Genomic DNA, 57,671 nt, shown 5'->3' with positions numbered 1-57,671 from the left:
AAAAGAAACAATTTTCATGTGCATCATAAAATCTTTGTAGATGTCACCGCTTTATCACTGCCTGTCTAAATCGTCAAAAAAAATGGAGGGATTTTCCCATAGTATTGTTGCTTTTGACTATTTTCAGCGTTATAATTTTAATGTCAAAGTTCATCCATCAAACAATGGAGAGGGAGGAACTGTTTTTACAACTATGGAGGTGACAGATTTGAAAAAAAAGATTATTTTAGCGGGTATTCTTCTCAGTATTTTTCTTCTCGCCTGCCCGGCCTTTGCCCAGGCTGCAGAAAGTACACAAGAAGCAGCGGTACCCATCTGGCTTTGCATTCCCTTTGCGGGACTTTTGCTCTGTATCGCTATCATGCCCCTGGTCAAAGGCCAATGGTGGGAATCCCATCAACCCCTGGCGGTTGCGTTCTGGATTCTGGCTATGATTATTCCTTTCGCCATTTACTATGGGGCAGGACAAACTGTGGAAACTGTGCTGGAATGTACAGTCAATGATTATTTAACATTTATTATTTTGCTGTTCGGCCTATTTTGCGTATCCGGCAATATCACTATGGAGGGAGATTTTGCAGGATCGCCCAGAGTCAACGTGGGACTTCTTGCCCTTGGCACAATCCTGGCAAGCTGTATCGGAACCACCGGAGCCAGTATGCTTATGGTGCGTCCTGTGCTGAAAATGAACTCCTGGAGAAAAAGAAAAGCTCACATTATGGTTTTCTTCATTTTCCTTGTCTCCAATATGGGCGGAATCCTGACTCCCATCGGAGATCCGCCACTGCTCATGGGATTCATGAGGGGCGTTCCCTTCTTCTGGAGCCTGCGTCTATTTCCGGTCCTGCTCTTTAATATGGTCATTCTTCTTTTCATTTTTTATCATGTGGACAAAAGAATGTACCGTAAGGATATCGCAGAAGGCCGGAAACCGGATATCAGCAAGCCGGGAACCCGTTTCAGCATCGACGGGCTGCACAATCTCATTTTCCTTGTCATGATCGTCGGCGCCGTTATTTTAAGCGGCGTGCTTCCGGGAATGAAGGCTTTCCAGGACAGCGCCGGAAATGTTCTCGGTGTACATATTTTCGGGGAAGTATCTTTAAGTTTCCCATCACTGATCGAAATCATTATTATCCTTGTGGCGGCTTTTCTTTCCTTTAAAACAACGTCCAAAGACATACGGACAAGAAACCACTTTACATGGGGAGCTATTCAGGAAGTTGCCGTCCTTTTTATCGGTATTTTCATTACCATGCAGCCAGCTTTGATGCTTCTGCAACAGGTTGGTCCGAATCTTGGTCTAAACCAGCCTTATCAGTTGTTCTGGGCTACCGGCGCTTTATCCAGTTTTCTGGATAATACACCCACATACCTTGTGTTCCTCACAACTGCGGGAACCCTTGGCTTTACCAGCGGGATTGCCACCAGTCTCGGAACGGTTCCGGTTCACCTTCTTTCAGCAATTTCCTGCGGAGCTGTGTTTATGGGTGCCAATACCTACATAGGAAACGCCCCCAACTTCATGGTAAAATCCATCTCTGATGAAAACGGTGTCAATATGCCGTCGTTCTTTGGATATATGTTGTGGTCCGTGGGAATTTTAATTCCGGTATTTTTGCTGGATACCTTAATTTTCTTTTTGTAAGGGGGGACACATATGCAGGAAAATAGAGAAAAATGTTTGGAACTGGCGAACCGTATTTATAATCTGGATGAGGAAGTCTATCACTGCGTTGGTTCCTCTCTCGGCAGAACCTTTACCGGCAATAAAGAAAACACGATACAAAATCTGTGTATGCTCATGCTTACAAAGCCCGACGGTCATCTGTTAAGAAGTGAACTTGCTCTGATCAGCAATATGGCTCGAACCATCAAGGATAAAAAGAAAAAGACTCAGATGATGACAGAATACGACAATATTCTGAAAGAAATCGAAGCGCTCCCTGATAGTTTCGGAAAAATAGATATTGTTGATCTTGCCCGGGCAGAGTTAAATCCAACTGCCCGCAAGAAGCTTTCCGAAAATGACCATCTGGTGATCTGTATCAGCCGGACTCAGGGCAGCGCCGGAAATGATATAGGATTTGAATTGGCCGATGATCTTCACATTAATTATTATGATGTAGAAATTTTTAATCAGGTTTTAACCCGCCTGGAAGCCGAAAAAGGATCGGTCAACGACACGGAGACAGAGCCTTTTGCTGACTTTGACAAATACCGCAAAAGAAACTTCCGCTTAAAAACCTGGTTCCGTGAATTTAACCGCTACCATGGTCTTCCCAGACAGGACGCTGTGTTTTTCAATATGAGTGACTTGATCTGTAATCTTGCCCGAACTGAGGATTGTGTGATTATGGGGCGGTGCGCGGATGCTATTCTCACTAACAATCATATCCCACATCTCAGTCTCTTTATCAGCGCGCCCTTCTCTCTGAGAGTTCAGCGGATTATGGCGTCCAAAAATATGGACTTTCATCATGCCAGCCGCTTTTTAAGGCAGATGGACCGGCAGCATAAAAAATACTATGATTTTTACACAGACAAACGGTGGGGCCGCCCGGAAAACTATGATCTTTGTATCAACAGCGCCAATTATGGTATCCGGGAAACCATCGACCTGATCGAACGAATGATCAATCGTGAAAAAGAGCCGGCATCCGGCAGTCTGTAGAGACTAAAAACCCCGCGGCATATCAATGTTTCATATAACATGTTTCATATAACAGACCGCGGGGATTTTTGTTGTCTATTAAAAGGTTGTCACCATTTTCAATGGCAAATCAGCAGTCAATGACTTCGTACATATCCTCGTCGCACCCGATAAAATGCGCCCCCATTAACGGAATATATTTCTTGAAATTCTCTCCCTGGCTGTGAGCCTTAGCGCAGTCCATATCTCTCCACTGAACAAAATAAACCGCCTTGTTTTCATCAGAATTTGAACGGCACAACTGGCTGGAAATACAGCCTTCTTCCCCTCTCATAGCCGCTACAAACTGCTTTGCCACCTCAAGATAGGCGTCCATTTCTCCCGGTTTGATATGACAGTTAATTTCATGAATAATCATTGATTTATCCTCCTTAAAATTTGTTGTAATTTTTCATCTATTCATCTCGGATTTTCTAAGCTAACGCCTCTTTACCGCCGCACACACTGCCGCTTTGGCTATGCCGGAAACTATCAGCAGCAGAAGCAGTATCTCCGGCAGACGCCAGAAGGAAATCGGAAGATCCGGCGACAGATAAACGCCCTCTTCCCACAACAACTGATCTGCGCCATAGAGATGTCCTAAAGCATATCTGTCATCGAAGAGCCATCGGATTTCATCCATCCATGAATAATCTGCCGATTGCCTCTGAAAATTTCGAATAAGATAGATCATATCCTCTGTCCGGATATAGCCGTATTGTTCAGAAATATAAGGGCCTTCGCCCCGGACCCAGACAGGTAAGCCGGATAAATAGTCCAGCTTCCGATACTGTTCTTCCGTGATCAGGGGAAGGGCGTAACGCCATCCCTGATCATAAGTGGGCAAACTGAGCGTTCTTGGCTGTAAAGTGAGAAAATCACCATAAATAAAATAGCGCTCGCCGGCATTTAACTTGCACAGGATTTGTGAATCCCCATCCGGTTCTGAGTAATAATAAATATCTCTGTCCAAAACAACAGATTGATCTAAAGGAGCGTTCAACGGAGAAACAGAGAAATAACTGTCAACAATTTTTTCAATATCCATTTCATCCATGGAACTGTGATCCTGATACTCTGTAATCCAGTCATCAGGCACAAAATCTTTTGTTAATGATCTGTTGTAAAGTATTGTATATGACAGACGGAGCATAAGCAGGATGGCGCATATGATGGCGCAGACCATACCTATCCGCCCAAAGAAGTATTTTCTCATATTCCCCCTCCCCTCTACGGACTCATATAGGCGATCTCACCAGTACAGGCATCCACACAAAACAGAGGGATATCCCCATTGACGTCATCTATAGCTGTATCAAAACACCATACCGGATCAAAGACGATCTTTTCATCTTCAACATCAAACATATAGGCCAATTTAATCCCGGTGATCCTGCTGTAGCCGTAAATGTCTTTTTTTTCTGCCTTCATCTCAACGATTTTAAGAACATCATCTAAAGAAATCACTGATAACTGCTCTCGGGAATCCATCTCAAAAATTCCTGCAAGGAGCATTCTGCTAACCCCCTGATGGCCGATTTTACAAAAGCTGCGCATATAATCTCCCTGGCCCGTTGAAATCAATGGAAACCCATCAAGGAGGGCCATTGTCTCGATCACGCAGTTTTCCTCAGTCCCCTGTCCATCCTCTCCGGCATAATATCTGGTATTGACATAGGACATTTCAAGATCAAGCCCATCATAAATATCCATGACTTTTTCTCTCATTTCATCTGCAAATAACCGCTGGGAGGCATCCCACTGGGCGTCCATGATCATCCGCCGGATTCTCCGTCATTTTCCACGATGCTTCCCCTGTCTTATCTTCAGAAAATTCCTGTCCGGGTACAGCGCACCCGCTGATCCCAGCCAAAATCATCACGAAAATCATAACCCCACATAACTTCAAAAAATCTCCCCCCCTTTACAGTCCCAAAAACCTCCGGTCGTTCCCCAACATCACAGCCCAAAAAGCTTCCGGGCATTTCCCCACATCACATCTTCCACATGGCCCTGAAGATGCGGACAGGTCATGGCGCTATGAAGATGCCCTTTCAGCACAGGTTCCGGAATAGCCGGATAATCTGTGCCGTATAAAATATGAGCCGGATCAGTCAGGGTAAGGAGTATAGGGACTCCTCTTGGGAAGGCGTCACAGGCCAGATCAAAATAGAGCTGATCCAGAGGAACCGTCACATTTTCCCCTTTCACACGCATAATGCCGTAAAAGCGGTCCAGGGCCACCGGAAGGCAGGAACCGCTGTGAGGCACGACAACCTTGACCTCTGGATGACGGTTCAGTGTCCGGGCGGCAAAGAGATCCAGCAGTGTCCGCGTGGTATCTGTAATAAATTCATACATGGGAAGAATCTTCCCTGTCACCGGATTTTTGGGATAAACTAAAGGAGCCGCGGGATGAAGGAGTACCGGAACCCCCAGCCGCTCAATAGCCGCAAAAACCGGCTCAAAAGACGGGTCTCCCAGATAAATGCCCCGGTAATTGCTGCAAAGTCCCACAGCCCTGGCTCCAAGCCGTGTTACGGCATACTCCAGCTCCTCCACTGCCTTCTTTGTCCATGGAAGGGGCAGGGATGCAGCAAATAAAAACCGCTCCGGATAATCCCGGACAAGCTTCGCTCCCTGTTCATTGACCTGGCGGCAATAGGCCGCACAGGCGTCCTCATCATCCATATTTTTCTGCGTCGGACATGTGAGGAGCGCCCGTTCAATTCCTGACCGCTCCATAAATTTCACATGTTCCCCGGCGCTTTTATTTTCCACCGCATAGCCGATCTTTTCAGCGTCCTCTGAAATACGTCCGGTTTCCACAGTAAAGTGGGTATGCACATCAAAAATCTTCAAAACAGCACCTCCGATCATTATCTATTTTCTGGCGGCTGAACCAGAAGATATAACAGTTCATCCCGCACCTTGTCTAATGGCTGAACTATTGCTAAAATTGCCGGGATATCCACATACATTGGAAATCCCGGCAATTTTATCCACAAATTTCAGACTTTATCCTTCAAAGTTATCCTCAGAACCGTCCCCGGAAATTTCCTGTTCCTCAGAATCTTTCTCAGATTCTTCTTTCTCAACATCCTGACGGACTTTGGCAATGCTTGCCACCTTAATGTCTTTTTCCACATCAATGTCAATAAGCTTCACACCGGATGTGATACGTTCAAGAAGGGAAATTCCGCTGACTGGCATACGGATGATAATACCTCCGGTAGTGATGAGCATAATCTCATGATCTTCATTCACTGCCTTGACGCCCACAACGTTTCCGGTCTTTTCCGTGATCTTATAGCACTTCACACCTTTTCCGCCCCGGTGCTGTACCGCGAATTTCTCCATGAGTGTCCGCTTTCCAAGGCCGTTTTCGGAGGCAACAAGCAATGCCTCGCCCTGGGTATCCAACTGCATACCCACAACTTCATCGTCGGGGTCAAGGCTCATTCCGATCACACCCATGGATGCCCGTCCGGTGGGACGCACATCATTTTCATTAAATCGGATGCACATGCCATGTTTGGTCACAAGGAAAATATCATTGTGGTGATCTGTAGTCTTAACCTCAATCAGCTCATCCTCATCTTTCAGGTTAATGGCTGTCAGACCGGACTTGCGGATGTTCTGGTACTCCATAATAGCCGTCTTTTTCACCATACCCTGTTTGGTAGCCATAAACAAATACTTGTCATCGCTGTAGCTGCGGATGGGAATCATAGCTGTGATCCTCTCGCCGGCTTCAAGCTGGAGAAGATTCACCAGGGCCGTACCGCGGGCTGTCCTTGAGGATTCCGGAATCTCGTAAGCCTTCATCCGGTAGACTTTTCCTTTGCTTGTAAAGAACATGACATAGTGATGGGTTGAGGTCATCATCATATCCTCAATAAAATCATCATCAATGGTAGCCATGCCTTTGATGCCCTTGCCTCCCCTGTTCTGGCTGCGGAAATTATCCTCCGTCATGCGCTTGATGTAGCCCAGATGGGTCAGGGTGATGACTGTATTTTCATCCTTGATCAGATCTTCGTCAGTGATTTCATCATCGTCCATGCCTATGGATGTGCGGCGCTCATCTCCGTATTTGTCGCGGATCACAGTGATTTCATCACGGATCACACCAAGGAGAAGTTTTTCGTCGCCAAGAATGGCTTTCAACTCTTCAATTCTTGCCATAAGTTCTTTATATTCGCTCTCCAGCTTCTCTCTTTCCAGACCGGTCAATGCTCTCAGACGCATATCCACAATAGCCTGAGCCTGAACATCGGTCAGCGAATAGCTGTCGATCAAACGTTCTTTTGCCTCCGCCACATTTTTGGAAGAGCGAATGATCTGGATCACCTCATCAATATGATCCAAGGCAATGAGCAAACCTTCCAAAATATGTGCCCGCTCCTGAGCTTTTCCAAGCTCATAGCGGCAGCGCCGTGTCACAACGTCTTCCTGGTGGCGAAGATACAGTTCAAGCATCTGCTTTAAATTCAGCACCATAGGAACATTGTTGACAAGGGCCAGCATGATCACTCCGAAAGAATCCTGAAGCTGTGTATGTTTATATAAATGATTTAAGATCACATTGGCATTTGCGTCCTTTTTAAGCTCAATGACTACCCGCATTCCCTGGCGGTCCGACTCGTCACGTAAGTCAGAAATTCCATCAATGCGCTTGTCCCGCACAAGCTCTGCGATCTTCTCAATCAGTTTGGCCTTGTTGACCATATAGGGCAGCTCAGTGACAACAATGCGCTGGCGGTTGGTCCCCATAGGCTCAATATCTGTCACTGCCCGCACTTTAATCTTCCCCCGTCCGGTGCGGTATGCCTCCTCAATGCCTCTGCGGCCAAGGATCATGGCGCCGGTTGGAAAGTCCGGACCTTTGATAATGTCAAGGATTTCCTCAATCTCTGTATCCCTATCATTTTCAATTCGGTTTTCAATGATCTTTAAAACGCCGTTAATGGTTTCCGTCAGATTGTGAGGGGGGATATTTGTGGCCATACCTACGGCAATACCCGTGGTTCCGTTCACCAGAAGATTTGGGAAACGTGAAGGCAGTACGTTGGGCTCTTTTTCCGTCTCATCAAAGTTTGGACTAAAGTCTACCGTATCTTTATTAATATCCGCTGTCATTTCCATGGAAATTTTACTGAGTCGCGCTTCTGTATAACGCATGGCTGCCGCGCCGTCGCCGTCCACAGAACCGAAGTTTCCGTGGCCGTCAACCAGCGGATAGCGGGTATTCCACTCCTGAGCCAGATTAACCAAAGCCCCATAGATAGAGCTGTCGCCGTGAGGGTGATATTTACCCATAGTATCACCAACGATACGGGCACATTTTCTGTGGGGCTTGTCCGGACCGTTGTTCAGCTCGATCATTGCATATAAAATTCGTCTCTGTACCGGCTTCAGGCCATCCCTCACATCGGGTAGGGCTCTTGAAGCGATAACGCTCATGGCATAGTCGATATAAGACTCTTCCATTGTCTTCTGGAGATCGACTTCCTGAACTTTATCAAAAATATTGCTTTTATCGTCCATTATGACATTTCCTCCATTTTAGGGTACTCCTTATTACAGCAGTTGCGCCAGTTCAGCCCGCGCCATTCGCAAAGCCGCGCTTGCGCGCTGACCCGCGGCTTCGCCGCTCCTTTGCTCATTTTCTGGCGCTTAGCTCATCAGACAAGGTGCGGTCTGATGGCTGAACTGTTGCTAAATATCTAGATTCCGCACGTACTGGGCGTGAGTTTCAATAAACTCCCGCCGGGGTTCCACCTTGTCTCCCATGAGCGTATTAAAGGTCTGGTCAATAGTGGCCCTTTCCGCGTCGTCAATGGTAACCCGCAGAAGAATACGCTTTTCGGGATCCATCGTAGTCTCCCAGAGCTGCTCGGCGTCCATTTCCCCAAGTCCTTTGTACCGCTGGATCTTATTATTCTGATCCCGACCGATCTCCGTGAGGATTTCGTTCAACTGTTTATCATCGTAAGCATACCAGACTTTTTTATTCTTCTCAATCTTATACAGAGGCGGCTGAGCCAGGTAAACATAGCCGTCTTCAATAAGCTGAGGCATAAAACGGTACAAAAAGGTCAGCAGCAAGGTTGCGATGTGGGCGCCATCCACATCGGCATCTGTCATAATGATGATCTTATGATAACGTAGCTTCGTAATATCAAAATCATCGTGGATTCCTGTGCCAAAAGCTGTGATCATAGCTTTAATCTCAGCGTTGGTCAGAATCTTATCCAGACGTGCTTTCTCCACGTTAAGGATTTTTCCACGAAGTGGAAGAATTGCCTGGGTCGCTCTTGACCTGGCAGTTTTTGCTGAGCCGCCGGCGGAATCTCCCTCAACAATATAAATTTCACAGTTTTCCGGATTCTTGTCCGAGCAGTCGGCCAGCTTTCCGGGAAGGCTGGCGCTCTCAAGAGCAGACTTGCGCCGGGTCAGATCTCTGGCCTTTCTGGCTGCGTCTCTGGCCCTCTGAGCCATAACAGCTTTCTCCACAATGATTTTGCCCACTGCGGGATTCTGCTCAAGGAAAATCATAAGCCGCTCGCTGACAAGGTTCTCAACAGCCCCTCTCGCCTCGCTATTGCCAAGCTTCTGCTTGGTCTGTCCCTCAAACTGAGGTTCTTCCAGCTTAACGCTGATAATGGCTGTCAGCCCCTCACGGATGTCATCGCCGGTAAGGTTAGGCTCATTGTCTTTAAGGAGCTTGCTCCTTCTGGCGTAGTCGTTAAATGTCTTTGTCAGGGCATTCTTAAAACCGACAAGATGAGTTCCGCCCTCCGGCGTTGTAATGTTATTGACAAAGCTGTAGCAATTTTCTGTGTAGGAACTGTTATGCTGCATAGCCACTTCCACATAAACATTATCTTTAACCCCTTCACAGTAAATAATACTTTCATACAGGGGGTCTTTATTTTTATTCAAATACTCCACATACTCTTTAATACCGCCCTCATAGTGAAAAATCCTTTCTTTTTCAGGAGTTTCACGGGCATCTGTAAGAACAATCTTCAGGCCTTTCGTAAGAAAAGCCATTTCTCTAAGACGCTGTTTTAATATTTCAAAATCAAAAACAGTCTCCTCAAAAATCTCTTTATCCGGCAAAAAAGTCACCGTCGTTCCCCTGCGGCTGGTCTCGCCATGCTCTTCTACAGGACGCACTACTTTTCCCCGCTCATAGCGCTGGAAATACTTTTTCCCATTGTGGTGAACCGTCACTTCCAGCCATTCCGACAGGGCATTAACAACAGAAGCTCCCACACCGTGAAGGCCGCCGGACACTTTGTATCCCCCTCCGCCAAACTTTCCGCCGGCATGAAGGATCGTAAACACGACTTCCAGGGCAGATTTACCTGCTTTTTTCTGAATATCTACAGGAATCCCCCGTCCATTATCCACAACGGTTATGGAATTATCCGGATTAATAGTGACACGGATCGTATCGCAATATCCGGCCAGCGCTTCATCCACAGCATTATCTACAATTTCATAAACTAAATGGTGCAGCCCTTTGGATGACGTGCTTCCGATATACATGCCAGGTCGTTTCCTTACTGCTTCAAGCCCTTCCAGAATCTGGATCTGACTCGCATTGTATTCTTCACTCATAATGTTCCTCCTCAATCACTGACAGTCTCCAGGGTGCCTTCCACAACCTTGAACACTTTATTGATGCTGAAACGGTTATTGACAAACTCGTCCAATCCGGTGCATGTAATAACCGTCTGGATATCTTTGATGCTTTCAAGAAGATAATTTTGCCGGAAGCTGTCCAGCTCCGACAATACGTCATCTAAAAGAAGGACTGGCGTATCATTAATCTTACCTTTTACAAGCTCAATTTCCGCCAGCTTCAGAGACAGAGCCGCCGTACGCTGCTGTCCCTGAGAGCCGAATTTCCGTATATCAATGCCATTGACAATAAAATTAATATCATCCCGGTGTGGCCCCACAGTGGTAGTTTTTTGCCGGATATCATTATCCTGTCTTGACGACAGCACCCGGTCAAAGGACTGGGCCTCCACATTAGGCTCATAGACAAGCCGCAGCTTCTCCTTACCTCCGGAAAGCTTTTCATGAATGGGACCAATGAGACGGTTTAATTCTTCCACAAAAAGCTGCCGCTCCTTGATCACCTGAGATCCATAGCGGACAAGCTGGCTGTCCCAGACTTCCAGAGTATCTTTCAGGGACGGGACCATGGAAAGCTGGCGCAGCAGATTATTCCGCTGATTGACCGCCTTCTGGTAACTGTTAAGATCATGGAGATAGATCTTATTTAACTGGCACAGTTCCAGGTCGATAAACCGTCGCCTGTCTGCCGGGCCATTTTTGATGATCCGAAGATCCTCCGGCGAAAAGAAAACCACATTGACGATGCCAAACAGCTCGCTGGATTTTTTTACAATCAGCCCGTCAATGGCCGCTCCCTTTGTCTTAGCGCGTTTCAGATGCATGTCGATCTTATGTACAACGGCCCCGCGCTGAATATGCATACATATATGGGCATCCTCTGTGTTGAAATTAATGATCTCTTTATCCTTGCTCCCACGGTGGGACTTTGTCGTAGCACATACATAGATGGCCTCCAGAATATTGGTCTTGCCCTGGGCATTGTTTCCATAAAGTATATTAGTGCCTTCACTAAATTCAATATACAGTTCTTTATAATTGCGATAGTTTTTTAATTCAAGAGATTTTATAACCACAATCAAACATCCTGTCTTGATACAACTTTTATTGTATTTCCGTTATATTCTACCAGATCGCCGCCGTGGATCTTCTTGCCCCGCTGGATTTCCACAGTGCCGTTGACCTTAACCTGACCGTCCACGATCACAGCCTTGGCTTCCACGCCGGAATCTACCAGACCGGCAGCTTTCAAAAGCTGGCCCAGCTTTATAAAATCATCCCGTAATATAAATTCTTCCACCATCATCAGCCTCCCACATTAAAATTTACCGGAAGGATCAGATAAATATAGGATTGATCCTCATTACGGATAAAACATGGCGCCTTTGGATTGACCAGATAAATGTCAATAGCCTCGTCATCAATAACCCGTAGAGCGTCCAGGATAAACTTGGGATTAAAACCGATCATAATATCTTTTCCCTCTTTTGAAATATCAATGTCCTCATTCATAGAGCCGATCACGGAGTTAATCTTTAATTCCAGAGCGCCATCTGTAATATTAATAATAATGGGTTTTTTCTCCCCTTCCCTGATCAGAAGGGAGGCTCGCTCAATACAATTTTGCAGTTCCTTCTTATTAATGGTGATCTTCGTCTCGTAGTCGCTGGAAAGCATCTGGTTAATTCGGAAATATTCCCCTTCAATGAGGCGGCTGACCACCAGTGTTTTATCAAACTCAAAAAGAATATGCCGGTCCGTAAAGAATAGGTTTACATAATCTTCCGTGCCTCCGGTCAGGATTTTGCTCACCTCATTTAAAGTCTTGCCAGGAACAACGACTTTAATCGGGTCATACTCTTCTTTTAATTCAATTTTTCTTATGGAAATGCGGTGTCCGTCCAGGGAAACTACTTTCAATTCGCTTCCGTTGATCTCAAACAGCTCACCAGTCATCAGTTTGTTGCTGTCATTGTCAGCGATGGAAAAAATAGTCTGACGGATAATCTCCTTTAATGAAAACTGAGATAAAGAAACATTCCGGCTTTTCTCAATCTGTGGGAGATAGGCAAAATCTTCCCCTGAACGTCCTGAAATATTAAATTTGGCCTTTTCACACTGAATAAATGCCTTATCATTTTCATCAGTCTCAATGCTCACTTCATTGTCCGGAAGTTTGCGGACAATTTCAGAGAATAACTTAGCTTCCAGGGCAATCTTACCTTTTTCCAGAACCTGTCCGTCAATCACTGTCTCAATGCCAAGTTCCATATCATTAGCCGTCAGCTTGATCTCGCCTTCGGTAGTATCAATAAGTATACACTCAAGGATCGGCATTGTTGTTTTTCCAGGCACCGCCTTTAATACGGTATTTACGCCCTGAGCCAGATCCGTTTTATTGCATAGGATTTTCATAATATAACTCCTTTTTGTCTGTAAAGATAATAAAGTTGTGCATAACTTTTATGCGGCTCGCATATATATAAATAAATAATGGATTTCAGCAGTGGTAGTAGTAGGGGGCGTGGATATGTGGATATATAGTCCAAGCCCTGATAAATGCTGAAAAAAGTCAGATGGAAAACTCTGTGTATAACTGTAAATCTGTGTGTTGATTTTTTTCATTTTATCCACAATGCCAGGGTGAGGCAAAACTAGCCGGATTTTTATCCAAAGGTTATCCAGAGGTTTTGAACAGATTTTTCCACAATTTATCCGCCTTGTATTTTTTTGTGTACAATTTGTGGATAACTATTGTTTAAAATTTGTGAATAAAAAATTTTTCCACAAAAAATGCCGGAATTATAAGGCTTTGTGGGCTTTCAAGTTGTTCACAACCCAAAATTAAAAATTGTGGATAACTTTATTTTCCGGGGCTGATCTTCTTCTTTAATATATCCATGGTATTGTTCAGGTTTTCATCACTGACCAGATCTTTTTCAATCTTGTCAATGCCGTGAAGAACCGTGGAGTGATCTTTGTTTCCCATAAGTTCACCGATACTTTGCAGGGAATTGTCGGTCATATGGCGGCAAAGGTACATAGCGATCTGTCTCGGATAGGCAATGTTGCGGCTGCGCTTTGTCCCCCGAATATCCTGAGGCGTAATGTTAAAATGGTCAGCCACCACGTCGATGATACCTTCCACAGTAACCGGGCGGGATACATCCGGATTGATAATATTTTCCAGGGCTTCCTTTACAAGATCCAGGGTGATGGGAAGATTGCGCAGTCTGGACAGATTATGGATCTGCTTTAAGGCGCCTTCCAGTTCACGGATATTGGATTTAATATTGTCGGCCACATAGTGGAGACATTCCTGGCTGGCGGTAATATTGTCCAACTCAGCCCGCTTATTAAGGATGGCCATACGGGTTTCATAGTTGGGCGGCTGAACGTCCACGGTCACGCCAACTTTGAAACGGGAGATCAGACGGTCTTCCAGACCTTCAATATCTTTTGGAGGTTTATCGGAGGAGATGATGATCTGCTTTTTCCCTTCGTAAAGCGCGTTAAAAGTATGGAAAAATTCTTCCTGGGTACTTTCTTTGCCTACAATAAACTGGATATCGTCAATAAGCAGCATATCTACAGCGCGGTATTTTCGTTTAAATTCTTCATTGCGCTGATTTTTAATAGAAGAAATCAGCTCATTAGTAAACTCTTCGCTGGTCACGTACAATATGTGCTTATTGGGATCTTTTGAAAGTACATAATGGGCAATGGAATGCATCAGGTGGGTTTTCCCAAGTCCCACGCCGCCGTAAATAAACAGCGGATTGGCGTAAACGCCCGGTTCCTCGGCCACGGCCAGAGCTGTGGCATGGGCCAGTTCGTTATTTTTCCCCACAACAAAGGTGTCAAAAGTATATTTCGGGTTGAGCGTTGTATTAATAGAATAAGTAAGAGCCGGTGCGGGTGCGGGTTTGGCCGGCTCATGTTCAACAACGGAATCTGGAGTTACGATCTTGACTTCAAGCTGACAATTCATCACTTCAGAAATGGCAACCTGAAAAAATGGCTGGTACCGGTTGGCCGTATAGTTGATCAGATGCTCCACTGCGGACGGATCTTCATCCCCGTTTACTTTTTTAGTAATATACACCACGTTATCAACGATGGAATGGGGGTAAAAAGGCTTTATCCAGGCGTTGAAAGCTGCCGGGGAAATGTCGTATTCGATTTTCATCTTATTGAGAATCTCGTTCCATTTTTCTTGAATTATGTGTATCATCACAATCCCCCTAATTATAATTTTACTCAGATATCATTTTATACCAATTTTGTCAATTTTACAATTGGAATAATGTCACAAAAGTGATGGTGATTAAAGTTATCCACAATATTGGGGATAATGTGAATAAATATTTTTTTATTGAAATAATAAATTTACATAATGTATTTATATGTGCCTGTGGATAAATCTATTGGGGATAATATGTCCTCTTTATTCACAATTGGATAAACTGGCTTAAAATCAACGTTTTTTGTCTGTTTTTGTCTCTGACGAAAAAAATATAAACAGGTTTTCCTAAAGTTATAAACAAGTTATCCACATTTTGTGGATAAACTTATGTTAAGTTAAAATCTTTTATGTTAAACCAAAGTTTTTCACAAATCATTGTGGATAACTTTTATTTAAAGGTACTATTCACAGTCGATTTAAAGCAGATACACAGATTCTCATTTAAAAGTTTAAAAGAAACGGAAAAAAAATTCAGGTTTTGCTTGACGGAGCGGGTCTGAACTAATATAATATAGTAGATATTTTAGCTACTATGTAAAATAACATAAGCATGCATTGCTTTGTTATATAGAAAAAGGAGGTGCTTGGATCATGAAGATGACATTTCAGCCGAAGAAAAGACAGCGCTCTAAAGTTCACGGTTTCAGAAAGAGAATGAGAACATCCAACGGCAGAAAAGTATTGGCTGCCAGAAGAGCTAAAGGAAGACATAAATTATCAGCATAGGTCGCATATTTGTGACCTTTTTCTTTATCATCATTCTGTTTGAGGTTGAACCTATGAAGTTCTCGGAATCTTTAAAAAAGAATAAAGATTTTCACCGCGTGTATGATGAGGGAAAGTCCTATGCCAACCGCATTCTGGTTATGTATGCGTTGAACAATGGCAGGGAAATGAACCGGCTTGGAATATCTGTCAGTAAGAAAGTCGGAAACAGCGTGGTCAGACACAGACTGACCCGTCTGATTCGGGAAAGCTACCGCTTAAATGAGGAAAGCTTTTGCTGTGGTCTTGATATTGTAGTTATTGCAAGGGTAAATGGAAAGAGCGCCGGCTACCATGAAGTGGAGAGTGCCCTAATGCACCTGGCCGGCCTGCATAAAATTGTGAAGTGATGGGATAAATGAAATTTTACAGGATTCTTATTAAAATGCCAAAGACGCTCATGTTGTGGATGATCCGCTTTTACCGCAAGTATTTGTCTGGGTTAAAGCGTTATCCAACCTGTAAATATTATCCCACATGTTCACAGTATGCCATTGAAGCGATTGAAAAATACGGAGCCATAAAAGGCGGCTTCTTAGCGATAAAGAGGATATTACGGTGCAATCCATTCTCAAAGGGAGGATACGATCCTGTGCCATAACTAAGGAGGTAACACTTTGGAATTACTGTTTTTGACAAAGACAGGAGGAATTTTAGGGCCGTTTGCCACAGTACTCGGTTGGATTATTAACTATATTTATAAATTCCTCGAAATGATCGGGATTCCAAATATCGGCCTGGCGATCATTCTTTTTACATTGATTGTCAATATTATTTTGCTGCCGCTGACACTGAAGCAGCAGAAGTTTACAAAATTGTCGGCGGTCATGAATCCGGAAATCCAGAAGATCCAGGAGAAATATAAAGGAAAGAAAGACGAAGTTTCCATGCGCCGGATGCAGGCGGAAACTCAGGCTGTTTATCAGAAATATGGAGCCAGCACTATGGGTGGATGTCTGTACATGATTATACAGCTCCCCATTTTGTTTGCGCTGTACCGGGTTATTTACAACATACCGGCATATGTAGATTCCGTATATGCTCTCTATGAACCCATGGCTAACGGAATTTTAAATTTTTCGGACGGTATGAATCAGGCCAACGCTCTCATTACCGAGTTGGAGATGCGTGTGACCCAGTTTACAAGCGATACATTTACGACGAACCGCATTATTGACATGCTGTACAATCTAAAGACCAGTGACTGGACGGCTGTTCAGAATGTATTTGGCACAGGTATCATACAGCAGTCAGCGGTGGATGAGATCATACAGATCAACTCTTTTATCGGCGGTTTGAATATTTCCGACCCGCCTACAGCCAACGGCTGGTGGCCGGGCATTCTGATCCCGATCCTTTCCGGTGTGACACAGTGGCTGAGTTTGAAGATCACATCAGCGCAGACCAATACTGTGGCAGCTACTGGAAATAATAAGGACAACCCAAATCCAATGGGCAATTCCATGAAGATGATGAATACCATCATGCCTTTGTTCTCTGTATTTTTATGTTTTTCTGTACAGATCGGTCTTGGTATTTACTGGATCGCCAGTGCGGTATTCCGTACACTGATCTCTGTATTTATTAATAAGTACCTGGATAAAGAAGGTGTGGATGTTATTATCGAAAAGAATCGTGAAAAGGCTAAGAAGAAAGCTGAGAAGAGAGGGGATAAGCCGTCACGGTTTGAGGAATACGCGAAACAAAGTACCAGAAACATTGAGATGGCACAAGCCGCGAAAAAGCGTAAGTCTATCAGTGAGCTGGCAAGCACATCAGTGGAAGGAAAGAGCCAGGAGAGCGGCAAAAAGAAAGATTCTTCCGGCAAAAACACTGAAAACGAGAATAAGACGACGAACTTGGTAACAAAAGCCCCGGTAAAGAAGGACGATTCTTCAGAGGATAAAAATTCAAAAGCCGGCAAAAAAGGAAGCAGTGGAAATGGCAGCATTGCCGCTTACGCTAACATGCTAAAGAAGAAATAGGGGTTGGGAGGTTTAATTCATGGATGACTATATTGAAGTAAGTGCTAAAACCGTTGATGACGCGATCACAGAAGCATTATTGAAACTTGAGACTACCAGTGATAAGATCGAATATGAAGTCATTGAAAAGGGAAGCAGCGGCTTCCTTGGGTTACTTGGCGCAAAGCCGGCAGTTATCCGCGTGAGAAAGAAGTTTAATCTGGTAGACAACGTTGAACAGTTTTTGCAGGATCTGTTCCGTGCCATGGACATGGTCGTTAAATCCGACATTGATTATAATGAAAGCGACCGCACCATGAACATTACTTTCAGCGGTGATGAAATGGGCATCCTTATCGGAAAGAGAGGACAGACCCTTGATTCCCTTCAATATATTATAAGCCTTGTGGTCAATAAAGAGAGCGACTCTTATATTCGTGTGAAAGTGGACACGGAAAATTATCGTGAACGCCGGAAAGAGACGTTAGAGTCTCTGGCGAAAAATATCGCATACAAAGTAAAGCGGACACGGCGCAGCGTTGCTCTGGAACCCATGAACCCTTACGAGAGAAGGATTATTCACTCAGCATTGCAGAATGACCGCTATGTGGAGACTCACAGTGAGGGGGAGGAGCCATACCGCAAGGTTGTGGTTACATTAAAACGTTATAATAAAGAAAAAAAATCGTGAAGTAAAAGTTTAAAAAGGGGTGTCCCGGCGGACACTCCTTTTCGTTACAATGAAAGGAGTTTGATCATGGTTAAAGATACGATCGCGGCCATATCTACAGGAATGACCCGTTCAGGTATTGGAAAAGTCCGCGTCAGCGGCAGTCAGGCCATTGAGATCGTGGACCGGATCTATAAAAGTCCCGGAGGAAAGAAACATCTGAGAGACGCGGAAAGCCATACCATTCATTACGGATATATTTATGATGGGGATGTCCTTATTGACGAAGTTCTTGTGCTGATCATGAGGGCGCCTAAATCCTATACGACAGAGGACATGGTTGAGATTGACTGCCACGGCGGCGTTGTTGTCATGAAGAAAATTCTTGAGACAGTGATCAAATACGGGGCCCGGCCGGCTCAGCCCGGCGAGTTTACAAAGCGGGCCTTTTTAAATGGCCGCATTGATCTGACTCAGGCAGAGGCGGTCATTGATGTGATCAACGCGAAAAATGACTATGCCCTGGCCAGCTCTGTAAAGCAGCTTCGGGGCAGCGTTCTTGAAAAGATTCGCCATATACGGAAAAATATTATCGGCAGCGTGGCTTTTATTGAGGCAGCCCTGGATGATCCGGAACATATTAATGCTGACAGTTTCGGAGAGGAGCTGAAAATTTCTGTTGACGAGAATATCCGGGAGCTTCAAAAACTCCTGGATTTGGCGGACAATGGGCGAATGCTGAAAGAAGGGATCAAGACAGTGATCCTTGGGAAACCAAACGCGGGAAAATCTTCTCTGCTCAACGCCCTTGTTGGGGACGAGCGGGCTATTGTCACAGATATTGCCGGAACAACCAGGGATACTCTGGAGGAGTCTATTAATGTCCACGGGATTTTGCTGAATGTCGTGGATACAGCGGGCATCCGCCACACCCAGGATGTTGTGGAAAAGATCGGTGTCAGTAAGGCAAAAAGTTCGGCCAAAGACGCGGATCTGATCATCTACGTGGTGGACGGTTCCACAGCCTTGGATGAAAATGACATGGAGATTCTTGAGATGATCAGGGACAGGAAAGCCATTGTCCTTCTCAATAAAATAGACTTGAATTTAGTGACAACCAAAGCTATATTAGAAGAGAAAACCCATCATCCTATTGTGGAGATTTCCGCAAGGGAAGAACAGGGCATAGATGCTTTGGAAGAGCTTCTTAAAAATATGTTTTTTGACGGGAATCTGTCCTTTAATGACCAGATTTATATTACTAATGTACGCCAGAAAACAGCTATTGCCGACGCCCTGGAAAGTCTGAAACTGGTTCTTCAGAGTATTGAAGATCAGATGCCGGAAGATTTTTTCTCCATTGATCTGATGAATGCCTATGAAACTTTAGGCACTATGATCGGCGAATCTGCGGGGGAAGATCTTATCGACACGATTTTCAGCGATTTTTGCATGGGAAAATAAATAGAAATGGAGCGTTTTGATCATGGCATATACCTATGAGTCTTATGACGTGGCGGTGGTGGGAGCCGGACATGCGGGCTGTGAGGCTGCCCTTGCCTGCGCCCGGCTTGGAATGTCCACCATATGTTTTACTGTAAGTATTGAAAGCATTGCCCTCATGCCCTGTAATCCAAACATCGGAGGAAGTTCCAAGGGACATCTTGTCCGGGAGATCGACGCCCTGGGCGGCCAGATGGGAAAGGTCATTGATAAAACTTTTATACAGTCTAAAATGCTGAATCAGTCCAAAGGGCCGGCGGTTCACTCCCTCCGCGCCCAGGCGGATAAATCGGAATACACGAAACAGATGCGTCTGGTCATGGAGAATGAAGAAAATCTCACCTTAAAACAGGCGGAGATCGTGGACATTCTCACGGAGGACGGCCATGTGACCGGTGTTGTCACCCATACGGGAGGCATCTATCCGTGCCGTGCTGTTGTCCTGGCCACAGGAACTTATCTCCGCGCCCGGTGCCTGTGCGGCGAGACGATCACTTATACCGGACCTAATGGCCTCCAGGCGGCCAATCACCTGACCCAGGCTCTTGAACGCCTTGGCATTGAGCTTGTCCGCTTTAAGACTGGAACACCTGCCCGAATTGACGGGAGAACTATCGACTACTCTCAGATGACCGAGCAAAAAGGGGATGAGCAGCTTGTACCTTTTTCGTTTACAAATCGTCCCGGAGACATTGAGAGAGATCAGGTGTCCTGCTGGCTGACCTATACCAATGAAAAAACCCACGAGATCATCCGCAGCAATCTGGACAGATCTCCCTTGTATGCCGGGGTTATTGAGGGTACTGGTCCACGATATTGTCCGTCCATTGAGGACAAGATTGTTAAATTTGCTGACAAAGACCGACATCAGGTTTTTATTGAGCCGGAAGGGCTGTATACAAATGAAATGTATATCGGGGGAATGTCAAGTTCCTTGCCGGAGGATGTTCAGTATCAAATGTACCGATCGGTAAAGGGGCTGGAAAATGCCAGGATTGTCCGCAATGCCTACGCCATAGAGTATGACTGCATTCCGGCTACCCAGTTAAAGCCATCTCTGGAATTTAAAGCTATAGAGGGACTTTTCTCCGGAGGGCAGTTTAATGGAAGCTCTGGTTATGAGGAGGCGGCGGCTCAGGGATTAATTGCCGGGATCAACGCGGCTATGAAGCTTCAGGGAAGGGAACCTCTGATCCTTAAACGATCTGAAGCATATATCGGCGTTCTCATTGATGATCTTGTGACTAAAGAAACTCACGAGCCTTACCGGATGATGACCTCCAGGGCAGAATACCGCCTGCTGTTGAGACAGGACAACGCAGATCTCAGGCTTACGCCTATTGGTCATGACATCGGGCTCATTGACGATGAGAGATATAACCGTCTCATTGAAAAGTCGGATCAGATCCAGAGAGAAATCCAAAGGGTGAAAAATGTCAACATTGGCGCCGGGCATCAGGTTCAAGAACTTCTTGAAGCCAACGGGAGTACACCTTTAAAAACCGCGGCTACACTGGCGGAATTGATCCGCCGGCCGGAATTAAATTATGATGTTCTTGCCCCCATTGATCCGGAGCGGCCAAGTCTTTCAAAAGAAGTAACAGACCAGGTTGAAATTAATATCAAATATGAGGGTTACATTACACGTCAGCTTCATCAGGTGGAACAGTTTAAAAAGCTGGAGTCGAGAAAACTGCCCCAGGATATGGATTACAGCCAGATCCGCGGACTCCGCATTGAGGCGCAGCAGAAGCTGAACGGGATCCGTCCCGCCTCTGTAGGGCAGGCTTCCCGTATCGCCGGAGTAACCCCTGCGGATATATCGGTACTTCTGATTTTTATGGAGCAGTACCGCCGGGGACACCAGAAAGATATATGATGAGTGGCCCGGCAAATGGGCATGAGAAAATATTGTACCAGTTCAGCCGCCTGGGATGGTGGGAATGCTGGTACAATATACTTCTATGCTAAATTTACATAATATATTTACATAAATAAACTATTTATTGTGAGGAATTGGAATGAGAGATTTATCAAAGTTTAAGCAGGGTTTAGATTTTATAGGGATTTCTCTCTCGGAAAATCAACTGGATCAGTTTATGAAATATTATGAGATGCTTGTTGAAAAAAATAAAGTTATGAATTTGACCGCCATTACTGAATTTGACGATGTTGTGGAAAAACATTTTATTGACAGCCTCCTTCTCGCAAAAACAATGGATCTGACACAGCCTTTGAAGGTTATTGATTTGGGAACAGGTGCGGGATTTCCGGGGATTCCTTTAAAAATCGCTTTTCCTCAGCTTAACATTGTATTGGCGGACTCTTTAAACAAGAGAATTAGATTTCTTGAGGAAGTTATTGATGCCCTGGGGATTTATGAAGAAAATTTTCCGGTGCTTGCTGTTCATGGCCGGGCGGAAGATCTGGGAAGAAAAACAGAGTACAGAGAAAAGTTTGATCTGTGCGTTTCCAGAGCTGTTGCTAATTTGGCTACTTTATCTGAATATTGTTTACCATTTGTAAAGGTCGGTGGATATTTTGTCTCCTACAAGTCTGGACATGTGGATGATGAGGTTAAACAGTCAAAGAGAGCAATCCATATCCTCAGCAGCGATATCTCTCGCTGTGAGAAAATGACGCTTCCTGGGACAGATGTTGGGAGAAGTTTTGTCATTATAAGAAAAAATGCGCCGATACAAAAAAAATATCCGAGAAAAGCGGGTACACCGGGGAAGGAGCCTTTAGTATGATCCGAGGAAAATTTTTGGTGGGAGCTTTAGACGATCTTTCAGAATGTTTTAAAATTCGCCGCAAGGTATTTATTGAAGAGCAGCATGTGTCTGAAGAAGAGGAGTATGACGGATTGGATACATCCTGCGGGCATTATCTTGTCTATAATGAAGAAGATATTCCTGTGGCCACGGGGCGATTGATCAAAGTCAGCGATACAGTTTATAAAGTAGGACGTGTAGCTACGCTAAAGGCTTATCGTCACAAAGGCTATGCCCAGTTCCTCATGCTTTCTTTGATTGAAAAAGCCCGCAGCCTTGGCGGAAAAGACGTGACTCTTTTGGCTCAGGTTTCCGCTGTGGACTTCTATAAAAAATGCGGCTTTGTTGTAGACAACGATGAAATCATTATGGATGCTGGGATTGAGCATAAGCATATGGTTTACCATATTGATGACCAGCCTCATGATTGTTCCTGCCAGGCATAGATATTTTTTGAAATGAAAAACGGGCGAAGATTTCCTTAATCTTCGCCCGTTTTTTATTGCGGACAGTAAGCCAAGCAGAGGCGCGAGCGCCTCCATTCGGCGTTGCTGTGGCCGGTGGCACATATCACCGACCGCAGCGGATCAATTTTTTGTCGCTTTTAACTCATCTGCCAATCCGGCCTGCTTAGCAATTTCAAATGCTTCATTTTCTTCTTCGCTGAGAGGAAGGAATGATTCGCCTTTGATAATTTCTTTGATATAAGTATAGCAGCCCTCGCGGCTATGTATGGAATTAATGATATAGCCCGAATTATCTTCATTGAGCAGGGCATAAGCAAAGCTGAGCTTGCCGCCCATCTCTTTGAAAGCATCATATTTGACAATGCCGCATTTCTGATAGGAGCGGGATACTGCCTGTTCCAGATATTTAAGCTGTCTGGAAATATACGCGTCATTTTCTTTTAATTTATCAATCTCGTCAATTCGTTTTCTTAATACTTCTTCAATGCTTTTTCCGCCACGGCCGCGCATGAAGGACCTATATTTCTTTAATAGAGCGTTTTGCCTGATAAAGAGAACAATAAGAAGAATAAATGCCACAAGCAGAAGAGCTAATGACATATATATTAAAATTCCCGGATCAAACGATAAATTAGAGAGCAGTCTGCTTTGTACTTCCATTATATCCTCCTGTAATTTCTGTATAAGCTGAATTTCTATGCTTCTGTCGAGGAAACTGTGTTAAACAGATCCATAATTCTTTCCAATTCATCCATAGAATAGTATTCTATCTCTATTTTTCCCTTGTTATTGGCCTTACCTTTGATAGTAACCTTAGTTCCAACAATAGATTTTATTCTGTCTTCCATGGATTTTAAGACAAGAAGGCTTTCTTCATCAATGGTCTTTTTTTTCTCAGCGGAGCCTTTTTGGGTATTTATACTTTTTACCAGTTTTTCAGTTTCTCGAACACTCATTTTGTGATCAAATACTTTAGTGGCTGTTAGATATTGTTCATCCTTATCTTCAATGCCTAAAAGGGCTCGCCCGTGACCGCTGGAAATCATATCATCAATAATCATCTGTTTGACACGATCATCCAATTTTAGCAGACGAAGAGAATTTGTCACTGCTGTACGACTTTTTGCTACTTTCTCTGCTGCTTCATCCTGTTTTAATCCAAACTCTTCGATCAGTCGATGAAATGCCATAGCCTCCTCAATAGGATTTAAGTCCTCTCTCTGGATATTTTCAATAAGAGCAATTTCCACAGATTCCATAGGAGAGTAATCTTTTATGATAACAGGAACTTCCTTTAATCCGGCAATGCGGGCAGCCCGCCAGCGACGTTCTCCGGCGATAATTTCATAAAAATCGTAATCCGTTTTTTGAACAACCAATGGCTGTATAACTCCAAATTGGCGGATAGAGTCAGCCAATTCCTGAAGGGAATCCTCGTCAAAGTTTTTCCTGGGCTGAAAACGATTAGGTTCAATCTCATCTATTCTTAAATAGGTTTCTTTTGGAACTTCCACGATTTTCTCAACAATCTTTTCTACGGGTTTTTCTACGATTTTTTCAACAACTTTTTCTATTTCGACAGGAACTTCAACAATCTTTTCCACCGGCTTTTCCACGATTTTTTCAATAACACGGTCTGTTCTGTCATTTTTAGTTGTTCCTGAATTATGTACACTCTGTTTGGGCGGCGCAATCAGGGCGTCAAGACCGCGTCCAAGCCCACCTTTTTTATTTACAGCCATGCGTCTTCATCCTCCCTTTCAATGACTTCCTCTGCTAAAAAGCGGTATGCCTCAGCTCCAGCGGAACGGGAATCATACATGTTTACGGGCATTCCATAACTGGGAGCCTCCGCTAGTCTTACATTTCTGGGGATAATTGTCTTATAAATCTTTTTGTTGAGATTTTCTTTTACATTTTCCACAACCTGGGATGAAAGATTGGTGCGTGCGTCATACATTGTAAACACTACGCCCTCAATTTCCAATTTTGGGTTGAGGCGCTCTTTAATCAAATCAATGGTATGCATCAACTGGCTCAGTCCCTCCAAGGCATAGTATTCACATTGTATAGGAACCAACACAGTATCTGATGCCACCATGGCATTTACTGTTAAAAGATTTAAAGATGGGGGGCAGTCGATAATAATAAAATCATAATCATTTTTGATTGCATCAAGATTATTCTTTAAAAGATACTCTTTGTTTTCCATGGAAATCAGTTCGATTTCAGCACCGGACAAGTTTATATTCGATGGAATGATTTCAAGATTTTCCATTACGCTAGGCTGAATACAATCTTTAAGAGCGCATTCCTCTAAAAATAACTCATAGACAGTGTTTTCAACCATATTTTTGTCAACACCTAATCCGCTGGTTGTATTTCCCTGCGGATCAATGTCGATTGTAAGAACCTTTTTCTTTTTTTCTGCTAAACACGCAGATAAATTAATCGCTGTCGTTGTTTTACCAACGCCGCCTTTTTGATTGGCGACGGCTATAATTCTGCCCATAAAACCACCCTTTCTTCTGTCATTAACTAAAGACCATTATAACATTTTTCAATGTAGATAGCCATAGATAGGTAATATAAAAAAACAAACTGTTTCACGTGAAACATTAGTGAAATCAGAGAAAATAAGTAAAATTATAGAAGTTAATGGAAATAAAGAACAAATATAATAAATCAAATATACTAGAGGGGTGAAAAATAAATTTTGATAAACCAGTTTTTATTAAAAAATAGATAGATACTGAAGAGAGATATGTTTCACGTGAAACACGGCTATTCGAGGGGCGGTGATAGCACCCCGGTAGCCTGATGATGTTTCACGTGAAACAAAAATTTACATCTGCTCAGGGCAGGACATTCCGAGAAGATCTAAGGCATCTCGAATAATATTCTTTACAATACGAGTCAAGTTTGTCCGAGTAAATTTGACATTTTCTTCTTCTACATTGATCTGGCAATCATGATAGAATTTGTTAAAAGTCTGTGCCAGTGATACTGCATAGCGGGCAACAACGCAAGGCTCATATTTTTCGGATGCGTCCTTAACGACTTCAGGAAATCTTGAAATTTCCTTTAACAGCGCCATGGATGCATCATCTGTCAACACTGAGTAATCAAAGACTGAAGGGTCAATGTCTCCGACCTTTCGGATAACGCTGGCTGCCCGTGCGTATGTGTACTGCACATAGGGACCGGTTTCTCCATCAAAATTCAGAAGTTTATCCCAGTCAAAAAGGACATCCTTAATACGCTGATTGTAGAGATCATTGAAGATAATGGCGCCAATACCAACCTGCTTAGCCACAGTATCTTTGTCTGGAAGATCAGGATTCTTTTCTTCAATAATCTGATGAATCTTTTGAATAGATTCTTTAAGAATATCCTCGGCGTATAAAATATTTCCCTTACGAGTAGATAACTTACCGCTTTTGAGACTTACAAGACCATAAGGAATATGAACCAATCCTTTGTACCAGTCGTAACCCATTAATTCAATGACTTTAAACCACTGTGCAAAATGGAGTTTCTGCTCTAAACCAGTGACATAGAGACATTTTGTAAAGTGGTAAGTATTCTGACGGTAAATGGCAGCGGAAATATCTCTTGTGGCATAAAGGGAACTTCCGTCTTTTTTGGTGATCAGACAGGGCGGCATATTATATTTTTCCAGATCTACGATCTGTGCCCCCTCGCTGACAGTGATAAGACCTTTTTCCTTTAACTCTTCAATAACAGCCGGCATTTTATCATTATAGAAGCTTTCACCGTTGTATGAATCAAATTCCATGCCAAGAATATCATAAACGCGCATAAACTCTTTTAAGCTGATATCCAAAAACCATTTCCAGATACTCAACGCTTCCTTGTCGCCGTGTTCCATTTTTGTAAACCAGGCACGGGCTTCATCATTGAGAGAGGGATCTTTTTCAGCTTCCTCATGGAATTTTACATAGATACTCATTAATTCGGAGATACCGTCTTGCTCAACGGCCTCTTTACTTCCCCACTTCTTATAGGCGACAATAAGCTTGCCGAACTGTGTTCCCCAGTCTCCAAGATGATTAATGCGCACTACATTGTAGCCTAATTTTTTAAAAATCTTGTGGAGAGAATTTCCAATAATAGTTGTTCGTAAATGACCAACATGGAAATTTTTGGCAACATTAGGGGATGAGTAGTCGATACAAATAGTCTGTCCGTTGCCTTCAGTAGAACTTCCATACTCTTTGGCGTTTCTATAATCTTCAATAATCTGCTGAGCAAATTTCTCTTTATCAATAAAGAAGTTCAGATATCCTCCCTGAACATCAATTTTATTTAAAAAGTCTGCTGTCCCAATTTTTTCTTTCAGATCCTGAGCGATCATCTGAGGGGCTTTGCGGTAGATTTTCGCGAGACGAAAGCAGGGAAATGCGAAATCGCCCATCTCTGTTTTGGGAGGAATTTCCACAAGCTGGCTCAGCTCATCGTGAGACATTCCTTCAATATTTTGCTCTAATAAATCCACAACTTTGTTTTTCATATAAAGAATCCTTTCTGAATAAAGAAATAATAGATATAGAACATATGTTCGATAGTGTTGTTGCTTTTATATAGACTGTATCCATTTTACAATATATTTCAAAAAATATCCATTAAAAAATGTTTGTATATATATGTTAATTATCATATAATGATATTAGTTCAGCTATTTTTGATAGCGCTGAAAAGCACTATTTAAAAGGTTCCATTGGGGGAACGCTGTAGGAAGGAACGATGATTATGGGCAAAAAGAGAAAGTTTTTGGCAGCCGCAGCATTTTCTGTGGCTATAGCTGCCGGAATACATGTTGCAAATCAGGTCATATTCTTTAATTCAACAAGGAAAGGCCGTCTTGGCGGCTCCACGGATTCCTTTTATGAATGGCGTTTTGGCCGTATTTATTATACGAAGCAGGGAAATGGCAGACCCCTTTTGCTGGTTCACAGAATACATTATGGAGCGTGTGAGGCAGAATGGAATGAATTGAAAGAAGAACTGTCCAAGCATCATACGGTTTATACCCTTGATCTTTTGGGATGCGGGCGCTCAGAGAAACCTAAGATTACATATACAAACTATTTATATGTACAGCTTTTGAATGAATTTATTCGGGACGTTATTAAAGGCAAAACAGATATTATGACCAGCCAGAACGCGGCTTCCATTGCAACTATGGCCTGTCTTGTGGAGCCATCTCTCTTTAATCGGATGATTTTCATTCAACCGGAAAAAATTTCGGCGACAGCTAAAACGCCAAAGGCAAACCATAAAGCACTGAAATATCTTATGGAGACTCCTTTAATCGGAACGTGCCTCTATAACATGATCAGCAGTCAATCCAGTTTCAGGGGATTGTGCAGGGAATATTATTTCCACGATTCAAATAAAGTGCCGGCACAGATGGCAGAGATTATGAATGAGGCGGCTCATCTTGGAGGTCCGTCGGCCAGGTATCTCTACGCAAGTGTTCGCAGTCATTTTACAGATATTTATATAGGCAATGCTATTCGCAAACTGGATCACAGTATTTACGTGATCGGCAGTGATGACGAAGAATCCAGGGAAGCGGCTGAGGAGTATACCGATTTTAATCCGGCAATTGAGACGGCGTCGATTCCAAAAGCGGGGATGCTGATGCAGATTGAAAAGCCAGCGGAAGTTTTGGAACTTTGCCGATTGTTTTTAGAATATTGAAAAATGGACGTCCTTGTTATATAATAAACTGTCTTGCGTGTTATATATGCCAGAGGCAGGTATTTATCAGACGAGGACAGCATAAGCTGCTATTGCCCAGGAGGTGGAATCAATGCATGATTTTATGAGAGCTATAGGCTTCAGTGATATTAAAGATAAGACTCAGTATCAGGAAATCCTTCAGAACGTCTTAGATGAACCGACGGAAGTTTTTATGTCGCCAGTCCGCATGGATTCCGCTTTCGGAGGTATGGCTAAAGAATATGCGGATTCTGTGGGAATTATGGCTTTCGGTGAATTTACACCGGAAGCTGACCTTGAACCGGAATTTTATTTTCCCTATTTGAAAGGGAGACATGTGACAGCAACAGAGTATGTTTCTGTGGAAAAGCTTGCAGATAAAGAGTCCTATATGGGAGTCTGCGATGATATTAATTTGGGAGTGTCGCTGATTTTTCAGCTATTGAATATGAAAGATTATATGGAATACTCCATGGATCATGAAAAAATTCTGAAAAAACTCCCATTAACATTATCAGCTCTGTCCCTGTCAGGAAAGATTATTTTGCCTTTGGTAAAACCTGACAATCACAGGGAACTGAAAAAATTAGAGGCTATTCACCGCAACCAGATGCTTGCTGCGGCCAGGCAGGGAGATCAGGAGGCTATTGAGAGCCTGACTCTGGAAGATATTGATCTGTATACAGTGATTTCCCGGAGAGCTAAAAACGAAGATGTACTCTCAATTGTGGAGACTTATTTTATGCCTTACGGAATCTCCTGTGATCAGTATTCTATTCTCGGCAATATTCTGTCTGTAGATGTTCTTGAAAATAACTGTACGGGGGAGCAGATCTATCGTTTATGCCTTGAATGTAACGATTTTGTCTTTGATGTGTGTATCAACAAGGCGGATCTCATGGGAGAGCCGGCTGTGGGACGTCGTTTCCGGGGAAATATATGGCTTCAGGGAATGATTGATTTTTCTGATGAGAGACTTGTTTAAATTTGTTGTGGACAGACGCGCGATTTTGGTGTATGATTGTTGGTAGTCCAGTAAATGGGCAGATGTCCTGTTAGTTTAACGGATAAAACAAGCGCCTCCTAAGGAAATACCTTAGCAGGCACCTTTGGATAAGAAAAAATCTCACTGAAGTGTCCGAATCAAATCTGTCATACCTCGAATTTATGAAAGAGTATTCCCCAGATTTGGGTAGCACTACAAATTAAATCAAAGGACAATCGGATGATTTCCAGTCGATGAAAATTGACTGTAATCATATAAAAGGTCATGAGGCCAAATGGCTGAAACCCTAGTGTTTAAGCCAAAAAACAGAGAATGTCTTCGTAGCTCAGCTGGATAGAGCACTCGCCTCCTAAGCGAGGACCTGTACTGAGAACTTTTGAAAAGTACTCAGGTGTCGATGGCAATTCGGTACTGAGAATTTTGATTAGAAAAGCCAAGTGCTGCAGAGGACGCAAATAGCATTTTCGCCGAAAAAAATATCGGCTGAAAATAGAAAAAATCGGTCACCGATCCGGGTGATCAAAAAGGCTGAATAACCTTGATTTTAAGCCAAAAATCGTATGTCGGCATAGCTCAGCTGGATAGAGCATTCGCCTCCTAAGCGAAGGGTCGGAGGTTCAAATCCTCTTGTCGACGGTGGGCATCGGAATGATTAGCAGAAATTGCGAAATCATTCCGATTTGTCTTTGTAACGGTGTAAAATCACTCCGTTTTACCCTCGGAATTGCAAACGAAATAGGGATTCGGATAATGAAAATTTCCCAACAAAAAAGTACCTATTTCCAAAAAAGTAAAATGAATTCTTCTAAGAAATTATGGCGACGATGCTGTTTTCGCCAGTATGGTTAGCGTTAAGTATTGTTAAAATCAGTACTTTCTTAGCAAAAATTCATTGAATGACAACTCTATATAAGTTATCGAATGACAATGCTCATTCACAGATCTGTAAATGGTCTCGTGAATGGGCATTTTTATTTGCATTTTAATAGCTGAAAAAGGAGGGAATTCTAATGAATTGCAAAAAGAATGCGAGCAGCAATCCGGGCGAAGAAAGGCAACTGTTTCATCCCGAGAGTGAGAAAGTCGTAGAGATTGGACTGGAGAGATTAAGGCCATTTAAAAATCATCCATTCAAAGTCAAAGAAGATGAGGCTATGGCACAGCTCATGGAAAGCATTGAACGGTATGGAATTATGAATCCGTTGATCGTGATGCCGACAAGAGAAGGAGTATATCAGATCGTTTCCGGACATCGAAGAAAGTATTGTGCCGAGAAACTTGGATATACCCAGGTACCGGTGATCATCCGATACATGAAAGAAGAGGATTCAATCATTTCCATGGTGGATTCTAATCTTCATCGGGATAAGATTCTGTTCAGTGAGAAGGCATTTGCTTACTACATGAAGAATGAAGCGATGAAGAGAAAGACCGGAAAACGAAGAAGAACCCAGGAAGGACAGCTGGAATCCATCAAGGGAACCAAGACGATTCAGCTGATCGGAAAGGAAACAGGGGAAAGTCCAAGACAGGTACTAAGGTACATTCGTCTGACATTATTGGTTCCAGAATTACTGGATATGCTAGATGAGGGAAAAATCTCCTTTAATCCGGCGGTGGAACTCTCCTTTTTATCTGAAGTTGGGCAGAAATGGGTACTGAACGGTATGGATTACGCGCAGGCAACTCCTTCCGTAGCTCAGGCTAAGCGGATTAAGGCTTTGAGTCAGGAAAAGAAGCTGACCCAGCAGAAAATCAACGAGATCCTGAGTGAAATCAAGAAGTCAGATATGAGCAGAGTTATCTTCAAGAACTCTCAGATGTATAAGTACTTCCCACGGTATTACAGTGCCGAGCAAATGAAGGAAGAGATTATCGCACTTTTAGAGAAAGATTACAAGCGCAAAGAACGCCAGAGAAAGAAGGAGGAAAAGAAAAATGTGTAAGGTTATTTCTATCGCAAACCAGAAAGGTGGAGTCGGCAAGACTACCACAGCAGTGAATTTAGGCATTGGATTAGCAAAAGAAGGTAAGAAAGTGCTCTTGATCGATGCGGATCCGCAGGGATCTTTAAGTGCCAGTCTTGGTATCGGGGAGCCGGATGAGATTAAGATAACCCTGTCAACTATTCTCATGAATATCATTAATGAGAAGAATATCGATCCGGAAGAAGGTATTTATCACCACGAGGAAGGTGTGGATCTGCTTCCTGGCAATATCGAATTATCTGTTATGGAGCAGACTCTGGCCAATGTGATGAGCAGGGAGATGATCATGCGAGAGTATATCGAGATGCAGAGAGAAAGATACGATTTCATTATTATTGACTGTATGCCTTCTCTTGGGACCATGACTATCAATGCGTTGGTTGCTTCGGATTCCGTATTAATTCCGGTCCAGGCTGCATACCTGCCGGTCAAGGGTCTTCAGCAGCTGATCAAAACTATCTCCATGGTAAAGAGGCGATTGAACAGACGACTGATTATTGAAGGAATCCTTCTTACCATGGTAGATTTCAGAACCAATTATGCGAAAGACGTATCTACAAAGGTCAGGGAAACCTATGGAACCAATATTCCAATCTTTGAAAGTGTTATCCCGGTATCAGTAAAAGCGGCGGAGGCTAGTGCTGAGGGAATCAGTATCTATGGTCACTGCGTAAACTGTAAAGTTTCTAATGCTTATAAAGAATTGACTCAGGAGGTATTAAGCGATGGCAAGTAAGATGAGTGAAAGACTGAATTTCAAAAGTGTGGAAGAACTGCTTGGTGTAGTGAATGAAGAAGCAGCTATGGATATTGAAATTTGCAAGATTAGTGGATTTAAGGGACATCCATTCAAAGTCATTGATGACGATAAGATGCAGGAATTGGTGGAAAGCATCAAGGTGAATGGAGTATTGTCACCGGTTTTGATCCGTCCAACAGGTATGGATACCTATGAAATGATCTCTGGTCATCGAAGACTTCATGCTGCAGAACTGGCGGGCCTTACTGCAATCCCTTCTATTATAAGGGAGATGACAGATGATGAGGCCGTAATCGCTATGGTTGATGCGAATATCCAGAGGGAGGAATTACTGCCGAGCGAACGGGCATATGCTTATAAAATGAAACTTAGTGCTATGAAACGTCAAGGTGAAAGAAATGATTTATCTGGAGAAAACACTTCCGCTCAAAATGAGCGAAAGTTAGAAGCGGCAGACATTCTTGGTGAGGAGGTTGGAGTAAGTAGAGCTCAAATAAGAAGATACATTCGTTTGACAGAACTTATTCCAGAATTAATGGAGTATGTTGATAAGAAACGGATCCCCTTCACTTCTGGTGTTGAGATTTCTTACCTTGATCAGGAAATCCAGAAGTGGCTGTTTGAGTACATCAGGGACAATGGATTGGTGAAGCCTAAGCAGATTGCATTACTGAGAGAAGCATGCAAAACAGGAATCATGACAGAAGGAAAGCTGATCGCTATCCTTAACGATAGCCAGCCTGGCAGAACTCCAAATACCAAAAATCTGATTTCAGAGAAGAAACTGAGAAAGTATTTTCCATCTGATTATACAGAAGAAGATATGAGAAGTGTCATAGTGCAACTTCTGGAGCAATGGAGTCAGGGAAAGGAGGCTGAATAATATGGAATTTGATTACTACTATGGTTCCCAGGCCGAGCAGTTTAGCTTCATCCGAATACCAAGGATGCTGCTGACAGAGAAAACATTTTCTTCATTAACATTGCAGTCCAAGATGCTGTATTCAGTACTTCTGGACCGTATGTCTTTATCTATGAAGAATGGCTGGTTCGATGAAGAAAACAGGGTGTACATCATCTATCAGATATCGGAGATCCAATCAGATCTGGGATTTTCCAAAAGAAAAGCTATGGATTATCTGGCAGAACTTGAAACATTCGGGCTTGTACGGAAGAAAAAGAGAGGATTTGGTCTACCAAGTATCATCTATGTGAAGAGCTTTTTGATCCAGAAAGATTATTCCGGAAGTATCAAAAGCGGAACTTCTGCAGGAAAACAGATACTTTCCAGAAGTAGGGATTTTCGCACCTCTGATGCTATAAAACGCACCTCAATAGGTAGCGGTTCCGGCACCTCTGAGGTTACTGAATCGACACCTCTTGTGGTGTCAGAATCAGCACCTCTAAATAATAAGACTAATACAAACCATATTTACCAGAGTGATATTAAATCGAATCATATCTTATCTGCGGATGCCGATGAGATGGGATGCGATCCGGATCAGGCAGATATCATCAAAGCTTATGAGAAAATCATCAAGGACAACATCGAGTACGATGCATTGCTTCAGGCAAATAGGTTTGATGAAGAACTGGTACAAGGGATTTTCGAACTGATCCTGGAAACAGTGGTAAGTCAGAGCGAGACAATTTTGATTGCCAGTGAAAAATATCCGGCGGCTCTGGTAAAGAGTAAATTCCTGAAGCTGAATTACATGCATATCGATTATGTGATCAGCTGCATGAAGAAGAATACGACGAGAGTCAAAAACATCAAGAAGTATTTACTGGCGACTCTGTTTAATGCACCGACGACCATGGAGGGGTACTACAGAGCTGAAGTAAATGCAGATATGCCACAGTTTGCTGGCTGAAAGGAGAAGTTATGAGAGTGATTTTATTTATCTTAAAAATCATTGGAAGAATTTTACTTATTCCGGTATGGCTTATACTTGCTTTTATCGGAGTATGTGTCAGCGCAGTAGTTAATATCTACTGCGTGGCAAAGGGACTTGTTGGTCTGCTTCTTGGAGCAATGCTTGTGTGTACCTTCATCTGGTACCGTACCCAGTTCATGAACTATATCCTTTTGGGAGTTGCTGAATTCATGCTGGCAGGAGTATTGGCTGCAGGAGCATTTATCCTGGCACTTGTAACAGAAGCAAGAGACGGTGTAGGAAGATTTATTATCGGAGGTTGAGAAGATGGGAAAAGAAAAATATATTCAGTTGCCGCCAATTCCGGAAGAACTGGATGGAAATGTTGTTCGTATGATTTGGGAATATACAAAACTTCCAGAGAAGGAACAGCAGTTTGTTTATGAGCAGTATAAAGTATTAAGCGATGATTCCAGAAACGAAAGTGATGTGGACGCTGTTTTAATTAAGCCTGATCATCCGGAAAATATAGAGGAATTCGGAAATAATATGAAGGCTGTCATTGCAGAATTATTCCGGGAAGCGGTAGGATTAGCCCAATATGTTTACGAGGAATGTTTTGTAAATGGCAGAGATGTAGAAGAAATTTTGAGTGATGATCCAAGAAAGACGGAAGCTATTCTTGCAACATATATGCTGTTTTTGAATAATGGAAACAGAGATGTAGGGATGCCGTCATAATAATTCAATATCATATAATTTCACCACAGAAGAATTCTGAATTTATAGACAAGAAGGCTGTCCTCAATTACCGGACAGTCTTTTTGTTATGGACATGCTGTAGATTTTATTTACGACTGCGAGTACAATATATAGATAGATCAGCATAGAGGAAATATAAAAATGAGGAGAAGCTATGCAGACAAGGCAGGAGGCAATACAATATTGCCATTCATTTCAAGATGTATATGAAGATTATCCTTTTCATGATGATAATTGGTGTGTCATGCGTCATAAGAAAAATAAAAAGACCTTTGCTCTTATTTATGACAAAGACGGATATGTATGGATAAATGTAAAATGTGATCCGGAATGGAGAGAATTCTGGAGAAATGCTTTTGAATCTGTTGTCCCGGCTTATCACATGAACAAGACACACTGGAATTCTATTATCCTGGATGGTTCTGTTCCAAATAAAGATATCAGGCGGATGATTGGGGAAAGTTATGATCTGACGAAAGGAAAGAAGAAATGAGGATATTAGTAGATGCGGATGCCTGTCCAGTAGTGTCCATCGTAGAAAAAACAGCAAAGAAATATGAAATTCCGGTTGTTCTCTTATGTGATACAAACCATGTTTTATATTCAGATTACAGTGAAGTGATCACAGTGGGAGCCGGTGCCGATGCTGTAGATTTTAAACTGGTCAGTATGTGCCAGAAGGGAGATATTGTTGTAACACAGGATTATGGTGTGGCTGCAATGATTCTGGGAAAAGGTGCTTACGGTATTCATCAGAGCGGTAAATGGTATACAAATGAAAATATCGATCAGATGCTGATGGAACGTCATCTGGCGAAGAAGGCAAGAAACGCAAAGAAAAAGCATCATTTGAAGGGTCCGGCGAAGAGGACGGAGGAAGATGATAAAAGGTTTGAAAAAGCACTGGATAAATTAATTATTTTACATATGATCTATCAAAGTGAATTGTAAAGGTAAATTCCGCATGTCCCCCAGAAAGAAAATGAATAAATAAATATTTATAGTAGAAAAAAGTGAAAGTAATTGGAAGAATATATAGCAACAAGTTATGTCGTGAAAAAGATGATCCAACCATCACGAACATGAAGGAGTAACCGAGCTTTGTGTTGCATATAAGTTTATGATGTTGTCTTCAATCAAGGGGCTTCGACGCAAATTTTTTGATATTTGTCAACTGATTTTTGAGAAAAAAAAGAGAAGACCTTTGCATAAGATAAACAGAGATACAAAATGGCGCTTTGGCTGAAAATGCAGAGGCGCCATTTTTGAGTAGGATATGATACGTTGAATAGATGCAGCATGCAGACCTTTTATGTTTTCCAGGTTTTTTAGATATTCGGATTTTAGAGATAAAGTAAACTCTGATTATCAACAAAAGATTCTTTAGAAAAAACGGAGGAAATATTATGGCAAAGAAGTATGCAGTGAAGAACAACAGCACAATTATGGCAAAGAAGGCACACAATAAGCTGGATTATTACTTGAGAACCCCTGCGGGCGAAGATTTATATCTTTTTACAAGAGAATATTCTGCGACCTGTTATGAAATGTGCAAGTCGGGAGCGCCGATTCATTCGATTCTTTATGGCAGAAAGAATAATACGGCATTCATGAACTTATCAAAGTATCTGAATTTCATGATGCCGTATTTTGTAGAGTGTTATAATCTGTCTGTTGCATAACTCAGCAATATGTGTTGTAAGCAGCACTGATATTTGAAATGACTTCATCCACAATGTTCTTTGGAGAGACTACTTTTACATAGTGCCCGAGAAAAAGAATGTTGCGGATGATTTCGTCTTTTTGAAAACGGTAATAGTAGATGTTCATAAGGAGAGTATCGTTTCCCTTATCATAGCAAAATGTATCGTATGATGAGAAGAGATAAGCACATCTATCGTAGGCTTCTGCCTGATTCCTGATTTCAATAGAGACTGGAATTTTCTCCTTTGTATTCTTTAATTGCTTTTCAAAGTCAGATAAAAACTGATCATATTCTACTATTTCATCTCCCATTTTTACTGCTGAAAGATTTGCTAAATTCATTTTCACTGGTCGCTTGGTATCTAAGGGATAGCAGGAGAGCGAAAAAGAATCAAACTGTACAGAGTACTCCAGCTTGTAGGGGTACACTTCCTGATCCTTGTAGATTTGACCTGAAAAGGTTGTGTTAGTTACAAATAGGCGTCGGTGCTGCTTTATTGCAGATACGATAGTCTTAAAATTTGTTAAAACCTCATTCGTGACTGATAGTTTGTTATCCGGAGAAAGCAATCGAATGTCAATGTATTCGGATTTAATTGGAAATCTAGATTGATCAATTTCGTTTTCAAGTGCCAAAATAAGTTTTTGCTTAGTGGCCGGTTCAAGAAATAGATCCGACTTGCTGTTTTGCAAGATATAGTACAACCAGGCTTTTTCTGCTAAAGAGGCTCTTACCGGAATAGGAATCTGACGCAACGGTATCATGAAATCATCATGGCTATAGAGAATATCCGCATTATAAGATTCGCTATTATCGTAGGCATTTGTCAGGGCGAGTAAGAATTCTTCAAAAGAACTCTGAGAAGCTCCGGAAAGCTGTTCTCTTAGTTCGTCTTCGGTTAAAGCAAGAGAATCATCATTCAAACAGCTGTTTATGTAATTTGTGATGAAGGCGAAGTTTTTGTTTTTGTATTTATTGAATAATTCCATATTGTTTCATTGCCTCCTTCCAATCATTTTTGATTCTTTCTGCCAAAGCAGGGTTCGTGACATGATCTACAATTGCATAAACTCCGTATCCGCGAATCCACGGAACTAATTCGAGTTCACTTTGCACAGTAACAGAGAAATCAACACGACCGTTTCCTAATTCTGTTAAAGTGCCGTGATGCCGCGTAGATTTGAGTCGGTTCAGCTGCTTTTGGTAATCTTCTTCAGGAAAAACGAAATGTATTAGCACTGTGGAAGTCGTTTCGTTCATGGCAATATTCCAAACGTATTCAAAGTGTTGAGAATATACCTGATTGTACAGGTGGTGCAAATCCGTTTTCTTTGTGATTTTCTCTTCGAAAAACTCATATTTCTGGGAAACTTTTATTTTCTTGGCAATAGTCACTTCGGAGACAGAAGATAGCCGTTGCATATTGAAGACCTTGTGTTCATAGTCGTAGCAGAAGAAATATTGCCTGCCATATTGATAATCTATTACTAACTTCATAGGTAAAACTGTACAGTCCTTTAAAGATCCACCCTTGGTTCTATATTTGTACTGAATAGCATTTGTGTTGTGGATAGCATCTAAAACGGTCCAAGTAATATCATCATCAATAACGTTTTGAAGACGGTGGTTTTTATAGAAAAACACAGGATTTTCCTGCTTATTGAAAAAACTATCGGTTTCTTCAATAAAATTTGACTGCATATATTCACATATAGTTGAAGAAAGATAATATCCAGGGATAGTAAGGAAAGAGCAGTTGTAAAAAAACTGCGTCATAAGCTGCACATCCTTAAGCTCGTCAGCATCCAAATCCGCAAAAATATCATCTGAAAGCCGATACGTGTCTTTCGAAGTATTCACAAAAATACCGATATCCGATAGCTCTTGAATCCGAGCACGAACTTTAGGCAATGTAAAGAGTAGTTCACTGTGTTCCGTATTGCCAGGAATGCCATTGAGCTTTTCGAGTAAATCTTGATTAGTATCAAAGACTATTTGGATAGTGGTTATGAGGTCGTTTATAGTGAATTCATGCATATAGTCCATGCAATCATCTATTTCGTCGTATTCTTCACCGTATTCATTAGAAGCATACTCATATGGCTTTTGCCGGAAATCGGGATCAGTAAATGTCTGCATAAGACAAAAATAGAAGATGAAATCATCTATAACATATGAGCAGTTTTGATATGTGTCGGCAAGATAATTTACTGGACAAATAAAAGGATCATACATAAAACGGTATTTTTTTCCGGATCCCTTTTCTTTTGATTTGTGTTCTTGGAGGTATTCTCCATCAATGTAATTTTCAATTCGCTGCTTAGTGTCATAAAAAGAGCTGATGCTCTTGGAAAGCTTCTTTTCTACTAGTTCTTCTTTAGATGAACTGCCATACATATAAAGATATCGTAAGATGTCTCTGATTTTATCATAGTGTTTTATATCGCTTTGAAAGGCATGGGTATTTTTGGTTCTAGCCATCTTGATCCACTCCTGAATTTTTGTAGGTTTTTTATAAAAGTAAGAAATCATTGTATGATAGTATAGTTCCATCAGCTGAAAAGCCTTCTCGGAGGTGATGATTTCTACACTTTTAGTATACAAAAATGCGCATGATAAATCTAGATAAACTTGAAATTTTACCAAAAAAATGATAAAATTTCAAGAGAATTTTATCATAAATGTGCAATAAATGCATCTTGAATAACATATTATCGAAAGATGGAGGATTACGCGATGGAAAACACGAATGAATTTGATGGATTTGTAATGCCGCAGGCAAGAATGCTTCCTGTAATTTTACTGCTTGATGTAAGCGGTTCTATGTCATATGACTCAAAGATGGATGAATTGAATAATTCTGTTCGTGAGATGCTAGAGAGCTTCCAGAAGGAGCAGATTGTTCAGGCGGATATCTGTGTATCTATTGTTACATTTGGATCAGAGGTTAAGGTTCATACGGAACTTATGCCGGCACGAGATATTAACTATACTGATATGGTTGCGGGTGGGATGACATATATGGGGCGCGCTCTCGATGTGGCCTATGATATGATTGAAGATAAGACGAAAATTCCGAAGAATGCATACAGGCCGGTTGTGGTTCTGGTATCAGATGGGGCACCTAATGATGACCACTGGGAGGAAAAGCTTACTAGGTTCACTACTACAGGCAGAAGTTCTAAGTGTGATAGATGGAGTCTTGCTATTGGAGCAGATGCTGATACGGCTATGCTTAAGAAGTTCCTCGATCATCCGGAAAAGGAAGTCTGTTACGTTGAGGATGCTGCAGATATTCATAAGTTCTTCCGCTTTATTTCCTCATGCACGATTCAGAGAAGCCAGAGCAAGAACCCGAATCAGGTGGCGCAGGATCTGTTTACGGCTGATATTTTAAATATCAACTTTGACAACTTGAGATAAGTGATTATGAAGCGTGAAGTCATAGGGTATTCTTCTGTTAGGGGAGCCTTGCATGAGAAAGAGCGGCTCCCTAATCAGGATTCATATCTCGTAAAGCAATTTAAATTCGGCACATTGCTCGTTGTATCAGATGGCATGGGATCACACCCCCATTCAGATTTGGGTTCACATTCTGTTTGCCGGAGTGTTTCACGTGCTATTCAACTTTGGCATGAATATCACTGCGATGATATTCGACTGCTTATTCCACTGATACATTCATTATGGGGAATGGACGTATTCCCGTATCCTAAAAATGAATGTGGAGCAACTTGTCTTTTTGCCTTTTTAAGGGATGACAATCTTTTGTATTTGGGGCAATTGGGAGATGGAAGCATTTATTATTCTGTCGATGATGAACTTGCTCTGCTAAAAAGTAAAGAGGATGATTTCACGAATCTTACGACTGGCATTAACAGTATCAGAAGCTTTGAAGATTGGAGCCTCACTACGGTGTGTGCTGGTGATAAGGTGGTAAAAGTATGCCTTATGACGGATGGGGTTGCAGAAACTTTAGTTGAGAGCCGACGAAATGAATTCGTGAATCTTCTCTGGAAGCGCTTAAATGAGAAGAAAAATATTTGCGAGCGTAATAATATGATTTATAGGCTGTTAGAAGACTGGAATCCGGTAAATGCTGGGGATGACAGAACATTAGTCAGCTATGAAAAAAGATAAGGCGGTGCAAAATGGAAGAATCAAATATTCAATTTGTAATTGATGAAAACGGTTATAAGCATTACCTGGAGGAAGTTCTTGGTGGAGGAGGCCAGGGTGTCACCTGGAAAACAAAAGATCCTAACATCCTGATAAAGATGAAGGTTAATCCAAGCACTGGAGAACCTGTAGTAGATGATGATGAGTATGAAAAGTTTAAGAGGGAACTTGATGAGGTTAGAATTCTCGATATTCCAGCCGACATCCATATTGCAAAGCCCGTAAGTCTACTGCAGAAACCATATTGTGGATATACCATGCGTCTTCTTAACGATATGAAGCCAATCAAGCATTGGATTAGACCTTTTGATGGAACAACAAAGCCAGGTCTCTTTTTATATAATACCGGCGGATTGAGACATAGATACGAGTTGTTAATGAATACAGCGGAGATATTTACCCGACTGTATGCACACTCTACTGTCTATGCGGATATTTCTCCGGAAAATATTTTTGCATCCGGTAATCTTGAATCAAGTGAAGTCTGGCTTATTGATGCAGACAATATGCGTTACAGATTTGATGTTGGAAAACAGATTCAGACACCTGGATATGGTGCGCCTGAAATCATGAAAGGAGAGCTTAATTCTCTTCAAGCTGATGAATATTCGTTTGCAATTTTGGCACATGAGATTTTGACAATGAATTCTCCGTTCAACGGAGAACTCCTTACGGATGGTGACGGTGGAGGTTGGGATGATGAAGAAGTAGACTATGCAGATTTGGCTTCAAAAGGGGAGGTTGCATGGATTTATGATGAAAATGATGACTCCAATAGATGTCACACTGGTTTGGGACCAAAATACGCTTTTACTAAAAATATAAAGAAATTGTTCGAGGGGAATTTCGGGGAAAAGGGACGTCATGATCCGCTTAGCAGACCTAAAATGAGGGACTGGTATATTGCGCTGAGACAAGCGGCTAATCTTACTGCTAAATGTAAATATTGTGGAAGTACATTTTTAGTACAGCTTGAAGATATTCAGAACTGCAAGTGCCCATTCTGCAAAATTGGAAGAGAAAATGACCGGGCACCATTTATAGCTGCAATTATCATGGACTATTTCAACGTAGATAAGATCGTTGCAAATGTCAATGAGGAGATTGACTCATTTAATGCAGATGGAGGATATGGTGTTGAAACGGTATCTCTTGATCTGTTAAAGCGGAAAGAACCGGTAAGTATTAAGATTATCGACAATATGGACGGAGATTATTTCTTGTATAACTATCATACGAGTGATACGTCTTTTTCTGAGAGGGTCGAAAAGTCGATAGAAATTGAGATTTCTAAAGGAGAATACACAATTCGAAATCTGATGAATCGTTCTGTTCGAATCGGAACACCTAATTCGGATTACGGTGAGATTATGCCTAATAGCAGTAAGCGTTTGTCAGATATTAATAATATTATTCTGACCATGTCAGTGCTGCGTGGTGATATGACAGATTATCTAGGGGATGAAGAATTTACTACAGATGATATTATGCATTTGAGAGAAAGAAAAATTCAATTTGTCCTAGTGTAGCAAAGGAGAGGTGACAAATGGATCATTATGATCTTAAACATTGTACACAAGAAGATACAATAGAATTTGAAATACTCTCAAACCTAAGCGATGAACAAAAGCCACATTTTAAGGATGGTGAACCTGTCAGACTTATGAGCATTGGTGATGACTATGCGATTTCGTCTTTAGCAGATAACACTAAAGTGGTTAAGGTTAAGCCTGTAAATGCTCATTATAAGAGTATTATTGAGGGGATTCTTAGCAGGGGGAGAGTCTATCTGACAGCTGTCATCAATCATACAAGGAAACTGCTCCAGGTATCTTTTAAACAGTTTTCAGAAGAGAAAAATCTCAGTTATGCAATTAATGTATCAGAGGAATTTTTTGCTTCTGTTAGAAGAAGCATTAATCTGAATAATGTTTCAAACCCGAAAAGAGATATCGAGGAAGGAACTCTATACGGGGCTGGCGGTTACACATATGCTGTGATTGGAGTCCATGCACGTGCCGATGAGGATCAGCAGTTTAAACAGTTTGTTATTGCTGGAAGGGATTTTTATATTCAAGTAACTAAGATTGAGGAAGACTTAGGACAGGAATATTATGTCGCTGAAAAAGTACTTAAGAAGATTAAGGTAGATGACTATTATTTTTTCTTGGCCAAAGGCCAGTTGAAGTATACAACGGATCGGGAGAAAATTGCTCTTGAAACAAAGGCTGTAATGGAATGCCTCTCAGATGATACGTATATTAAAATATGGGATGAATACGGCGAAATTGAGCGAGAGACCATAATGAAGGAAGCTCGTGACTTCCGCGCAATAAGATATACATCATACGAACAGATAGGTAGAGATTATCGTTTTGATATATCGTCAGATAACATGGAGAGGTTTTCAGCGTTTGCAAAAAAATTTGAACGGGGCGATATATTGGCGGCAAGTATTATGAATCCGTTCGAAATACAGCGTGATAATCAGGAATTTGAAGATTATCTGGATAAACATAAAAATTATATAGCCAACGTTCGACTTGCTGAAGATATAGATCCATCAAGCGGCTCTATTATTTTCACAGTTGATGATCAGGAAGCAAGAAAAATTTCTGTTGCCCAGCAGGGCTATATTTTCGTGTCTATTATGGGGGATAAGAAACGTTTGGACAGACGTGAAAAGGCCCGTACTAGGATAGAAAGTCGTCAGTGCCCTATGCCAAACTTATCGGCTGTTTTAGAGGGCAAAAGTGTAAGTGCAGCAAATAGAACAAAACGAGATTATCCCGCATTAAGTGATAGCGTTATTGAAGAGATATTTACCAAGAAAGGTAAATATCATCCGCCCACACAGAAGCAGGAGATGGCTATTGCTATGGCGCTTAATACACCGGATATTGCATTGATTCAGGGACCTCCGGGAACCGGAAAGACAACTGTCATTACGGCTATATTGAAAAGATTAAATGAAATTGCAGACCCAGCAGGAGGCATGTTCGGAAGGAATCTTGTGACTGCATTTCAGCATGATGCGGTGCAAAATGCAATTGATAGAATTGAAATTTTAGGTCTGCCTGCAATAAAGTTCGGTCACAAATACAATGAATCAGAGGACGATATTATTGAAATTAATGCTGCAATCCAGGGGTGGATTAATGACAGACTCTCTGATTTATATATGTGTCACAGCGATCTTGACAGTAAGAAGTATTTGATAGATTTCAACAAATTGTATGTGGATTACCTGTACTCTGCTAATTCTATAGATCAGACATTGGATCTTTTGGAAAGAGTACGTAATTTGGTTGATATTCGGATTTCATCAGAACTATTGGATGAATTGTCAGATGAAATATCAGACTTACAGCTGATGACCGGACGGGTTGCCGAGACTACAACAAATCTTTTAGTTCGCGCTATCAGAAGACTTCCGGCATCTGAGATTGCATTTGAAGATAATGGAAGATTTGAACTGCAAAGAGCTGTTTATCAATTGAGGAAACAGCACAATACCGAATTTGATGCTGAAATAAAGCAGATTCAGAAAATGCTGGACTCAGGAGCATATGATTTTGAGTCTCTAAAATTGATACGCAAGAATCTCCTGATAAAGGTGCTTCCAAAACAGGATATATTTACATCCCCTAGTAAAAAGGATGATATTGTGCGTCTTCTCGGCAAGATATCGGATTATCTTTTGAATCAAATTGAAGGTGGCAAGGATGGCGAGGATCTTGTGATCATGCAATATATGCAAAGTATGGAAGAAGACCCGCTGGCAGTAAAGCAGGCGATATTGAACTATTCGGCTGTTAATGGTGCTACAAATCAGCAGGTTATGCGAAAAGAGATAGCAGATTTAAAAGACGGAGAAATTGTTTTTGATAATGTACTTGTCGATGAAGCGGCACGAAGTAATCCGTTGGATCTCTTCATACCTCTTTCAGTTGCGAAAGATCGCATTATTCTTGTTGGAGATCATAGACAGTTACCGCATATTATTGATGAGCAGATAGTCGGAAAGCTTGAAGACAATAAAGAAAGCGATGTGAAGGCTGATATTGAACAAAAAATCAAAGAGAGTATGTTTGCACAGCTCTTCACGAAACTAAAAATGCTGGAAGCTCAGGATGGTATTAAGCGCACGATTACGCTTGATAAACAATATAGAATGCATCCGACACTGGGAACGTATATCGATAATAATTTCTATCGTAAATACAATGAAAGTGAACATGTTGGAAATGGCATAGAAGATCCAATGTTCTTTGCACATAACTTGCCGGGGATAGAGAATAAGGCATGCATATGGTATGACATTCCTTATGACGGTGAGAATAAGGGTGAAAAAGCAAAGAGTAAGTTCAGAAGGAAGGAAGCAGAGGCTATTGCTCGACATTTAAAGCAGATGATTTTATCTGAAGGTGGAAGAAACTTGAATTATGGAATCATAACTTTTTACCGAGAACAGGTAAATGAAATTAATAAGGCTTTGGCAGACACATCTATTCAGATAATGGTGAAAGATGAGACCGGACATTATGTGATAAATCCTGAGTATAAGAAGAACAACCGTGATGTAAATGAAATAGTAAAAGTTGGCACAGTCGATGCATTCCAGGGCATGGAATTTGATGTGGTTTATCTATCTATGGTTCGCTCTAATGATACGGAAGTCGATGTGTCTTATGATAGCCCTGAAGTGGCTCGGATGTTACAGAAGAAGTATGGCTTTTTAATGTATGAAAACCGTCTTTGTGTAGCAATGAGCAGGCAGAAAAAAGCTCTTATATGTGTGGGCGACAGCAAAATGCTGCGAGGAGCACAGGCTGTAAAGGCAGTTGCACCATTGGTGGAATACTACAAATTATGTGGGGAGGATGAATATGGAACGATCATTCAATAACAGAACCAGTGTCATATATCAGAATCCTATGCATCCCAAGAATTATAAGATCGTAAAAAGACGTTGGATCTTAGTGCCGATGTGTGAGTATAAGGTGTCGGTTCCTTATCCGAAACCTAATACATTGAATCTGTTTCAGATGACGATTTTACGATTGCTTATCAGCGGCAGTAAAGATGATGCTTATATTGCGGGAAAATTATGCTTGCATGAGGAACTGGTTGCATTTGTTATAGATGAATTAAAAAGATATCAGCTGATTGACGAGCGTAGAAGGGTTACGGACAAAGGATTAAATCTGGTCCGGACAGATACAGATTCATATGAAATAAAGACTGGGTATGTTTATTATAACTACGTTACAAAAACTTTTATGGATGCGTTTGTTACGGATGACAAGCATAATGAAGTTGAAACAGGTAGTAGATATGATGGTCGAATAAAATTTGATCTGGGCACAGTAGCAAACCGAGATTGGAAAAACGGTATTATACTGAATGTTGATACTTCAGCTATAGTAGAGCCGACTCCTTATGATGTTATTGCTATTTGCAAAAAGCACAATCGTCGTACTCGTAATCTTGGTTTTATGGATGAGGAGATGGATGATATAAAGTCCATGGCAGAAGCGGAAAAAGAAAAGAACAGGGGAGAAGATATGGATCTTCCCTGGGAAATACAGAGTGTGAAAATGCTTGGAACCCAGAAGGATGTTTATGTGGCTACATATTTGTTTATGGCAGCAGATGATGTCATAAATCGTAGCAAGCTGCAGGTTTGTTATCCCTTTGGAGAGGGGACGTCTGCTAATCTTGTGGAATGCGTCGATAAGTTATCGCATAAAAAGGAAAATGCGAAACTCAAGAACGAAATACTTGGATTGAAAGACGATGTGTTTGGCATGTCGGATGCGGAACTAGATGCAGTAAGGAAAGGTCATGCTGATGCAGAAAAGAAAATCAAACGCATTCTTTCTGAAAAAATTGACGATTATCCAGCGGTTAGAGATGCTCTTTTGAGTGTGGAATCATCTTTTTTACTGGTGCAGGAATTACTTGAAGCAAATAAAGGAAGCAACAAAGATATTATTAAGAAGAATCTTGATGACTATATCGTGAATAACTATAACCTTCTGGCGAGCATATTAACATATACCGCGAAAGAGTATGACTATTTTACGGATGCACAGTTAGCTAATCATGTAGAACAAAATGCAATAATGTTGAAAGAACTCGCGCGAAAGCAAGGATTCGTGGTGATTGATGGAAGAGATACAGATAAATTCTTTCGTGTTAAGTCGCGTGCTGTGAAAGAGGCTGCAAATTCAAGCCAACAGCAGTTAAATGCTTTGTTTTCGTATAATCTTATTGTAGCAGATCATTTTTCAGAGCATCCGTTTTATAAATTAGCAAAGAATGTTCCGGAGCTGATTCCATATCTTTCAAGGCTGCGAGATTTAAGAAATGATAGCGCACATCCTAATGAAATGCCGCAGGAATTTAAGTGGGTTTCGTCATACAGAAAGAAGAATATGTATATAGCGTTTCTTCTTTTAAAGGGGCTGCAATTTAATGATACTGATGAAGACAATCAGGGTGGGGATTCCGGAAGCAAGGAAAAGCTCGTAAAAGCAATGCGAGATGCGGAACTGTCGTGTGAAAGCATATATACAGAATATTTTCAGAGAAATGGAAATATAGCGAATCAGCTTAGAAACCTTCAGTTTGAAAATCTTTTAATGGGAGAAAATTATCCGAATCGAGCATCGGAAGTATTTGAAGCAATTTTTAAAGAGACTTTATCTCGCAGGCTTGTACCAGATTGTATCAAGGATGTTAAAGATTCATCAAAGCTAGAGATGCGAGAAGAATTACTTAAAGAAATGCAGGGATTTGGATTTGAGATAACGGACACACCATTCTATTACAAAGATCGTGTTCTTGCCACCTTTCGAGATTATACTAAGGGAACACTGATCACTCTGTTTTATGCTTGGTATTATTCTGAAGGCAAAAGGACTGATGGAATGCTGAAAGATCTGTCAGTTCGTTGTCCTGAATTTGTAAAACTGATAGATGAGATTAGTAACAATCGCGGACATAGCGGGAAGATGGATTTCAAAGATAAAAAACTCGACTTTACTAAAAAGCATATTGATAATGCAATCAATAGCATATTGGAAGTCATGTTCGAACACGGTGTTTTGTAGGTTTTTTAGAATTTAGGTATATAGCTCCATGCTATATTTATCCATAAGGAGGAGTGCTAAATGGCAAAAGGTAGAGGCAAAAATAGAAATCCATCAGTAAATACAAAGAAGGAAAACATAGAAAGGCTTAAGGAAAAAGCAAAGGCAGCTAAAGTCAAGAGTGCAGAGGATCAGTGGAAGGATATGCTGGCCGCTATGTCTGAAGAAGATGCTAAAGCATTCCTTGCGCAGTTGGAAGTGGCGGCAAAGGAAGTAGACTTGGCAGAACGTGAGCAGGTGATAAAGGATATTCAGTCTGGATTCGCTGATATTGAGACTGAGCTTGATAAACGCGATGATCAGCAGAGCGAATTGCAGGAGACTTTGGATGGGCGAGAGGAGGCTGTTCAGGCACGTGAGACTGCTGTAAGCGCACGTGAGGAAAAGGCTGATAAAAAAGATTCTGAATTAATGGGACGCGAAAGAAGCATTATTGAAAGAGAAACTAATGCAGAGAATGAATTCGCAATACAAAACCGGAAGGCGTTAGAAGCCCTCAGAAAGCGCAAGGAAGAAATTGATGCTGAGATTTTTGCTTTAGAACAGAAAAAAATTGATAAAGAAGATGCGCTTGAGCAGCAGATAGAAGGCTTGCGAAAAACCAAACTGGAAGCGCTTGATGCAGAAATTGCAGACTTGAGCAAGAAAAGAAGGGAAGCCGCTCAGGCAGAAGCTGATCAGATTGTCGCAGATGCAAAAGCCGTTGCGGAAATTGAACGAAAAAACGTACAGGCTGAAATGACGGCATTGAAGACTCTTTCTACAAAGCTTAACACACAAAAGCTTGAACAGGAAAAGAAAGCAAAGCAACTTGCAGAACGTGAGCAGGATCTTAAATTTGGTGAGGAAGATCTGAGAATTGAACAGGGAGATATTCCAAATAAGATTAAGGCGGGTATCGAGAAAGCAGCTGGCGCAATACAAACAAAACTTACTCAGGCTGAGAAGGATAAGGAGCATTATAGACGCAGACTTGTAGAATGTGAAGATCAGCTTGAGAAATATAGGCAGCAGGAACGAGAAGCGGATGGCATGACAATGACAGAGCTTTTGGAAAAGCTTGCCTCTCGCGATGCGGATATTCAAAGATTGACGAAACAGCTTAATGCTCGACCGGATGAGGTGCTTCACGCAGAGTACAAGGTTAAAGCCCAAAAGTATGATGAGCTGGATACTAAGTATATTCGATTATTGGAGGATCATTCAAATCTTGAAAGGCAGCAGGCACAGTGGATGCTTACCACAAGCCAGCTGGAGACTGAAAGAGAAAAGTGTCTGATCGCAGAAAAGCGTAGAGAAGCATTGCAGGCATCAATCGAAAAATACGAGCAGGAAGTTAATCGCTTCAGAAGCCTTTATGAACAGCCCAAGGAATTGGCAGGAAGACTGGAATCCATTGAGACCCCGTATTTTACGAGAAGGGAAATGGCAGCTCTTTCGATGACGGAAACAGAGTGGCTGGATAAGATTTGTGCTAATTGTGCTGAGGCTGGCATTAAGTTTAATCAGAGATTACTCTATTCCTTCCATACAGCATTGAAAACGGCAGACTGGTCTCCAATCACAGTGCTGGCAGGCGTAAGCGGAACCGGAAAATCACTGTTACCTGAATACTATTGTCGATTTGGCGGAATATATTTTATGTCTATGGCGGTTCAGCCAGATTGGGATAGTCCACAGTCGTTGTTTGGCTATTTTAACTCTGTTGATAATAGGTTTAATGCAACGACGCTCATTCGTGCGATGGTTCAGTTTAGTCATGCTTCAAAGCAGGTTGCAAAGGAATCTAATCTTTCTGATTCCATGTTCATAGTTCTTTTGGATGAGATGAATCTTGCTCACGTGGAATTATATTTCAGTGATATGCTTAGTAAACTTGAACGCAGAAGAAACAGCGATGATGAGATTGATGTTGAAATCGATCTTGGAGCCGGCATGCCGAAGTATCCACTTGAACTTAATGACAATATCCTTTGGGTAGGAACAATGAACGAAGATGAGACCACAAAATCATTATCGGACAAGGTTTTGGACCGTGGAAATCTGCTTAGCTTCCCAAGACCCAAGGAATTCGTCAGTCGTGCCAAGGCTAACAGTGTAGAGGCGGCATCGATGCTTCCGAAAAGTGTTTGGCAGAGATGGCTGGATGCAAACGTTATTGAAGAAGAACAGTTTGTTTCAAGAATCGATAAATATAAAAAAGGGCTTGAAGACGTAAATGAGGCTATGGAATATGCCGGAAGAGCTCTTGGACATAGAGTTTGGCAGACTATAGAAAATTATATGGCAAACCATCCAAAGGTAATTGCTGCTATTAAAACAGAAACTTTTGATGAAGCCGCCTGTGATCTTGCAATGCAGGAGGCATTCGAGGAAGCATTAGTGCATAAGGTAATGCCTAAACTTCGTGGTATTGAAACTGATGGTGAAACAAAAACTCAGTGTATTGATAGGATTGAAAGTGTGCTGTTTGGACCGAATGGTAAAGATGGTCTTGCCCCTGGCTTACAGGCAGATTTCGAGCATGCAAAAAAGAATGCATACGAGACATTTATCTGGAGTAGTGCGAAATATCTGGAAATTGAGGAGTGATATATATGGCACCAGAGCTCAGCGAAATCAGACTAATTGAACAGCTGGCTGCAAGCGATGCACCTTCTAAAGAAGGTGCATGGTGGATCATGCTTCAGACTGCAGAAAGTGTATGTAATTGTGCCAGTTTAAGAGATCCGGTGAATAACGCATTCCTTTCAGAATTTTGGATTGATGCAACTAAACATGTGGCACCTCTGCTTGAATCAGAAGCAGAGCGCCCATTGCCGTATGATGATCTGATGCAAATGGTTTCTTATTGCGGAGATCAGATGCAGACGATTATTACAAATCCGAGACACAACATTGTAAAAGTAGATAAAATGGTTATGCCTCAGAGAGTTAAGAATACTGGATCCAAAACAATGAACTGGCTGGGACGGCAACCAGGTAAAACAATAAAGGAAAAGTTAGCAGGAAAGAATAAGATGCTTACTCAGGTTAATGAGTATAGCTACGATATTAGAGAAAACCAGGTATCTATGATGTTATACCATCAGATTATGCGTCGTGTTTCTGATCGTATAAATTATGGTATTAATGTGGGAGGATATGATGATATTAATAGTGCGCAGATGACCCAGCTGCTTAGAATTAAAAAGCTGTTGCGAAACTCTCCTCTGGCAGATGTTAATCCTAAAAATCATAATCAGGCCAATAATGCCCTTCTCTCAGATAAGAATTATTCGGTAATCTGGAGGGCTTATTTAGACATGGCTAAATATGACAAGAAACTTGCGGCTCAATGGGAAAATGCTTTACAAATGTATGTTAAAGCAGTCTTCTTGGCTTTCAATGCAGAAATATTGTCATATGAAGATGTTTATGCTGTCGAGAACAGAATAAAGCTAGAGGGACTTGGTGACTTGAAAAATGCCTATGTAATAGGCTATCACTGGCAGATTCCTTATGTAATAGAGTTGGGATGCAGCGGCAACACAATATCTCTTACCATGTATGATGCGCCGCTTGATGGAATCAATCAATCGGAGGCGGAAATGCATCTGACGCTTACATTTACGGAGTGTACAGATAACAATAACCTTGAGGCCAAACATGGAATCCCAATCAATATCACCGTAGAAGACGCCAATAAGGCGGATATACAATTGTTCGCAGATCTTTCAGGCATTCGGTCAATTTGCTCATTCTTGGTAAATAAAGTGTTTCCGTTTGCTGATATTGATAAAGAGAAAAGACAGAAGGAAGCTGAACACATAGAGGGTTCAGTAGCTTTTGATATTGTTGCGAATGGGGATTTATTGGGTATAGAGGATCCAGAGGGAACTGTTATTCCATCATTTGGATCAAAGTATGCTGTTTCATATCTGGACGAAAATGGTAATATTAGTGTTTTTCCAAGTGGCAGCAGAGGAATTCATTATAAGGCTGATGAGACAACAACAATAGATGATGCTGTTTTTAAACAGAATAATGAAGGGTTAAGAATGGCCTTAGAAGATATACATAATAAGGTGATTCTTAACAGAGATGATTATTTCTTTTATTTGGTTCCTGATGCGCTGGAAGAGATTCTGCAGAAAAATCTGAAGCAGTGTGTTAGATCCTGGTTTTCAAGGACATTTCCGGTGTGGCGTAGTGTTGCGGCATTAACTTATTGGCTCAACAATCCAGAATACTCTTTTGATGAGGACAGCATCTTTGCGTACCTAGATTTCGTAGGGGACACAGCTACAGCTGGAATGATGACGATTCATAGCGAAGAAGCAGTTCATGGTTATGTTTGTAATCATTTTCCACCATTTCCACAGATTGAGGAAGGCGATGATATTACAGAAGACGCATTTTGCCGAGATTATGTGGTTATGTATGCGGAAAAAAACGGTTTTAGTATTCCAAAAGATGTGGTGACACAGTTTGTCAGGTCTGGTAGCATTAAAGCGTTAATGCTTAGAGATAGTTATGCAAATCAGTTTGTTGAGAGTGATGGCAAGACGATAGTCTATCAAATTACCTATGATGAAGAACTTGTCAGTGAATGTATCGACAAGTGGTTGGATAAAATAAAAAAATTCTGGACAAGAGTACATGGAAGATTTGATTCAAGCAAGAAGCCAAATCATATAATCTTTCTGTCGGATATCCTGATAAATGTTTTATATCAGCTAAAGCGTGAGAACGACCTGTACATGGTTTTCGATGAGGATGAGCAAGAGTATCTGTCCCTTTATCAAAGTTCCAGTGATGAAATCTTAAAGGGGGCATTGATTTATAAGGAACGTCTTAACAGACATCTTCCTACCTGGACAGAATACTTGCCACATTTGAGTCTTGAGGTTATAAAAGACGGAGATTATGCTGAACTTGAGTTGATTGGTAATGATGTCTCGTTTGATGTTATGGGCGATGACAACGAGCATATCATTGAAGAACGATTACTACTTAAGGCAAATGAAAAAGAGTTTAGTTTTCCGCTTGTGAAGCAGGATATAAGCCGTAAGTCTACAATGATAGATGCCTATATAACAGATAAAAGTTTTCCGCTTGACCATGATGTTGAAGTGGCTTTATCTGTAAGGTACAAATATGGATATGATAACAGCTACGAGTTGACTTTAAAACCTGTAAATAGGCGGGAAACAGCATTCAAGGAGATTGTCGTTGAATGGGCCAATACTGACAGAAAGTCAAATGTTTTAAACATTTGGCCACCTGAGACTAATCGTTTACCAGATGATATTGTGCTTCTAGCAATTGCTGAAGCTAAAGACAGCTTCAGTAAGATTCAGTCGAGCATAGAGAAACATATGGTAAATTATGTCAGTTATAATGATAAGTCATATCCTATTAAGCAGACAGATCAGTTCTTGAATAGGAACATCTTTAAGCTTAGGAATATTGTATTAAGTGACTTGCCTGAAGCAAGAGATTTCATACAATGGTTTGTCGATCAGCCTTTATATAAATATATTGGACAGATCGCAGGAATTTTTAAGCATCAGGATATTGATGAAAGCTTCTTTATTGATAACGCCGGAAAACAAATGAGCTATTTTATCGGTGATTGTTTGCAGGTTATGTTCTCGATTGGACGGTATACGCCGCAGGTTATACAAGATAGTTTTGTAAAACGCTATGAAGGCTTTAATGATAAGTCACGAATGAAAGCAATGATTGATATGCTGCTTAGAAATGGTACAAACAAGGCGGCAATAGGGGTTATTATTAATGAGATTCGATATTCTGCTGACCAAGATACATATAGTGTACGGATGTATTCTTTGGTGAGAGAATTGGGCAGAATGTGCTGCTTTGACTCTGATCTTGTTTATGCGTTTTATGACGTGGATCCGTCATTCATGCACGATATTACAAATTATACAATAAACGGAATAAGACGTATGCTTAATCGCTGTGAGAAACAAGGTGATTCATATACTCCAGATCGCAAAGTAATAAAAATGTATGTTTCATATATGGTTGCGCTGCTTAGTTTTCTTCGACTGAGGAATCCTGACAGAGCTGATGGATTCAACCTGTTGGCAGTGGGAAGTGATGATTCAAAAAAACTAGCAAGAGAAATACGTGCGTTGGATGATTATATGAGCAGAGAGAGCCCTATCAATCCGGCAATAAGATTTAAGTTAAACAAACCTGAAAGCCTTTCGAAAATGAGCGATTTATCATATGCGCTTGATTTGTACTTGAATGGTGATAAAAAGGCAGCCTCAATAGAGGTAGTAGGTGTAGATGAGGACGATTAATGAATGAAGATAGCAAATGAAGCAATAACCCATAACGGAAGGTTTCATACAGACGATGTTTTTTCTGCAGCGCTGTTGAAAATTCTGAATCCACAAATAAATATCGAGAGGAAGAATTCTGTACCGGAGGGCTATTCTGGACTTGTATTTGATCTTGGCGATGGTCGGTTTGATCATCATGGATCAAGAAGACAATTTCGAGATAATGGTGTCCAGTATGCTTCATTTGGCCTTCTTTGGAAGGAATACGGAAGCCTGCTTGTAAGTCAGAAGGAAGCAGCAGTATTTGACGAATCTTTCGTTCAGCCGTTGGATCAACAAGACAACAATGGCGGAAACAATATGCTATGCCGAGCCATAACACAGGCCAACCCTAAATGGGACGAAGATGTTGATTCTGATGAATGTTTTTTCCGCGCTGTGGATATGGCAAAGTTTATTCTTGAGAATGAGATCAAGAGCATGCATAGCACTGAACATGCAGAGCAGACAGTGAGAAAATGTTTGTCTCAGCAACAAAACGGTATTGTGGTGCTCCCAAAAGGAATGCCATGGAAAGCAATACTGATTCCGTCTAATGCGGTTTATGTTATATATCCATCACCAAGAGGTGGATACAATGCTCAGGCTATTCCGAAGGCAATAGATTCACAGGAATGTAAAAGACCTTTCCCGGAAGAATGGAGGGGTGAACGAGATAAGTTAAGTGAGATTACTGGTATTCCTGGCCTTACTTTTTGCCACGTGCATGGATATTTGCTTGGAACAGAGACGAAGGAGGCAGCTATAGAAGCCTGCTGTAAGTCGATAAAATAATAGGGGCGGTGAAGAGATGATTACATATTCAACAAAGTTTCCGATAAAAGAAAGTTTTGACAAAAAAACATTTGTTGAGATGGTTATAAAGTGGAACCAAGGAAGCAAATACGATAAATTTGATTCACTGGAGTGGGACGGCGAATCCTTTTCGACAAGTTGGGAGGATGATGATAAGAAACTAATAATCGATGAATTATCACCAAAAGAAGTAGTAGCATCACGCTTCCAGAAAGAGGATGAGCATGGTCTGTGGAAGACGGATTTTATTTTGAATTGCGATAAAAAGTATATAACAATTCGGGTTGAGCTGGAAACCACCCAATTTACAACAGATTTTTATCCTAATTATTATCCGCCGTTCTTTGTAAAACAAATAATATACTGGGAATATGCAGGAGAAGATGGATGCTTGCCGGTTGATCAGGATGCACATTGTCTGGATTCTTATAAAGGCGATATTGATGATATCGTTTTTGGCAGAGCTTCATTGGCGCTGCCTATTGTGTTTGTTTCAAAGAAACCGGAGGGTGATTTCCCGGTGGACTTATCGGCACTGGCATTTAAGTTGCAAGGGGTCGCGCATGTCATATATGAGGGTAATGCCGTAGAACTTGGAACGTACGCCTCTCAGCTGGATTGTGAGGGAAAAAATGGAACAGCTATTATCATTTATCCAAACAAAAATATGAAACGTAAAGTGATCAACCTGTCAGGTGTTAATAATGAAAATCCGGATCAGGTGATGACTCGTATTACGAATGCAGTTTATGAATTTTCTAATCAAGTCATGCGTCTTGATATAGACACTTGGGAAGGTATACAGAATGAAAAATTGCATTTTCAGAATGGTATGCTTCTTTCGGATCGAAAAATCCTCGAGGAGGAAAATGCAGAATTGTATGAGGTTTTTGAAGAACAGTTAAGTAAAACGGAAGAAATCAATCAGGAGCTTAACCGAGAAATCCAAAGACTAACAATTGAGAACCAAGCATTGCGGATGCGCCTGGCTTCGAGAGATAAGCAGCCGCTGATTTATATGGGTGAAGAGGCTGATTTCTATGAAGGCGAGATACGCGAGATAATTTTGGAGATTCTCGAAGATTATTCTCGGAATGTTCAGAAAGATACCCGTAGAGATCATATAGTAATGGATTTGCTGGAGAACAATAACTTTGAACATATTCCGGCTAAAAGAAGGGAGCAGATTAAAGTAGCACTTAAGGGCTATAAGTCCTTAGGTGGCTCATTGCGAAGGTTGCTAGAAAGTATGGGTTTTGTTATCACTGATGATGGAAAGCATTATAAATGGACATATTTCGGAGATCATCGGTATTCGGCAACTATGGCAAAGACAAGTAGTGACAATCGAGCGGGCATGAATATGGCATCGCTTATAGATAATTTAATGCTGTGATAAGCAAGCGGTTTTGAGGACTGGCAAATACAAACTGTCGGTCCTCTTTTTTGTAGGTTTTTTGAAAAAGCGAAAAGTTGAAACAGAGTATATTAACACCATCAGATGAAACACCACCGGATTGAAAGGAGCCGGTACCAAGAACAACATAGATTATCAAACATTATTATTACGGAGGATTTCAAGATGGATCAGATTATTAAGAAGATTGCAGCATTAGGTGTTCCCGGACTTGTTTTTATGGTAGCTATTGAGCTTACCGGTTTGGCAGGAGCAGCAGCTCTTACCACCGCACTTGCGGCTCTTGGACCGGGCGGAATTGTAGGAGGCGTTATGACTCTCTGCGTACTCGGAGTGATTGCAGATGGTATCGCCGAATATGGATTTGATGCTATTGCAAAGGGGGTTCTTAAGGAACTCTACTGTAAGGGTGAATCAAAGGAAAGCATTAAGACAAAGGTCAGCAAGTACCCGATATCCTCGAAGCTTAAGAGTAACCTGTACGATGTAGTTGATAAGTTCGCCTGAGTATAATACCGGATGGAAGGAGATCTACTTCTTCCATCCGGGGAAATTAGATACGAAGAAACAAAAAAATCGGAAAACGAGGAACTGGAGAATGAGGATTAATTTTGTGAATGGCAGCAATAGAAATAAGCATCAGACATATAACCGCAGAACTGAAATGAGAATGATAAAAATGCTTGAGAAGAGAATTCAGAACAAACCCAGTAATGCTTGCCGAATGGAAGGACCGTTAGCGATTATCCGCTCAAATACTCGAAATGTAAAAATGGCGGGATAAATAAGAGGTGAAAAGAGATGCAGAATATTTTGGAAAGAGAATTAACAGAAAAAAATCGCCAGAGCGGATTAATGCGTCAGTATTTTGATGGTAAGCGTGCAGCATTTGATGCGCGTCAGGAGAAGTTTCTTCGCATGTATCCGTATCATGGCGCATCATGTGGAGCCGATCTTCGCAGATTCGCAAGCAGTGTTAAGATGGCCAATGATATTCAGCGAGATGCAATTATGCAGGCTTATGAAGCAGAGCGCAGTTATTGGAATTCTCCATATGTATTAGATCACTGTAATTGTGGAATTCATATGATGTTGGGGTCGAAACTATATAATTAGTTGTGCCCTGTACCTATAGTACCTTGAAAAATTCATATTTTGTAGTATTATGCTGGGATTTCTGG

At 41.6% G+C, this 57,671-nt stretch carries 49 protein-coding genes and 1 tRNA gene; 34 read left to right on the top strand and 16 right to left on the bottom strand.

The annotated features are described in order from the left end of the window. Positions 1–208 precede the first annotated feature (208 nt). Together HNP82_RS13275 and HNP82_RS13270 are read left to right on the top strand one after the other, a co-directional pair. On the top strand, positions 209–1,648 hold the full coding sequence (locus HNP82_RS13275) for a sodium:proton antiporter (RefSeq protein WP_243164772.1): 1,440 nt from the start codon (positions 209–211) through the stop codon (positions 1,646–1,648). Positions 1,649–1,660: 12 nt separating this feature from the next. Next, positions 1,661–2,674, top strand: coding sequence for a cytidylate kinase-like family protein (locus tag HNP82_RS13270; RefSeq protein WP_183775489.1), 1,014 nt, complete (start codon positions 1,661–1,663; stop codon positions 2,672–2,674). Positions 2,675–2,783: 109 nt separating this feature from the next. Here HNP82_RS13270 and HNP82_RS13265 read toward each other — a convergent pair whose 3' ends face one another. The 10 genes from HNP82_RS13265 to dnaA all read right to left on the bottom strand — a co-directional run bounded on the left by HNP82_RS13265 (position 2,784) and on the right by dnaA (position 14,582). Further along, positions 2,784–3,071 (bottom strand): putative quinol monooxygenase, encoded by a 288-nt coding sequence (locus tag HNP82_RS13265; RefSeq protein ID WP_183775488.1) that lies wholly within the window; start codon positions 3,069–3,071, stop codon positions 2,784–2,786. A 60-nt stretch (positions 3,072–3,131) separates the two neighbouring features. After that, a complete protein-coding gene (locus tag HNP82_RS13260; protein WP_183775487.1) occupies positions 3,132–3,908 on the bottom strand; it encodes a hypothetical protein in 777 nt (258 codons plus the stop codon). Between the two features lie 14 nt (positions 3,909–3,922). After that, positions 3,923–4,471, bottom strand: coding sequence for a hypothetical protein (locus tag HNP82_RS13255; protein WP_183775485.1), 549 nt, complete (start codon positions 4,469–4,471; stop codon positions 3,923–3,925). A gap of 180 nt (positions 4,472–4,651) precedes the next feature. Then, positions 4,652–5,554, bottom strand: coding sequence for an amidohydrolase family protein (locus HNP82_RS13250; RefSeq protein ID WP_183775484.1), 903 nt, complete (start codon positions 5,552–5,554; stop codon positions 4,652–4,654). A 156-nt stretch (positions 5,555–5,710) separates the two neighbouring features. Continuing rightward, the gene (gyrA, locus tag HNP82_RS13245; protein ID WP_183775482.1) at positions 5,711–8,242 is read right to left on the bottom strand and encodes a DNA gyrase subunit A; all 2,532 of its coding nucleotides are present in this window, start codon (positions 8,240–8,242) and stop codon (positions 5,711–5,713) included. Positions 8,243–8,413: 171 nt separating this feature from the next. Continuing rightward, positions 8,414–10,324: a DNA topoisomerase (ATP-hydrolyzing) subunit B gene (gene gyrB / locus HNP82_RS13240; RefSeq protein ID WP_183775480.1), complete on the bottom strand. Its 1,911-nt coding sequence runs from the start codon at positions 10,322–10,324 to the stop codon at positions 8,414–8,416. 11 nt (positions 10,325–10,335) lie between these two features. Beyond that, positions 10,336–11,424, bottom strand: coding sequence for a DNA replication/repair protein RecF (gene recF / locus HNP82_RS13235; protein WP_183775479.1), 1,089 nt, complete (start codon positions 11,422–11,424; stop codon positions 10,336–10,338). 2 nt (positions 11,425–11,426) lie between these two features. Further along, positions 11,427–11,648: an RNA-binding S4 domain-containing protein gene (locus HNP82_RS13230; protein ID WP_334298288.1), complete on the bottom strand. Its 222-nt coding sequence runs from the start codon at positions 11,646–11,648 to the stop codon at positions 11,427–11,429. A 5-nt stretch (positions 11,649–11,653) separates the two neighbouring features. Further along, positions 11,654–12,763, bottom strand: a complete 1,110-nt coding sequence (dnaN, locus tag HNP82_RS13225) for a DNA polymerase III subunit beta (RefSeq protein WP_183775477.1) — start codon at positions 12,761–12,763, stop codon at positions 11,654–11,656. A gap of 448 nt (positions 12,764–13,211) precedes the next feature. Continuing rightward, on the bottom strand, positions 13,212–14,582 hold the full coding sequence (dnaA, locus tag HNP82_RS13220) for a chromosomal replication initiator protein DnaA (protein ID WP_183775475.1): 1,371 nt from the start codon (positions 14,580–14,582) through the stop codon (positions 13,212–13,214). A gap of 603 nt (positions 14,583–15,185) precedes the next feature. On the opposite strand from dnaA, the gene rpmH reads away from it, so the two are divergent. The 9 genes from rpmH (at position 15,186) to HNP82_RS13175 (ending at position 22,716) form a co-directional block, all read left to right on the top strand. Beyond that, positions 15,186–15,320, top strand: a complete 135-nt coding sequence (gene rpmH, locus HNP82_RS13215) for a 50S ribosomal protein L34 (RefSeq protein ID WP_183775473.1) — start codon at positions 15,186–15,188, stop codon at positions 15,318–15,320. A gap of 53 nt (positions 15,321–15,373) precedes the next feature. Next, complete coding sequence (gene rnpA, locus HNP82_RS13210) at positions 15,374–15,709, top strand: ribonuclease P protein component (RefSeq protein WP_183775471.1); 336 nt, start codon at positions 15,374–15,376, stop codon at positions 15,707–15,709. A gap of 8 nt (positions 15,710–15,717) precedes the next feature. Further along, positions 15,718–15,960 carry a membrane protein insertion efficiency factor YidD gene (gene yidD / locus HNP82_RS13205; protein WP_243164771.1) on the top strand — a complete coding sequence of 81 codons (243 nt, stop codon included), beginning with the start codon at positions 15,718–15,720 and terminating at the stop codon, positions 15,958–15,960. A 16-nt stretch (positions 15,961–15,976) separates the two neighbouring features. After that, positions 15,977–17,344: a YidC/Oxa1 family membrane protein insertase gene (gene yidC, locus HNP82_RS13200; protein ID WP_183775469.1), complete on the top strand. Its 1,368-nt coding sequence runs from the start codon at positions 15,977–15,979 to the stop codon at positions 17,342–17,344. Between the two features lie 19 nt (positions 17,345–17,363). Beyond that, on the top strand, positions 17,364–18,014 hold the full coding sequence (gene jag / locus HNP82_RS13195) for an RNA-binding cell elongation regulator Jag/EloR (RefSeq protein ID WP_183775467.1): 651 nt from the start codon (positions 17,364–17,366) through the stop codon (positions 18,012–18,014). A 66-nt stretch (positions 18,015–18,080) separates the two neighbouring features. Next, entirely contained in the window at positions 18,081–19,457 is a 1,377-nt protein-coding gene (gene mnmE, locus HNP82_RS13190; RefSeq protein ID WP_183775465.1) for a tRNA uridine-5-carboxymethylaminomethyl(34) synthesis GTPase MnmE, read from the top strand. A 22-nt stretch (positions 19,458–19,479) separates the two neighbouring features. Beyond that, positions 19,480–21,375, top strand: coding sequence for a tRNA uridine-5-carboxymethylaminomethyl(34) synthesis enzyme MnmG (gene mnmG / locus HNP82_RS13185; protein WP_183775463.1), 1,896 nt, complete (start codon positions 19,480–19,482; stop codon positions 21,373–21,375). Positions 21,376–21,517: 142 nt separating this feature from the next. Next, positions 21,518–22,249, top strand: a complete 732-nt coding sequence (gene rsmG / locus HNP82_RS13180; protein ID WP_183775461.1) for a 16S rRNA (guanine(527)-N(7))-methyltransferase RsmG — start codon at positions 21,518–21,520, stop codon at positions 22,247–22,249. Beyond that, positions 22,246–22,716 (top strand): GNAT family N-acetyltransferase, encoded by a 471-nt coding sequence (locus tag HNP82_RS13175; RefSeq protein ID WP_183775459.1) that lies wholly within the window; start codon positions 22,246–22,248, stop codon positions 22,714–22,716. The genes rsmG and HNP82_RS13175 overlap by 4 nt, the downstream gene beginning before the upstream one ends. Positions 22,717–22,857: 141 nt before the next feature. Here the strand turns inward: HNP82_RS13175 and HNP82_RS13170 are convergent, their stop codons facing one another. The 4 genes from HNP82_RS13170 to argS form a co-directional block, all read right to left on the bottom strand. Then, positions 22,858–23,397, bottom strand: coding sequence for a DUF4446 family protein (locus tag HNP82_RS13170; protein WP_243164770.1), 540 nt, complete (start codon positions 23,395–23,397; stop codon positions 22,858–22,860). Positions 23,398–23,432: 35 nt separating this feature from the next. Beyond that, the gene (locus HNP82_RS13165; protein ID WP_183775457.1) at positions 23,433–24,479 is read right to left on the bottom strand and encodes a ParB/RepB/Spo0J family partition protein; all 1,047 of its coding nucleotides are present in this window, start codon (positions 24,477–24,479) and stop codon (positions 23,433–23,435) included. Next, the gene (locus HNP82_RS13160) at positions 24,470–25,249 is read right to left on the bottom strand and encodes a ParA family protein (protein WP_183775455.1); all 780 of its coding nucleotides are present in this window, start codon (positions 25,247–25,249) and stop codon (positions 24,470–24,472) included. The genes HNP82_RS13165 and HNP82_RS13160 overlap by 10 nt, the downstream gene beginning before the upstream one ends. A 333-nt stretch (positions 25,250–25,582) precedes the next feature. After that, complete coding sequence (gene argS / locus HNP82_RS13155) at positions 25,583–27,271, bottom strand: arginine--tRNA ligase (protein WP_183775454.1); 1,689 nt, start codon at positions 27,269–27,271, stop codon at positions 25,583–25,585. Positions 27,272–27,510: 239 nt separating this feature from the next. Here argS and HNP82_RS13150 point away from each other — a divergent pair, with 239 nt between their 5' ends. From HNP82_RS13150 to HNP82_RS13095, 12 genes are all read left to right on the top strand, one after another. Then, a complete protein-coding gene (locus HNP82_RS13150; protein ID WP_183775453.1) occupies positions 27,511–28,464 on the top strand; it encodes an alpha/beta fold hydrolase in 954 nt (317 codons plus the stop codon). A 112-nt stretch (positions 28,465–28,576) separates the two neighbouring features. Beyond that, positions 28,577–29,470, top strand: a complete 894-nt coding sequence (locus HNP82_RS13145) for a DUF3881 family protein (protein ID WP_183775452.1) — start codon at positions 28,577–28,579, stop codon at positions 29,468–29,470. Between the two features lie 583 nt (positions 29,471–30,053). Then, positions 30,054–30,127 (top strand) — tRNA-Arg (locus HNP82_RS13140). Between the two features lie 374 nt (positions 30,128–30,501). Next, a complete protein-coding gene (locus tag HNP82_RS13135; protein ID WP_183775451.1) occupies positions 30,502–31,437 on the top strand; it encodes a ParB/RepB/Spo0J family partition protein in 936 nt (311 codons plus the stop codon). Then, positions 31,430–32,215 (top strand): ParA family protein, encoded by a 786-nt coding sequence (locus tag HNP82_RS13130; protein ID WP_183775450.1) that lies wholly within the window; start codon positions 31,430–31,432, stop codon positions 32,213–32,215. Before HNP82_RS13135 ends, HNP82_RS13130 begins: the two co-directional genes overlap by 8 nt. Then, complete coding sequence (locus tag HNP82_RS13125; protein ID WP_183775449.1) at positions 32,205–33,122, top strand: ParB/RepB/Spo0J family partition protein; 918 nt, start codon at positions 32,205–32,207, stop codon at positions 33,120–33,122. The genes HNP82_RS13130 and HNP82_RS13125 overlap by 11 nt, the downstream gene beginning before the upstream one ends. Position 33,123: 1 nt before the next feature. Continuing rightward, positions 33,124–34,113, top strand: coding sequence for a DUF6017 domain-containing protein (locus tag HNP82_RS13120; RefSeq protein ID WP_183775447.1), 990 nt, complete (start codon positions 33,124–33,126; stop codon positions 34,111–34,113). An 11-nt stretch (positions 34,114–34,124) separates the two neighbouring features. Next, entirely contained in the window at positions 34,125–34,439 is a 315-nt protein-coding gene (locus HNP82_RS13115; protein WP_183775445.1) for a hypothetical protein, read from the top strand. Between the two features lie 4 nt (positions 34,440–34,443). After that, positions 34,444–34,857, top strand: coding sequence for a hypothetical protein (locus HNP82_RS13110; RefSeq protein WP_183775444.1), 414 nt, complete (start codon positions 34,444–34,446; stop codon positions 34,855–34,857). A gap of 175 nt (positions 34,858–35,032) precedes the next feature. Beyond that, the gene (locus HNP82_RS13105) at positions 35,033–35,371 is read left to right on the top strand and encodes an MmcQ/YjbR family DNA-binding protein (RefSeq protein WP_183775443.1); all 339 of its coding nucleotides are present in this window, start codon (positions 35,033–35,035) and stop codon (positions 35,369–35,371) included. Next, positions 35,368–35,829: a YaiI/YqxD family protein gene (locus HNP82_RS13100; RefSeq protein WP_183775442.1), complete on the top strand. Its 462-nt coding sequence runs from the start codon at positions 35,368–35,370 to the stop codon at positions 35,827–35,829. Before HNP82_RS13105 ends, HNP82_RS13100 begins: the two co-directional genes overlap by 4 nt. 455 nt (positions 35,830–36,284) lie before the next feature. Further along, positions 36,285–36,560: a hypothetical protein gene (locus HNP82_RS13095; protein WP_183775441.1), complete on the top strand. Its 276-nt coding sequence runs from the start codon at positions 36,285–36,287 to the stop codon at positions 36,558–36,560. 1 nt (position 36,561) lies between these two features. On the opposite strand, the gene HNP82_RS13090 is transcribed toward HNP82_RS13095, so the two are convergent. Beyond that, the gene (locus tag HNP82_RS13090; RefSeq protein WP_183775440.1) at positions 36,562–37,572 is read right to left on the bottom strand and encodes a WYL domain-containing protein; all 1,011 of its coding nucleotides are present in this window, start codon (positions 37,570–37,572) and stop codon (positions 36,562–36,564) included. Continuing rightward, the gene (locus HNP82_RS13085) at positions 37,556–39,064 is read right to left on the bottom strand and encodes a WYL domain-containing protein (RefSeq protein WP_183775439.1); all 1,509 of its coding nucleotides are present in this window, start codon (positions 39,062–39,064) and stop codon (positions 37,556–37,558) included. Before HNP82_RS13085 ends, HNP82_RS13090 begins: the two co-directional genes overlap by 17 nt. Positions 39,065–39,319: 255 nt before the next feature. Between HNP82_RS13085 and HNP82_RS13080 the strand changes: the two genes are divergently transcribed. The 11 genes from HNP82_RS13080 (at position 39,320) to HNP82_RS13030 (ending at position 57,606) form a co-directional block, all read left to right on the top strand. Continuing rightward, complete coding sequence (locus HNP82_RS13080; protein WP_183775437.1) at positions 39,320–40,006, top strand: vWA domain-containing protein; 687 nt, start codon at positions 39,320–39,322, stop codon at positions 40,004–40,006. 6 nt (positions 40,007–40,012) lie between these two features. Beyond that, a complete protein-coding gene (locus tag HNP82_RS13075; RefSeq protein WP_183775435.1) occupies positions 40,013–40,723 on the top strand; it encodes a PP2C family serine/threonine-protein phosphatase in 711 nt (236 codons plus the stop codon). A gap of 11 nt (positions 40,724–40,734) precedes the next feature. After that, positions 40,735–42,291, top strand: coding sequence for a protein kinase family protein (locus HNP82_RS13070; protein ID WP_183775433.1), 1,557 nt, complete (start codon positions 40,735–40,737; stop codon positions 42,289–42,291). Positions 42,292–42,308: 17 nt separating this feature from the next. Continuing rightward, a complete protein-coding gene (locus HNP82_RS13065) occupies positions 42,309–45,671 on the top strand; it encodes a DEAD/DEAH box helicase (RefSeq protein ID WP_183775431.1) in 3,363 nt (1,120 codons plus the stop codon). Beyond that, a complete protein-coding gene (locus tag HNP82_RS13060) occupies positions 45,652–47,880 on the top strand; it encodes a hypothetical protein (protein ID WP_183775429.1) in 2,229 nt (742 codons plus the stop codon). Before HNP82_RS13065 ends, HNP82_RS13060 begins: the two co-directional genes overlap by 20 nt. A 60-nt stretch (positions 47,881–47,940) precedes the next feature. Next, complete coding sequence (locus HNP82_RS13055; RefSeq protein ID WP_183775426.1) at positions 47,941–50,511, top strand: hypothetical protein; 2,571 nt, start codon at positions 47,941–47,943, stop codon at positions 50,509–50,511. 5 nt (positions 50,512–50,516) lie between these two features. After that, entirely contained in the window at positions 50,517–54,236 is a 3,720-nt protein-coding gene (locus HNP82_RS13050) for a DUF2357 domain-containing protein (protein WP_183775424.1), read from the top strand. 3 nt (positions 54,237–54,239) lie between these two features. Next, the gene (locus HNP82_RS13045) at positions 54,240–55,052 is read left to right on the top strand and encodes an MYG1 family protein (RefSeq protein ID WP_183775422.1); all 813 of its coding nucleotides are present in this window, start codon (positions 54,240–54,242) and stop codon (positions 55,050–55,052) included. 16 nt (positions 55,053–55,068) lie between these two features. Beyond that, complete coding sequence (locus HNP82_RS13040) at positions 55,069–56,469, top strand: hypothetical protein (protein ID WP_183775420.1); 1,401 nt, start codon at positions 55,069–55,071, stop codon at positions 56,467–56,469. A gap of 186 nt (positions 56,470–56,655) precedes the next feature. Continuing rightward, complete coding sequence (locus tag HNP82_RS13035) at positions 56,656–56,997, top strand: hypothetical protein (RefSeq protein WP_183775419.1); 342 nt, start codon at positions 56,656–56,658, stop codon at positions 56,995–56,997. 294 nt (positions 56,998–57,291) lie between these two features. Further along, positions 57,292–57,606: a hypothetical protein gene (locus HNP82_RS13030; protein ID WP_183775418.1), complete on the top strand. Its 315-nt coding sequence runs from the start codon at positions 57,292–57,294 to the stop codon at positions 57,604–57,606. Positions 57,607–57,671 lie beyond the last annotated feature (65 nt).

The organism is Catenibacillus scindens, from assembly GCF_014202115.1.
In the GTDB taxonomy this organism is placed as follows: domain Bacteria; phylum Bacillota; class Clostridia; order Lachnospirales; family Lachnospiraceae; genus Catenibacillus; species Catenibacillus scindens.
This window is presented reverse-complemented; position numbering and strand designations above follow the sequence as displayed.

Excerpts from the sequence above, each read along its gene's own strand:
- HNP82_RS13260 (WP_183775487.1), bottom strand. The coding sequence starts at position 3,908 with ATGAGAAAATACTTCTTTGGGCGGATAGGTATGGTCTGCGCCATCATA.
- HNP82_RS13075 (WP_183775435.1), top strand. The coding sequence starts at position 40,013 with ATGAAGCGTGAAGTCATAGGGTATTCTTCTGTTAGGGGAGCCTTGCAT.
- HNP82_RS13130 (WP_183775450.1), top strand. The coding sequence starts at position 31,430 with ATGTGTAAGGTTATTTCTATCGCAAACCAGAAAGGTGGAGTCGGCAAG.
- HNP82_RS13145 (WP_183775452.1), top strand. The coding sequence starts at position 28,577 with ATGCATGATTTTATGAGAGCTATAGGCTTCAGTGATATTAAAGATAAG.
- rsmG (WP_183775461.1), top strand. The coding sequence starts at position 21,518 with ATGAGAGATTTATCAAAGTTTAAGCAGGGTTTAGATTTTATAGGGATT.
- HNP82_RS13170 (WP_243164770.1), bottom strand. The coding sequence starts at position 23,397 with ATGGAAGTACAAAGCAGACTGCTCTCTAATTTATCGTTTGATCCGGGA.
- HNP82_RS13065 (WP_183775431.1), top strand. The coding sequence starts at position 42,309 with ATGGATCATTATGATCTTAAACATTGTACACAAGAAGATACAATAGAA.
- gyrA (WP_183775482.1), bottom strand. The coding sequence starts at position 8,242 with ATGGACGATAAAAGCAATATTTTTGATAAAGTTCAGGAAGTCGATCTC.
- HNP82_RS13060 (WP_183775429.1), top strand. The coding sequence starts at position 45,652 with ATGGAACGATCATTCAATAACAGAACCAGTGTCATATATCAGAATCCT.
- HNP82_RS13150 (WP_183775453.1), top strand. The coding sequence starts at position 27,511 with ATGGGCAAAAAGAGAAAGTTTTTGGCAGCCGCAGCATTTTCTGTGGCT.
- HNP82_RS13045 (WP_183775422.1), top strand. The coding sequence starts at position 54,240 with ATGAAGATAGCAAATGAAGCAATAACCCATAACGGAAGGTTTCATACA.
- HNP82_RS13080 (WP_183775437.1), top strand. The coding sequence starts at position 39,320 with ATGGAAAACACGAATGAATTTGATGGATTTGTAATGCCGCAGGCAAGA.
- HNP82_RS13030 (WP_183775418.1), top strand. The coding sequence starts at position 57,292 with ATGCAGAATATTTTGGAAAGAGAATTAACAGAAAAAAATCGCCAGAGC.
- HNP82_RS13270 (WP_183775489.1), top strand. The coding sequence starts at position 1,661 with ATGCAGGAAAATAGAGAAAAATGTTTGGAACTGGCGAACCGTATTTAT.
- HNP82_RS13120 (WP_183775447.1), top strand. The coding sequence starts at position 33,124 with ATGGAATTTGATTACTACTATGGTTCCCAGGCCGAGCAGTTTAGCTTC.
- HNP82_RS13090 (WP_183775440.1), bottom strand. The coding sequence starts at position 37,572 with ATGGAATTATTCAATAAATACAAAAACAAAAACTTCGCCTTCATCACA.
- mnmG (WP_183775463.1), top strand. The coding sequence starts at position 19,480 with ATGGCATATACCTATGAGTCTTATGACGTGGCGGTGGTGGGAGCCGGA.
- HNP82_RS13040 (WP_183775420.1), top strand. The coding sequence starts at position 55,069 with ATGATTACATATTCAACAAAGTTTCCGATAAAAGAAAGTTTTGACAAA.
- HNP82_RS13255 (WP_183775485.1), bottom strand. The coding sequence starts at position 4,471 with ATGATCATGGACGCCCAGTGGGATGCCTCCCAGCGGTTATTTGCAGAT.
- HNP82_RS13105 (WP_183775443.1), top strand. The coding sequence starts at position 35,033 with ATGCAGACAAGGCAGGAGGCAATACAATATTGCCATTCATTTCAAGAT.
- HNP82_RS13125 (WP_183775449.1), top strand. The coding sequence starts at position 32,205 with ATGGCAAGTAAGATGAGTGAAAGACTGAATTTCAAAAGTGTGGAAGAA.
- HNP82_RS13100 (WP_183775442.1), top strand. The coding sequence starts at position 35,368 with ATGAGGATATTAGTAGATGCGGATGCCTGTCCAGTAGTGTCCATCGTA.
- jag (WP_183775467.1), top strand. The coding sequence starts at position 17,364 with ATGGATGACTATATTGAAGTAAGTGCTAAAACCGTTGATGACGCGATC.
- dnaA (WP_183775475.1), bottom strand. The coding sequence starts at position 14,582 with ATGATACACATAATTCAAGAAAAATGGAACGAGATTCTCAATAAGATG.
- HNP82_RS13085 (WP_183775439.1), bottom strand. The coding sequence starts at position 39,064 with ATGGCTAGAACCAAAAATACCCATGCCTTTCAAAGCGATATAAAACAC.
- HNP82_RS13115 (WP_183775445.1), top strand. The coding sequence starts at position 34,125 with ATGAGAGTGATTTTATTTATCTTAAAAATCATTGGAAGAATTTTACTT.
- HNP82_RS13165 (WP_183775457.1), bottom strand. The coding sequence starts at position 24,479 with ATGGCTGTAAATAAAAAAGGTGGGCTTGGACGCGGTCTTGACGCCCTG.
- HNP82_RS13055 (WP_183775426.1), top strand. The coding sequence starts at position 47,941 with ATGGCAAAAGGTAGAGGCAAAAATAGAAATCCATCAGTAAATACAAAG.
- HNP82_RS13160 (WP_183775455.1), bottom strand. The coding sequence starts at position 25,249 with ATGGGCAGAATTATAGCCGTCGCCAATCAAAAAGGCGGCGTTGGTAAA.
- HNP82_RS13035 (WP_183775419.1), top strand. The coding sequence starts at position 56,656 with ATGGATCAGATTATTAAGAAGATTGCAGCATTAGGTGTTCCCGGACTT.
- mnmE (WP_183775465.1), top strand. The coding sequence starts at position 18,081 with ATGGTTAAAGATACGATCGCGGCCATATCTACAGGAATGACCCGTTCA.
- HNP82_RS13095 (WP_183775441.1), top strand. The coding sequence starts at position 36,285 with ATGGCAAAGAAGTATGCAGTGAAGAACAACAGCACAATTATGGCAAAG.
- yidD (WP_243164771.1), top strand. The coding sequence starts at position 15,718 with ATGAAATTTTACAGGATTCTTATTAAAATGCCAAAGACGCTCATGTTG.
- gyrB (WP_183775480.1), bottom strand. The coding sequence starts at position 10,324 with ATGAGTGAAGAATACAATGCGAGTCAGATCCAGATTCTGGAAGGGCTT.
- HNP82_RS13070 (WP_183775433.1), top strand. The coding sequence starts at position 40,735 with ATGGAAGAATCAAATATTCAATTTGTAATTGATGAAAACGGTTATAAG.
- HNP82_RS13050 (WP_183775424.1), top strand. The coding sequence starts at position 50,517 with ATGGCACCAGAGCTCAGCGAAATCAGACTAATTGAACAGCTGGCTGCA.
- HNP82_RS13265 (WP_183775488.1), bottom strand. The coding sequence starts at position 3,071 with ATGATTATTCATGAAATTAACTGTCATATCAAACCGGGAGAAATGGAC.
- HNP82_RS13175 (WP_183775459.1), top strand. The coding sequence starts at position 22,246 with ATGATCCGAGGAAAATTTTTGGTGGGAGCTTTAGACGATCTTTCAGAA.
- rnpA (WP_183775471.1), top strand. The coding sequence starts at position 15,374 with ATGAAGTTCTCGGAATCTTTAAAAAAGAATAAAGATTTTCACCGCGTG.
- rpmH (WP_183775473.1), top strand. The coding sequence starts at position 15,186 with ATGAAGATGACATTTCAGCCGAAGAAAAGACAGCGCTCTAAAGTTCAC.
- HNP82_RS13110 (WP_183775444.1), top strand. The coding sequence starts at position 34,444 with ATGGGAAAAGAAAAATATATTCAGTTGCCGCCAATTCCGGAAGAACTG.
- HNP82_RS13135 (WP_183775451.1), top strand. The coding sequence starts at position 30,502 with ATGAATTGCAAAAAGAATGCGAGCAGCAATCCGGGCGAAGAAAGGCAA.
- dnaN (WP_183775477.1), bottom strand. The coding sequence starts at position 12,763 with ATGAAAATCCTATGCAATAAAACGGATCTGGCTCAGGGCGTAAATACC.
- argS (WP_183775454.1), bottom strand. The coding sequence starts at position 27,271 with ATGAAAAACAAAGTTGTGGATTTATTAGAGCAAAATATTGAAGGAATG.